At 43.5% G+C, this 45,368-nt stretch carries 44 protein-coding genes; 19 read left to right on the plus strand and 25 right to left on the minus strand.

Features of this window, described 5'->3' with window-relative positions; genetic code table 11:
• On the minus strand, positions 1-438 hold a 438-nt coding region (gene cynS / locus OSCI_RS05315; RefSeq protein WP_039961767.1), incomplete at its 3' end, for a cyanase.
• A gap of 278 nt (positions 439-716) precedes the next feature.
• Between cynS and OSCI_RS29625 the strand changes: the two genes are divergently transcribed.
• The 5 genes from OSCI_RS29625 to OSCI_RS05335 all read left to right on the plus strand — a co-directional run bounded on the left by OSCI_RS29625 (position 717) and on the right by OSCI_RS05335 (position 7,054).
• Positions 717-965 (plus strand): hypothetical protein, encoded by a 249-nt coding sequence (locus OSCI_RS29625; RefSeq protein ID WP_007353836.1) that lies wholly within the window; start codon positions 717-719, stop codon positions 963-965.
• A gap of 8 nt (positions 966-973) precedes the next feature.
• A complete protein-coding gene (locus OSCI_RS05320) occupies positions 974-1,318 on the plus strand; it encodes a slr1659 superfamily regulator (protein ID WP_007353837.1) in 345 nt (114 codons plus the stop codon).
• 110 nt (positions 1,319-1,428) lie between these two features.
• Positions 1,429-3,555, plus strand: a complete 2,127-nt coding sequence (locus tag OSCI_RS05325; RefSeq protein ID WP_007353838.1) for an ATP-binding protein — start codon at positions 1,429-1,431, stop codon at positions 3,553-3,555.
• A gap of 280 nt (positions 3,556-3,835) precedes the next feature.
• Entirely contained in the window at positions 3,836-4,036 is a 201-nt protein-coding gene (locus OSCI_RS05330) for a hypothetical protein (RefSeq protein WP_007353839.1), read from the plus strand.
• A gap of 39 nt (positions 4,037-4,075) precedes the next feature.
• Positions 4,076-7,054, plus strand: coding sequence for a PAS domain S-box protein (locus tag OSCI_RS05335; RefSeq protein WP_007353840.1), 2,979 nt, complete (start codon positions 4,076-4,078; stop codon positions 7,052-7,054).
• Between the two features lie 179 nt (positions 7,055-7,233).
• Here OSCI_RS05335 and OSCI_RS05340 read toward each other — a convergent pair whose 3' ends face one another.
• The 4 genes from OSCI_RS05340 to OSCI_RS05355 form a co-directional block, all read right to left on the minus strand.
• A complete protein-coding gene (locus OSCI_RS05340) occupies positions 7,234-7,692 on the minus strand; it encodes a VOC family protein (protein WP_019487749.1) in 459 nt (152 codons plus the stop codon).
• Positions 7,693-7,955: 263 nt separating this feature from the next.
• A complete protein-coding gene (locus OSCI_RS05345) occupies positions 7,956-8,441 on the minus strand; it encodes a glutathione peroxidase (RefSeq protein WP_007353842.1) in 486 nt (161 codons plus the stop codon).
• A 45-nt stretch (positions 8,442-8,486) separates the two neighbouring features.
• Entirely contained in the window at positions 8,487-9,008 is a 522-nt protein-coding gene (locus tag OSCI_RS05350; RefSeq protein ID WP_019487748.1) for a DUF1499 domain-containing protein, read from the minus strand.
• A gap of 206 nt (positions 9,009-9,214) precedes the next feature.
• A complete protein-coding gene (locus tag OSCI_RS05355; protein WP_007353844.1) occupies positions 9,215-10,138 on the minus strand; it encodes a DMT family transporter in 924 nt (307 codons plus the stop codon).
• Positions 10,139-10,326: 188 nt separating this feature from the next.
• On the opposite strand from OSCI_RS05355, the gene msrA reads away from it, so the two are divergent.
• A complete protein-coding gene (msrA, locus tag OSCI_RS05360) occupies positions 10,327-10,803 on the plus strand; it encodes a peptide-methionine (S)-S-oxide reductase MsrA (protein WP_007353845.1) in 477 nt (158 codons plus the stop codon).
• A 207-nt stretch (positions 10,804-11,010) separates the two neighbouring features.
• Here msrA and OSCI_RS05365 read toward each other — a convergent pair whose 3' ends face one another.
• Entirely contained in the window at positions 11,011-11,376 is a 366-nt protein-coding gene (locus OSCI_RS05365; RefSeq protein ID WP_007353846.1) for a Mo-dependent nitrogenase C-terminal domain-containing protein, read from the minus strand.
• Positions 11,377-11,748: 372 nt separating this feature from the next.
• On the opposite strand from OSCI_RS05365, the gene OSCI_RS05370 reads away from it, so the two are divergent.
• The 3 genes from OSCI_RS05370 to rpsU all read left to right on the plus strand — a co-directional run bounded on the left by OSCI_RS05370 (position 11,749) and on the right by rpsU (position 14,476).
• Positions 11,749-13,434: a tetratricopeptide repeat protein gene (locus OSCI_RS05370; RefSeq protein WP_007353848.1), complete on the plus strand. Its 1,686-nt coding sequence runs from the start codon at positions 11,749-11,751 to the stop codon at positions 13,432-13,434.
• A 402-nt stretch (positions 13,435-13,836) separates the two neighbouring features.
• On the plus strand, positions 13,837-14,142 hold the full coding sequence (locus OSCI_RS05375) for an RNA recognition motif domain-containing protein (protein ID WP_007353850.1): 306 nt from the start codon (positions 13,837-13,839) through the stop codon (positions 14,140-14,142).
• Positions 14,143-14,287: 145 nt separating this feature from the next.
• Positions 14,288-14,476, plus strand: coding sequence for a 30S ribosomal protein S21 (gene rpsU / locus OSCI_RS28210; protein ID WP_007353851.1), 189 nt, complete (start codon positions 14,288-14,290; stop codon positions 14,474-14,476).
• Between the two features lie 263 nt (positions 14,477-14,739).
• Here rpsU and OSCI_RS05380 read toward each other — a convergent pair whose 3' ends face one another.
• The 12 genes from OSCI_RS05380 to OSCI_RS05425 all read right to left on the minus strand — a co-directional run bounded on the left by OSCI_RS05380 (position 14,740) and on the right by OSCI_RS05425 (position 25,953).
• Positions 14,740-16,119, minus strand: a complete 1,380-nt coding sequence (locus OSCI_RS05380) for an Asp-tRNA(Asn)/Glu-tRNA(Gln) amidotransferase GatCAB subunit A (protein ID WP_019487747.1) — start codon at positions 16,117-16,119, stop codon at positions 14,740-14,742.
• Between the two features lie 26 nt (positions 16,120-16,145).
• Positions 16,146-16,322, minus strand: a complete 177-nt coding sequence (locus tag OSCI_RS28215; RefSeq protein WP_007353853.1) for a DUF4089 domain-containing protein — start codon at positions 16,320-16,322, stop codon at positions 16,146-16,148.
• 3 nt (positions 16,323-16,325) lie between these two features.
• Complete coding sequence (locus OSCI_RS05385) at positions 16,326-16,784, minus strand: KGK domain-containing protein (protein WP_007353854.1); 459 nt, start codon at positions 16,782-16,784, stop codon at positions 16,326-16,328.
• Positions 16,785-16,887: 103 nt separating this feature from the next.
• Entirely contained in the window at positions 16,888-17,352 is a 465-nt protein-coding gene (locus OSCI_RS05390) for a hypothetical protein (protein ID WP_007353855.1), read from the minus strand.
• Between the two features lie 11 nt (positions 17,353-17,363).
• Positions 17,364-17,672, minus strand: coding sequence for a hypothetical protein (locus OSCI_RS05395; RefSeq protein ID WP_007353856.1), 309 nt, complete (start codon positions 17,670-17,672; stop codon positions 17,364-17,366).
• A gap of 99 nt (positions 17,673-17,771) precedes the next feature.
• Complete coding sequence (locus OSCI_RS05400; protein ID WP_007353857.1) at positions 17,772-19,259, minus strand: cobyrinate a,c-diamide synthase; 1,488 nt, start codon at positions 19,257-19,259, stop codon at positions 17,772-17,774.
• 353 nt (positions 19,260-19,612) lie between these two features.
• Complete coding sequence (locus tag OSCI_RS05405) at positions 19,613-22,381, minus strand: SUMF1/EgtB/PvdO family nonheme iron enzyme (RefSeq protein WP_007353858.1); 2,769 nt, start codon at positions 22,379-22,381, stop codon at positions 19,613-19,615.
• Positions 22,382-22,490: 109 nt separating this feature from the next.
• Positions 22,491-23,303, minus strand: coding sequence for an MOSC domain-containing protein (locus OSCI_RS05410; protein WP_007353859.1), 813 nt, complete (start codon positions 23,301-23,303; stop codon positions 22,491-22,493).
• Between the two features lie 45 nt (positions 23,304-23,348).
• Positions 23,349-24,293: an FTR1 family iron permease gene (locus OSCI_RS05415; protein WP_007353860.1), complete on the minus strand. Its 945-nt coding sequence runs from the start codon at positions 24,291-24,293 to the stop codon at positions 23,349-23,351.
• Positions 24,294-24,408: 115 nt separating this feature from the next.
• Complete coding sequence (locus OSCI_RS05420) at positions 24,409-24,843, minus strand: ferritin-like domain-containing protein (RefSeq protein WP_007353861.1); 435 nt, start codon at positions 24,841-24,843, stop codon at positions 24,409-24,411.
• A 283-nt stretch (positions 24,844-25,126) separates the two neighbouring features.
• A complete protein-coding gene (locus OSCI_RS30570; protein ID WP_007353862.1) occupies positions 25,127-25,294 on the minus strand; it encodes a hypothetical protein in 168 nt (55 codons plus the stop codon).
• A gap of 77 nt (positions 25,295-25,371) precedes the next feature.
• Entirely contained in the window at positions 25,372-25,953 is a 582-nt protein-coding gene (locus tag OSCI_RS05425) for a hypothetical protein (protein ID WP_007353863.1), read from the minus strand.
• A gap of 151 nt (positions 25,954-26,104) precedes the next feature.
• Here OSCI_RS05425 and OSCI_RS05430 point away from each other — a divergent pair, with 151 nt between their 5' ends.
• Positions 26,105-27,112 (plus strand): 2-hydroxyacid dehydrogenase, encoded by a 1,008-nt coding sequence (locus OSCI_RS05430; RefSeq protein ID WP_007353864.1) that lies wholly within the window; start codon positions 26,105-26,107, stop codon positions 27,110-27,112.
• A 337-nt stretch (positions 27,113-27,449) separates the two neighbouring features.
• Entirely contained in the window at positions 27,450-27,881 is a 432-nt protein-coding gene (locus tag OSCI_RS05435) for a CAAD domain-containing protein (protein ID WP_007353865.1), read from the plus strand.
• 134 nt (positions 27,882-28,015) lie between these two features.
• Here OSCI_RS05435 and aroA read toward each other — a convergent pair whose 3' ends face one another.
• Positions 28,016-29,374: a 3-phosphoshikimate 1-carboxyvinyltransferase gene (gene aroA, locus OSCI_RS05440; protein WP_007353866.1), complete on the minus strand. Its 1,359-nt coding sequence runs from the start codon at positions 29,372-29,374 to the stop codon at positions 28,016-28,018.
• Between the two features lie 230 nt (positions 29,375-29,604).
• On the opposite strand from aroA, the gene OSCI_RS05445 reads away from it, so the two are divergent.
• Entirely contained in the window at positions 29,605-30,099 is a 495-nt protein-coding gene (locus tag OSCI_RS05445) for a hypothetical protein (RefSeq protein ID WP_007353867.1), read from the plus strand.
• Between the two features lie 404 nt (positions 30,100-30,503).
• On the opposite strand, the gene OSCI_RS05450 is transcribed toward OSCI_RS05445, so the two are convergent.
• Positions 30,504-30,977: a hypothetical protein gene (locus tag OSCI_RS05450; RefSeq protein WP_007353868.1), complete on the minus strand. Its 474-nt coding sequence runs from the start codon at positions 30,975-30,977 to the stop codon at positions 30,504-30,506.
• A gap of 67 nt (positions 30,978-31,044) precedes the next feature.
• Between OSCI_RS05450 and OSCI_RS05455 the strand changes: the two genes are divergently transcribed.
• Positions 31,045-31,800, plus strand: coding sequence for a hypothetical protein (locus tag OSCI_RS05455; protein WP_007353869.1), 756 nt, complete (start codon positions 31,045-31,047; stop codon positions 31,798-31,800).
• 79 nt (positions 31,801-31,879) lie between these two features.
• A complete protein-coding gene (sfsA, locus tag OSCI_RS05460) occupies positions 31,880-32,599 on the plus strand; it encodes a DNA/RNA nuclease SfsA (RefSeq protein ID WP_007353870.1) in 720 nt (239 codons plus the stop codon).
• On the opposite strand, the gene OSCI_RS05465 is transcribed toward sfsA, so the two are convergent.
• A complete protein-coding gene (locus OSCI_RS05465) occupies positions 32,596-33,678 on the minus strand; it encodes a serine/threonine-protein kinase (protein ID WP_007353871.1) in 1,083 nt (360 codons plus the stop codon). The genes sfsA and OSCI_RS05465 overlap by 4 nt on opposite strands.
• Positions 33,679-33,732: 54 nt before the next feature.
• Positions 33,733-34,956 (minus strand): NB-ARC domain-containing protein, encoded by a 1,224-nt coding sequence (locus OSCI_RS05470; protein WP_007353872.1) that lies wholly within the window; start codon positions 34,954-34,956, stop codon positions 33,733-33,735.
• A 449-nt stretch (positions 34,957-35,405) separates the two neighbouring features.
• On the opposite strand from OSCI_RS05470, the gene OSCI_RS05475 reads away from it, so the two are divergent.
• Positions 35,406-35,597: a hypothetical protein gene (locus OSCI_RS05475; RefSeq protein ID WP_148288919.1), complete on the plus strand. Its 192-nt coding sequence runs from the start codon at positions 35,406-35,408 to the stop codon at positions 35,595-35,597.
• Between the two features lie 111 nt (positions 35,598-35,708).
• On the opposite strand, the gene OSCI_RS05480 is transcribed toward OSCI_RS05475, so the two are convergent.
• Positions 35,709-38,909, minus strand: a complete 3,201-nt coding sequence (locus OSCI_RS05480) for a beta strand repeat-containing protein (protein WP_007353873.1) — start codon at positions 38,907-38,909, stop codon at positions 35,709-35,711.
• A gap of 639 nt (positions 38,910-39,548) precedes the next feature.
• Between OSCI_RS05480 and OSCI_RS05485 the strand changes: the two genes are divergently transcribed.
• Complete coding sequence (locus OSCI_RS05485; RefSeq protein WP_007353875.1) at positions 39,549-40,868, plus strand: 3-isopropylmalate dehydratase large subunit; 1,320 nt, start codon at positions 39,549-39,551, stop codon at positions 40,866-40,868.
• Between the two features lie 210 nt (positions 40,869-41,078).
• On the opposite strand, the gene aqpZ is transcribed toward OSCI_RS05485, so the two are convergent.
• Together aqpZ and OSCI_RS05495 are read right to left on the minus strand one after the other, a co-directional pair.
• Positions 41,079-41,834, minus strand: a complete 756-nt coding sequence (gene aqpZ, locus OSCI_RS05490) for an aquaporin Z (RefSeq protein WP_007353876.1) — start codon at positions 41,832-41,834, stop codon at positions 41,079-41,081.
• Positions 41,835-41,920: 86 nt separating this feature from the next.
• A complete protein-coding gene (locus OSCI_RS05495) occupies positions 41,921-42,901 on the minus strand; it encodes a carbohydrate kinase family protein (RefSeq protein WP_007353877.1) in 981 nt (326 codons plus the stop codon).
• A 190-nt stretch (positions 42,902-43,091) separates the two neighbouring features.
• Here OSCI_RS05495 and OSCI_RS05500 point away from each other — a divergent pair, with 190 nt between their 5' ends.
• The 3 genes from OSCI_RS05500 (at position 43,092) to hisS (ending at position 45,268) form a co-directional block, all read left to right on the plus strand.
• On the plus strand, positions 43,092-43,367 hold the full coding sequence (locus tag OSCI_RS05500) for a helix-turn-helix domain-containing protein (protein WP_007353878.1): 276 nt from the start codon (positions 43,092-43,094) through the stop codon (positions 43,365-43,367).
• A 38-nt stretch (positions 43,368-43,405) separates the two neighbouring features.
• Positions 43,406-43,708, plus strand: a complete 303-nt coding sequence (locus OSCI_RS05505) for a hypothetical protein (protein ID WP_007353879.1) — start codon at positions 43,406-43,408, stop codon at positions 43,706-43,708.
• A 276-nt stretch (positions 43,709-43,984) separates the two neighbouring features.
• Positions 43,985-45,268 (plus strand): histidine--tRNA ligase, encoded by a 1,284-nt coding sequence (gene hisS / locus OSCI_RS05510; protein WP_007353880.1) that lies wholly within the window; start codon positions 43,985-43,987, stop codon positions 45,266-45,268.
• The last annotated feature ends 100 nt before the right edge of the window (positions 45,269-45,368 follow it).

The following is a 45,368-nucleotide window of genomic DNA, read 5'->3' on the forward strand; positions in this document are numbered from 1 at the left end:
CTTCTTATAAGCCAAGAATTTACCAGACATGATGACCTTAACGCGATCGCCTTTAGGATCTTCTTCTTTTTCAACGTCAAGAGTAAAATCAATGGCGCTCATAATGCCATCGCCGAATTTTTCGTGAATTATTGCTTTCAGAGGCATCCCATACACTTGCATAATTTCATAGAAGCGATAAATCAGCGGATCTACGGGAATAACCGGCTCCAGGGAACCTTTTAAGGGTGGTTCTGTTAAGCTTTGAGCTACACTGTTATCTAACCCTAAAACTGATACAATTTTCTCCGCTTCATCTTCAGAAGCAGTAGCTTGACGGTAAAACACCGCCGCAATCCAAACCTCATCGCGCCCGACAATTTTTTCTAACTCACCAAAGGTAATACCCTTAGCTTTTTTAGCAGACAAAAGTTTCTCTGTGATTTCTGAAATTGCCATTAGACGCTCCTGGATGACGGCTAGACTGCATTTTGTACAGGCAGAGGTAAGAGTGAATTAAACTAAATAATACTTCCCTTTTAAGGGCTGCCTGAAAGCTGACATTACTATAATTAGATTTTGTTACTATTGTCAATAGCAAAAAAATATGGATTTTCACATTTTTAGATACGGTTGTGTTCTAAACTAATAGTATTTGAGCGTGGAAAACAGAAATTGGGAATTGGTTGGGATTTACGCATAATCACGCATATATTGACATGAGAGGCAATTGAGAATTGAATGCCCAGTCAGGAGATGACTGGTCAACAGTACCCAGCCCTGTTAGTAAGGTAAAGTCTCCAACCTCCTCTGGCCCCTTTCCCACATCTCGGCGCTTTGGCCCCTCTATGCCCTCCGGTACGCTCGGCGAAGCCCCCCTCCCGCAGCAAGAGTTACCAGCAGTAAGTGGAGATCCACTAACACCTCAAAAGTCCCCCTACGGACTAAATTACCCATTAAAATCGCAACTCACCTGTGACAACTAGCACGCACTATGGAGATCAAGAGTAAAGATTACTGCATTTGGTACGACAGCGCTACTGAGACAATTACCTGCCAGGGTTCATTCCGGCTGAGTAAAATGGAAGAGTACGCGCCCATCGTGCAGTTGCTCAATGATGTGGCTGACGCACAGCCAAAGAAAATTACTTTGGATTTGCGAGAGCTAGAATTTTTAAATAGTTCTGGAATCAACATTCTGTCTAAGTTTGTGATCAGGGTGCGCCAGCAAAAGAATATTCAGATTGCGGTACGAGGATCTCAGGAGATACTCTGGCAGGGAAAATCGTTGAAGAACTTGCAGCGACTAATGCCTTCCTTAGAATTGGAACTGGAATAAGGAAGGAAAATGCTGTAACGGAATATGGGGGATAGGCCATACTTAGTAATGAGCGGCAAACAAGAATTAACGCTAAAGACAAACTGCCAGTTCGCAATTACCCAAAACCCATGCAGGAAGAAGAATTGTCAAAGGAACAGCTAATTTTGGAGGTTTTACGTCTGCGCTCGGAAATTACTGAGCTTAAGAGTGAAAGAGCTGACCTGGAAATCTTGCTGGAGACTACTACTGAACACTCCGATCGCGTGGAAGCTCAACTGCAAGGGTTTGCAGAGTCGGTATTGCGGGAGAGCGAAGAGCGATTTCGAGCGATCGCCCAAGCAACTCCCGTACCAGTGCTGATCGCTCGCGTGGCCGACGGGAAGATACTCTATGCCAACGCTCAATTTTCTGCTCTCCTGGGCATATCCCTTGAAGACTTGATCGATCGCTATACTCCAGATTTTTACTGGGATCGGAGCGATCGCGAGAAGGTACTCGACGCACTTTCGCGAGACGGGTACGTTCAGAATTGGGAAATGCAAGCCAAAAAAGTAGACGGTACACCGTTCTGGGTAATGGTATCCGTCCAACCCCTGACCTTCAGCGGTCAACCAGCGGCACTATTTGCCCTCTACGACCTCACTAAGCGCAAAGCGGGCGAACAAGTCCTGCTCAACAGTGAAAGACGGCTCCGCCGTCAGAGTCTGGCACTATTGGAACTTGGCAGAGAAAGGACTCTTAACTCTGGGGATCTCAATGCTGCAATTCGCGAAATCACTGAAACGGCCGCCCACACCCTAGAAGTAGATAAAGTCAGCCTGTGGCTATATAACGATTTTAGATTTACCGTTCGTTCCGCAGAGTCTCAAATAGATTTAGGATTGGGCGTGAGTGCAGATAGCCAAACAGAGGCCAATACTGCTTTGCTGGCAAAAAATTTAGACGAACAGCCTTATTTTGTGAAGTCTAAAAAGCCTAATCTAAAATTAGTTTGCCTCGACCTCTACGAACGTAGTAGCGATCGCCACTGGAACCGTTTAGAAATCTCGACCAGCGATTTGAGAGCTGGCTTTTTAGATACCTCCTTAGAGAATGCTGAGGAGCATTTCGGATTGCCTCTGCCTGAGACACTTCTGGCTCAAAACTCTTTAAAGGAATTGTACTCAAAAGAAGCAGAAATCTTCTCTCCAAGGCCTACAGACGAGAGCGCGAACTCATCAACTTTAAATGTACCAATTCGGCTAGGCGGCCAGATCGTGGGCATAGTTTCCCACGAACATATCGGCCCTCCCCGTCAGTGGGCCTTGGAGGAGCGCACTTTTGCTGATTCTCTAGCGAATTTGGTTGCCTTAGCAATAGAAGGCTTTGAACGGCAGAGAGCGCAGCAGGCATTATCTAAGGCGAAGCAGGAACTAGAACTAACTGTCGAAAATCGCACTGTTCAGCTCAAGAGTGCTAATAAGTTACTCCGATTCGAGATTGCTGAGCGCAAAAGAGCGGAAGTAGCTTTGCAAGAAGCACTGCACAAAGCAGAAGCAGCTTCCAGAGCAAAAAGCACTTTCTTAGCTAATATGAGCCACGAGTTGCGAACTCCTCTGAATGCCATTATTGGTTACAGCGAAATGTTAGAAGAATTAGCCTCTGATGAAGGGCTTGAAGATTTGCTCCCCGATATTCAAAAAATTCGCAGTGCTGGCAAACATTTGCTAACTTTGATTAACGATATCCTTGACCTATCTAAAATTGAAGCAGGTAAAATGGAACTTTACCTGGAGAGTTTTGACCTTGCGGATTTGGTCGGTGATGTCATCGCCACTCTGCATCCCCTAGCTCACAAAAACTCCAATAAATTGGAAGTGTCTTGCTGTAGCGATCTAGGAGTAGTGTTCACTGACTTAACTAAGGTGCGGCAAATTCTTTTTAACTTACTCTCTAATGCCCTTAAGTTTACTGAAAATGGAACTGTGCGGCTAAGTGCAACTCGCGAAATGGGTAGCAATAGTGATTGGGTTTATTTATGCGTAGCTGATACGGGTATTGGTATGTCAGTGGAACAACAGCAGTGTTTGTTTGAGGTCTTCAATCAAGGAGATGCTTCGACAACGCGCAAGTATGGTGGTACCGGACTCGGATTGGCGATTAGCCGTCGCTTTTGCCAGATGATGGGGGGTGATATTACAGTGGAAAGCGAGTTGGGGGTGGGTTCTACTTTTACTGTTCACCTTAAGGCAAAAATAGAAAATAAAGTTGAGTAAAGTAGGAGTTACACCAGAATTGCTTTTCGGAAGCGATCGCTTGTGTTGTCATCCTCCCTTAAGTAGATTGCTTAGCTGCACTCTAAATAACATTTTTCTTCTACTTCTGCCTTCTGCATAGCTGCCTTCTGCTATAGATTATAGATCCAAGGCTCGATCCATATTTGGCGATCGCTACCTTCTGTGACCAAGATCCCATCTTGGCTTTGCTATCTATCACAAACCTGCATTTTAGAGGCACTTAAAATATGACTAGCAAGTAGATCGGGAGTGCAGCACTATGACTAAACCTTGCAATCAACCCCTAAAAGCCAACCCTTTTACCGCTGACCGCGATCCCGATACAGGTAAGTGGACTGTCAAAAAGATCGCTGAGCAAAATTACAAATCTGACTCTCACCTTAATCTAGTTCAACCATCAGGATCGATCGATAACATCCATGTTAAAAGCCATCTAAAGATAGGCGTAGCGCCAGAATAGGAGGCTGCCAAATTGTTAAAATCTCAAAATTAAAAATTAATGAAATTTTCAATATCTCACCTCGTAAAATTTTTGTGGGTAGACCGGCCAACTCGCCAGCGGGGGACAATAATTCTTGCCATTCCCGTAACTTGTCTGTTCGCCTCAGTGATCGCCATTGCCTGGGTGCGCGATCGCACTCTCAGCACAAGAGCCCAGATAGAAAAGAGCAACCAGGTACTACTACAAACTGACCGTTTGCTCAAAACTGCGGTAGATGCTGAGACGGGAATGCGAGGTTACGGTCTGACGCAGCGTCCAGAATTTCTAGACCCGTATTTAAAAGCAAAAGCAAATTTGCCTCAATTGCTCAAAGAACTCAGAGTGATGGTGCAAGAAAATCCAGCACAGTTACAGCGATTTGAAGAAATTAAAAAAAGTACCCAGCAAGAATTAATTTTTTTGGAAAATACGCTCAAAAGTTTTGATAGTTTAGGCAGAGAAATTGAAATGTCGCCTCAACTAACTAACATTCTGCTCAAAGGCAAATTGCAGATGGATACCCTGCGGCAGCAAATTAATAATTTTGTTGTCAGTCAGAAAGAGTTCCAGGCTATTATAGATGAAGAAAGACGGCATTGGGTCGATCTCACCAATTTTGTACAAATAGCCGCTTTATTTGTCGGTTTGCTTGGCGGCGGAGCTTCCTGGTATTTATTTGACCGTTTAGACAGGGAATTAACAAACCGAGAAGCTAGTTTGCAAGAGAGTAAAACTCGCATTCAAGCAGTGGTAGACAACGCCGCTGATGGTATTCTCACCTTGGACGAGCAGGGTAATATTGAGTCATTCAATCTCGCTGCTGAGAAGATTTTTGGCTGGGAAGGGAAAGAAGTCATTGGTCAGAATCTCAGGAAACTAATAGCTAAGCCTGCCCACGAAGATAGCACGGGGAATTATCTTCAAAACTTTTTAACAAATTCTACTGCAAAACTCAACATTTGTCAGCAAGAAATCCAGGGAATCCGCAAAAATGGGGCAACCTTCCCAATGGAGTTAGCGGTGAGCGAAATGCGGCTAGCTTCGGGGCGACTATTTATTGGGATTTGTCGCGATATTACCGAGCGCAAAGAAGCTGAAAAAACCCTCCGCAAACAATCGCAACTGTTAGATTTAGCGAATGATTCGATTACAGTGCTTGACCTAAATGATGATATTGCTGATTGGAATCAGGGAGCTAGAAGGCTCTACGGATGGCGGAAATCGGAAGTAATGGGAAAGAATATTCACACGCTTTTGCAAACAGAATTTCCTGAATCTCTACCCAAAATTAAGGCAGCATTTCTACGGGATGGAGCTTGGGAAGGCGAACTCCTACACACTAAGCAAGATGGTTCAAAAGTAACAGTAGCAAGCCGTTGGACTTTGCAACGGGACGAAGATGGTCTTCCCTTAGCTAGCTTACAAATAAATAACGATATTAGCGATCGCAAAATCGCGGAATTTGCATTGCGAGATTCTCAGCAAATGTTGCAATTAGTGATGGACAACATTCCGCAGTTTATCTACTGGAAAGACAGAGATTTTATCTATCGAGGTTGTAATCAAAACTTTGCCCGTATTCTTGGTTTAAAAAGTCCCACAGATATCATCGGACTGACAGATTACGATTTGCCTATTCCCGAAGAACAAGCTGAACACTACCGCGCAATCAGCCGCGACATTCTCGAAACTAATACTCCCCAATATCACTTACTTAAAACTTTTACTTCTGCACTGCCAAATAGCTCGACAATGTGGGTTGATGTTAGCAAAGTTCCTCTGACAAATGGGGAAGATAGTGTAATCGGAATTATGTGTAGTTTCGAGGATATCACCGACCGCAAACAGGCTGAGGTGGCTATTGCTGAAAGCGAGCAACGTTTCCGGTCTACTTTTGAGCAGGCGGCTGTGGGAATAGCCCAGACAAATATGGAAGGCAAGTTACTGTTGGTTAATCAAAAGTTTTGCGATATTTTGGGTTACAGTCGGGAAGAACTGCTAGAAAATAAGTTTCAGAATATTACTCATCCAGAGGACTTAAAAATTGAGCTGGCCTATATAAACCAACTGTTAACAGGGGAACTTAATATCTATTCGATGGAAAAGCGTTTTCTCCGCAAAAATGGGGAATTAGTATGGGGCAATTTGACTGTTTCCCTACTACGCGAGCAAGATGGTGGCGAATACTTAATGGCAGTTGTTGAAGATATCAGAGAGCGTAAAGAAGCTCAAGAAGCACTACAAAAACGCGCTCAAGAATTGGCAAAGACAACTAGAATATTAAGTCAAACAGCAACAGTTTTGAGAAAGCGAAATCAGGAATTAGATCAATTTGCTTATGTCGTTTCCCATGATTTGAAAGCGCCGCTAAGAGCAATTGCCAACCTTAGTAGTTGGATAGAAGAAGACCTCAGCGAAGCGATGACTGAGGATACTCAACATCAAATGAATCTATTGCGGGGTCGAGTTCACCGTATGGAAGCTTTGATCGATGCACTACTACAATATTCCCGCGTCGGACGCATCCAAACAGCCTCAGAAATTGTAAATGTGGCAAGTTTATTAGCAGAAATTATCGATTCTATCGCGCCGCCAGAGAGTTTGAAGGTGGAAGTCGGATCGGGAATGCCAATATTGACGACAGAAAGGGTATTATTACAGCAAGTTTTTGCTAATCTAATTAGTAATGCAGTCAAACATCACAGCAGCAAATCGGGTTCTGTGAAAATATCCCTTGAAGAGAAGGAAGATTTTTACGAGTTTGCTGTAACGGATGATGGCCCTGGAATTGCTCCTCAATATCATGATAAAGTTTTTGTCATCTTCCAAACTTTGGAAGCTCGCGATAAAGTTGAAAATACAGGCATTGGTTTATCGCTAGTGAAAAAAATTGTAGAAAATCAAGGGGGAACTATTAAACTCGAATCGAGTGAAGGTCAAGGAGCAACATTTCGCTTTACCTGGCCAAAACAACCTATTCGGAAGGATGATGAGTAATTTGTTGGTTGTTGTTGGTTGGTGATTGGTAATGGCTAATGGCTAATAGCTAATGGCTAATAGCTAATTACCATCTTCCCCATATCCCCCATCTCCCTATCTCCCCCGCTCAAGAGCTCCCCTGCTCCCCCTCTCTTTCCCTAGCCCTGAGCATTCTAGCCCCTAGCCCCTATTTCTTCCTATGGATCGCACCTAATTTCTATTATAAATCCATCAGGATCGTAGAAGTAGATTCCGCGTCCTGTAGGACGACTAACTGGGCCGCTATCTATGCAAACTTTATGTAAATATAGCACTTCCACTGCACTGTCAAATAATTGGGGATCGATGTCAAAGGCTAAATGATTGGCACGGGTAAAAGCTTGCTGCGGATTTGGATCTGGCGGTTTGAGTTCCGGTTCCCAAAATAGATCGATAACAGTACCGTCGGAGGTAATAAAATTGGCTACTTTTCCCGCAGCAACTAACTCTTGCAAAGTTGCAGGAACCTCTTCGCCTGTGAGCTCGTGCAGACCCAAAATTGTGCCGTAAAAATGGCGGGATGCTTTCATATCGTGGACATTTAAAGCGATGTGATGTACCCGCCGTAAGTTGCCGGGAACTAGCATAACTGTGGGAGAAGTTTGAGTAGATTGCATCATTATTAGTTTAAAATTTGAGATTTTAAATTGGGTTTAATTTGCGAGAGTTTGTCTGGTATTTCTATTTTTGTTTAGGGAAAGATGCAATCCCCTGGAACAACATAACGAGCGCACTTATCAGAATGACGAATGCAACCAAACCCACTATTAAGTCTAACGAAGCAGTATTTTCCATTTGATTAATCTCTAACTAGAAATACAGTTAACCGTTAATAGTTAACTAACAATTAACAATTAACAGTTAACAATTAACCCAAAAACTATTTAGCTAATTCCCGCTCAATGGCCGCGATTAATTCCGGCGAGTCGGGAGTCACGCTGCTGCGAAATCTGGCAACTACTTCTCCCTGCTTGTTGACTAAGAATTTCTCAAAATTCCATGAAACTTCCCCTTTTGGTTCGACCGCTTTGGTAAGCTGAGCGTAAAGAGGATGCTGCTCAGAACCTTTGGCGTGTACTTTGTCAAATAGGTCAAAAGTTACACCATAATTGATAGTACAAAATTGGACAATTTCTGAGTTCGTACCAGGTTCTTGTGCTCCATAGTCATTGCAAGGAAATCCTAAAATTCGCAGTCCCGCCGCCTGATATTTCTGGTTTAACTGCTCTAACCCAGCGTATTGAGGGGTGTAGCCGCATTTGGAAGCAAGGTTCACTATCAAGAGTACCTTACCAGCGTACTCGCCTAGTTGCTTGTCTTCGCCTGCGATCGTTTTTACTTTGATTTCGGAGATAGTGCTGGTCATCTTCAAAGAAGTTGCTAACTTTACTACTACAAATTTTACCTTAATTTAGGTTAAAAGTTGGTTGAGTTTGGCTCTCAGGGTTTCTATTCTTTTCCGGTTAACTCCTAAATCAGACTCTCCTAAACGGGAAGCTGAACGGACTTGGATTACCTTTGCCTCTTCATCATCTAGTAAGAATTCAACATCATCAACAAATCCCATTAAAGCGCTAGTAAATTCTGCATATAGGTAATTATTGGTTTCGGTGATAATTTTAGTTTTTGGTAAAGATAGAATTGATTTTTTGAGGTTAGCAATTGCATCTGTAGAGGTAGAAGTGTATGCCAAAGGTGCAATTTTATGTTCGTTATCTTGACTGAAACTGCTGACACAGTTAGGAGAATTGGGACAAGGTGCAAGTTGTCCTGACTTTACTCCCAGGTTAGTAGGTCTTTTTCCAGCAAACATTGTATTTTCTCCAGAAATGGCGAGTGTTGTCGGGAGCGCGATCGCAGTTACCACTAGCAAGGATATAATAATTACAAGCACTTTATTGAGTAATGACGATCCTGTTTCCGTTTTTTGCATGAATTAATTAAGTTAGCTTTGATGTAGAACTAATAAAATCATATCATTAATTTGGCATCTTGTAAATATAGTAGTCAGAACTTACGAAGTTTGAGGTCAGAAACCGGGTTTATTTGTAAATATCTAGTTAATAATCTTAAATATTTCCTAAAAATCCGGTTTCTTTGCACAGATTTAGTAGTATTTCTGTACTCATCTTGTTTGATTTACCGCGACTTTCCCATCGCGATTGTCATCGATCCCCCGACGACTAAAATTGCGCCTACAACTGCAAGAATTGTGAGCTGTTCCGGTGCGATTAGAGTAGGAAAAATAGCCGAAATATTCCAGACTGAAAACAGCGTAACTAAAGGTGTTAAAGCCAGCACTGCACTCACTCGTGAGGCTTCCCAGTGATCCATTGCTTCTGCAAAAGCTCCGTAAGCAATTAGAGTATTTAATGCACAAAAAAGTAGCATTCCCCAATGTAAAGGGCTGAGTGTAAGCAATAATTGGGGTGCAGCAAAGGGAGTGAATAATATAGCACAGCCTCCGTAGAGAATGAGCATAATACTTGCAGAGGGTAATTTTTGCAGAAGTTGCTTTTGAGCTAGGGCATAAACAGCCCACACTGCGGCTGCAATTACGACTATACCGCTGCCAATTAGATATTGACTTTGTGCTGAAATTAAATTGGTTAATTGCTCGTGAAAGAAGAGTGAAAAACCGAGGGTTAATACTCCTAAACCAATCCATTGATGTAGAGTATAACGTTCTTTAAAAATAACTAAGGCTCCCAATCCCATCATCACGGGAGCTAATTGAATTAAAACTTGAGTGTTAGCAGGTGAAGTTTGGGATAATCCGATTAGAAATAGCAGGTAGTTAGCTGATAGAAATACAATTGCGATTGCCATCAATCCCATATTTGTTGCCCGCAATTTTTGCAAGTCTGGTAATTGCTGGCGGGCGGCTAAATATAAGGCTAATAGTCCAAAGGATACTAGAAAACGAAACCAAGTAACGGTATAAACATCTAGGGCTTGTAGCGTTACCTTTAAAGCAATGGGCAAAACGCCCCAGAGCGATGCAGTTAAAAGCGATAAGGTCAGACCTAAACGCCATCTACCTGAACTAGAGTGGAGTTGCATTAGTATTTATGAGCCTCAGAGCAGTATTGCTCTAATGTTTATTTTTGGTTTAAGATTCAATTTTGCAGTATTTATAGCACGTTGGCTTCATGCAAATGGGTGATATTATGGGAGTTATGGTCAAGTTTTGGTCAGCATAGTTGGGTAAGGCCCAAGGCAGAAAGCAATCAAAGTGTAAAGAGAAAATCATGCTAGAAAAAGCAACATTTGCCGCTGGTTGTTTCTGGGGTGTTGAAGAAACTTTTCGCGATATCAAGGGTGTCGCTTCGACTTGTGTGGGATATACGGGAGGACACTGGTCAAATCCTTGCTATTTGGACGTTTGTGCTAGAGTTACGGGTCATGCTGAAGCGGTAGAGGTGGAATTTGACTGTAGTGTTGTTAGTTATGAGCAACTCCTAGAGGTATTTTGGAATTGCCACGATCCGACGCAGTTAAATCGGCAAGGGCCAGACAGAGGAGAACAGTACCGTTCTGTTATTTTCTATCGCAATCTAGAACAAGAGCAAGCTGCGATTGCTTCTAAACGGAAGCTCCAACTCTCCGGGAGATATGATAACCAAATTGTGACAAAAATTCAACCAGCAAATGAGTTTTGGTTAGCTGAAGACTACCACCAGCAATATTTATATAAAAAACGGCATGGCATACAGCCGTCAACATAAACTTAAAACTGAGTAAACAAGGAGAAACTGGGAATTAGCGATCGAGAAACAAGCCTGGGAAGATGAGAGAATAAAGCTATAACTGGGAATGAGATCGATCGACTTTTGCAAAAGGTCTAGTTACCAATTAAAGGTAAGGTGGGCGATCGCCCACCTTACAATTAACAATTAACAGTTAACAGTTAACAGTTAACAGTTAACAGGTATTTAGCAATAGCGCGTCACATCTTCGCCACACACATCCGCCAAATAGCACAAAGCTCGAAAACGCAGAGCAACCAATTCATCGTAAAGCGGGTTGAGCTTGCATAAGGGGGGGATGTGAAACAGTTGACGACCAAAAAGCTTGACAGTGCGCTCAAATGGACACTGCGCTGGAATTAGCTTGCACAGTCTGTGAGCCAATTTGGGGCTTTTAACTTCTATGCTGTCAAGCCATTGACGCAGGGGGCGCAGAGGATCGCAGGGTTGCGGCTGGGCAGTTGTGGGGAGATTAACAGCGCTTTCCTCTTTAGGAATCCATACCGGTATTGCTACAATTCGGTCAGATATGGTATATTCGGACACATTCATACTTCTCTTTTTCCTTTCTTGCAACGAGGTGCAAAGCACTCTGTGTTGAGTATCTACAGGGTGTCGCTTAGCGATACCGGATTTGTAGTGTCTCGATTAAATTGACTTGTCTGGGAATGGGTACTTGAGTTTTAAGCTCAGGTATGGTTTTTTGTCGTACTTTATTGTGTACCTCTAAGATTCTGACGCAGATTACCCTAAATGTTCCATAGTGAAACTACGGAATTTTAGAAGAAAGACATAAAGTTTCTAAATAGATGAGCTTTCTTAGGGCTGTAGTTTGCTGTAGAATTGGGCTGGGGCAAATAATTAAATTAAAAATTAAAAATTAAAAATTAAAAGCTAAAAAAGTTGTAAATTCTGGGTTGTAATATGACATCGCCAACTTCTGCCACTGATAGCTCATCTAGTTCTAAATCTCCTCCTATGTCGCTGTCTGGAGCTTTGAGCATTTTTACAGCGTTCCCAGAGTACAGCCAAGGTAATAGGCTCTATGGTTTGGGAAGGTATGAAGCGGCGGTGCATCATTACGAGAAAGCGGTTGAAGTTAAACCGGACTGGTGTCAGGCTTGGTTGCAGCTAGCTACGGTGCTGAGGAAATTGCATCGGTATGATGTTGTTGTTGTTTGCTGCGATCGCGCCATTGGTATTAAACCAGAAAGCTATAAGGCTTGGGTGTTGCGAGGGAGCGCTTTGTTGAGCTTGCACCAATATCAAGAAGCTCTAGTTTCTTTCGAGCAAGCAACTCAAATTCAACCGCAAAATTATGAAGCGTGGCACTACCGGGGACGAGCTCTAGAGGAATTGCATCAGTACCAAACAGCGGCTGCTTGCTATAGAAAAGCGATCGAAATTAAGCCAAATTTACCTACAATCTGGTATCGCCAAGGCTGTACGCTGCTGCACGGCGATCGCTATGCTGAGGCTGTGGCTGCTTTTGAGCGAGTAGTTAAACTCCAGCCTGGTAACGCTGAAGCTTGGTTTTACAGAGGTTTGGCGTTAATGAAAGCGCTGCGGTACGCTGAGTCTGTGAGTTCTTACGATCGAGCGGTGCAACTGCAACCAGAAAATTATCAAGCTTGGTTTAATCGCGGAATTGCTTTGGAGAAATTGCACCGATACGCAGAAGCGGTGAATTCTTACGATCGCGTGATTCAATTGCAGCCGGGAGACAGCGAAGCCTGGTTTTATAAAGGTATGGCGCTTAAGCATTTGCGACCGGATGCGGCGATCGCAACTTTAAATCAGGCGATTAAAATTAATCCCAATTTTCCCGAATTGTGGATCGGTTTCGGTCAAGTTCTATCGGAGGCGGGACACTGGGAAGGAGCGATCGCTTCCTTTGATAAGGCAACTCAACTCAATCCGAATTTCCCCGAAGCTTGGCTGGGAAGAGGTTTAGCTTTAGCAGGAATGGAACATTACAGAGAAGCGATTATTGCTTATAGTAATGCCCTGCAACTGAAAGGCGATTTCTTAGAAGCTTGGAACTACAGGGGTGAGGCTTTGGAAAAGTTGCATCGCTACGAAGAAGCGATCGCCTGTTTTGATAAAGTGATTGCCATGACTTCAGAGTTGGATATTTCTTCTAAGGTGGGGTTTCAGCGGGGTGCGGCCTTAGAAAAGTTGGAACGTTATGCAGAAGCGATCGCTGCTTATGACCAGGTACTTCTCCTTCAGCCAGATAATTTTGAAGCTTGGTTGAAGCGGGGAAATGCCTTAGCCTTAATGCAACGCTATGAAGATGCTTTGATTGCTTACAACCAAGGAATTGCAATCTGGCCAGATAACTATCAAGTCTGGTTGCAGCGTGGTAAGAATTTAGCAAAATTGGAAAGATGTCAAGAGGCGATCGCTGCTTTTGATAAAGTGATTCAACTCAAACCGGACAACTGCGAAGCTTGGTTAAAACGGGGTGATGTTCTGCAAAAATTGCAGCGGTTTCAAGATGCGATTAGTTCTTATGGTGTGGCTTTAGAAATTCAGCCTGATTATTATGAAGCGCTAGTAAGTAGAGAGGAATTAAGGGTTAAGGGTGTAATTAGTGGGAAGTTTTGAGTCTTCCGATATGGACAGCAATCGAGACAAAATAACTGCAAGCAAATTTTAGCAAGGGCGATCGCGGCCGGATTGGTTTCGATATTTACACTTGGGCTAAAAAAATGCGTGTCGATCTTGCCCAAAAACCCTTTGAGACTTATTTTTGGGGTACGGTAGTGGGAAGTACAATTAAAAATTAAAAATTAAAAATTAAAATTGGGGAGAAAAAAATTGACTTTTGGGAAAAAGCTTAATATTAATTAATGAAATTTTATGATTTAGAGCTAGTTCATTTCAATTTTTTTGTGTTATAGTCGTAGTCTAAGGATTGAGTTCGGTTGCGTAGTGTGTTTGTATTTATGTACAGGCGTCTCTCCGAATCTAAATCTCTACAACCTCTGATTCTGGAGAAGTTCATCAATGTCTATTTACGTAGGTAATCTTTCCTACCAAGTCACGTCAGAAGACCTGACCGAGGTATTTGCCGAGTACGGCACCGTAAGTCGCGTGCAGTTGCCCGTAGACCGGGAAACTGGACGGATGCGTGGTTTCGGATTCGTGGAAATGGCCAGCGAAGCGGAAGAAGCGGCTGCGATCGCAGCTCTTGATGGCGCTGAGTGGATGGGTCGCGACTTGAAGGTGAACAAGGCTAAGCCTCGCGAAGACCGCCGTTCCTCTGGCGGTGGTGGCTGGGGTAACAACAATCGCTCTTCTCGCCGCTTCTAAGATTGGGGACTGAAATTTTCAGTCTATCTAAGTTAGTCAAAGAGGACAGATGTGGGGTCTGTCCTCTTTCACGCGCGATCGCAACTGTTTAATGAAGCCAATTTAGCGTAAATTAATAATTGAGTCAGTGTATTGAGGATATAGAATGACACAAGTTGTAATAGGCGAAAATGAAGGGATTGAGTCAGCCCTCCGTCGATTTAAGCGGCAAGTTTCCAAAGCGGGCATTTTTCCAGACATGAGAAAGCACCGTCACTTTGAGACTCCCCTGGAAAAGCGCAAGCGTAAAGCGATCGCCAGACGGCCTAAGAGACGTTTTCAGCGTTCCAACTAATTCTAGAACTCGCTGGATGGCAAAAGAGCATAGAGGCTAAAAGCCATAGACTTGCGTTCCCAGGTAGAACCTGGGAACCAAATAGGGCTAGGGAAGATGGAAGAGGGGCTAGGGGCTAGGGGCTAGGGAAGAGGGAAGAGGGAAGAGGGAAAAGCTTGACGAAGTAAGGGATTATGAACCAGAGGTAACACGCTTGAGTTACCCTAACTGCTAAGAAGGTTGCTATATTAATTTTGTTAATTTTAAGAAGCTTAATTTAATTGTTAAATTTTACTGCTGACGATTCCTTCAGATTCTAACATCGCAGCGACTCGCAGGATAAGAGCTTCATTGTAAGGTGCGGCAATAATTTGTACCCCTAATGGCAAAGCATTAGGCCGCTGGATGGGTACTGAGGCGATCGGCAAACCAATAAATGAGAGAGGTTGAGTAAATATACCCAAATTGGGGCGAATTACCACTTCTTCACCTGCTATTGTCATCTTTTCAAGGCCGATGGGTGGAGCGCAAATGGGGGTTGCTGGCGCTAAAATGATGTCAACATTCTGGAAGATTTCACGGACGCGATCGCGATACCATTGTCTGAAACGCTGTGCTTGAATGTACCAAGTAGCAGGGATGAGTGCGCCTGCGAGGAAGCGATCGCGAGTGGCGGGATCGAAGTCTTGGGGGCGCGATCGCAAATTCGCTAAATGCAAATTTGCCCCTTCACAGGCCGTAATTACAAACGCCGCAGCCCTAGCCCGGTGAGCTTCTGGTATAGTCACTGTAGCCGTACAATTTAAAGCACGGGCAACGGTTTCAACGGCTGCTAAGGCCTCTGGTTCCGCACCTTGGGCAAAATAGCCATCAGCAACAGCAATTCTTAAGCCTTCAATTCCCCGGCTTAATTGGGGCAAGCATAATTCTGGGGGGCGGTTGGTACAAACGGGATCTGCCGGATCGCTGCCTTGTAATATATCATAAACCGCAGCAATATCTCTAACCGATCGCGCAAAAGGCCCGACATGATCTAAGCTTCCCACAAAGGGGTATGCGCCGGCCCTTGACAAACGGCCATAAGTAGGCTTTAAGCCAAAGATACCACAGAGAGCAGAGGGTACGCGGATGGAACCGTTGGTATCTGAACCCAGACTGAGGGGTACTAAACCTCCAGCGACGGCTGCGGCGGAACCACCACTGGAACCGCCAGCGACGCGGGTGGTATCGTGGGGGTTGCGGGTGGGGCCATAGTGGCTGTTTTCGGTGACGAAGCCGTAGGCGTACTCGTCCATATTTTGAGCGCCTACGAGTATCGCGCCTGCTTGTTTGAGTCTGGTAACAAGGGTTGCGTCGCTGGTGGCTGGAGGGGTTTCCTGGTTAATTTTAGCGCCGGCGAGGGTGGTGACTCCGGCGATGTCGAAGAGGTTTTTAACGGCGAAGGGTACGCCTGCTAAGGGGCCAGGGTTTTGATGGAGTGCGATTGCTTTATCGATTTTATCAGCATCAGCTAAGGCTGTATCAGCGGTGACAGTAGTAAAACAGTTGAGGGTTTTATCCTTAGCGGTAATGCGTTCTAAAGCGGCTGTTACGACTGCTTTAGCTGTGATTTTACCGGTTTTAATGGCTTCTGCTGTAGCGACGGCATCATCTGGGTTTGACATATCTGGGCTCATCTGCGGTTAAAAAATCAAGGCTCAAACACTGGTGCAGATTCTATTTCCTCTGGTAAGCTAAATTCTGTAACAATTTGTGCGATCGCGGTTATTCTTTCAAAATTAGCGATCGTACCGGGACGGTGTTCGGGGTTTAACGGTAGTTGGATTAGTTCGGCTGTGCGATCGACGTATTCTTCTATATTATTCATGGTTTAGTTATCCTCTTTTACTTCGGGGTTACTTAATTTTTTGTATTCCTCGGATTGTCTGATTTCATCCAATTCATCTAAGATAGATAGAGATTCATCTGGCTTGTCTGGAAAGAATTCTAAATCAATTTGAATAACAGCTTTGTTTTTTTCTGGCTCTTGTATAGAAGTTGATATTCTGATTTTACCTTCTTCCCACCCTTGAACTCCACCAACTTTCAAAAGCTTACACTCTATCGGTACAGATTTCAAGTGAATATCGTTAAAACGCAACGAAACAGGCGGAAATGATAAACTACATAAATCAGATTTAACTCTATATGCTGATGTATATTTATACCACTCCAAAAAACGAGAGAAAAATTCTGTTTTTATTAACTCCTTGAATTTCCCTCCTGTAAAGGTATCTGCATCAAACAACAAAACATCATCACTCATTAAGCGGTAAAATTCTTCACTCATAATTAAGTGGGGCTTGCCTCAGCATCACAACATTAGCATTTTTTTGTCTCGCTAGTCAAGTAAAGTAGCGAACCAGTCTAGCGATAACCGCTCTTTATCCCATTTACACATTAACAATTTCCCGCACATTCTGATCCATCTGCTCCTCAGTTATATCCAGAGAAGGCAAAGATAAAGCCTCAGCATCCATCAACTCTTTAACCTTCTCGAAAATCAAAACTTCTGCTTCTTCCTGATCCGTCAGTTTATCGTAAAAATCAGGATCGGCAAACCATTGTTCAAAAGCTATTCTTAACACACCATTCGGGTAAAACATCAAACGCCAATACTTAGAGACTCTGTTATCAACAACCTCAAATAATGGTGCAGGAGTTTGAATAGGATAATAGCTGTAGTTATCATCGCAGATATAGTACCAAAAAATTCCTTGCCATTCTCGCATAGCATAAACAATATATTCCTTACCCACAGTCAAAGGCAACTCAAGCTCTCTTGTGTAACCTCTTGCCGGATCGAGATAATTGCCAGGAAGAAATTCACCTGTATTCGCTATACACCTAACTTTCATAACCTTACTACCTACAAATTCTTGGGTGCTGTTTTAGGGTATTGTCGCTTAAACTTGAGTTCAACTTGTTGCTGAACTTGACTATTTTGAAACCAGTGTACTTGTACCGATGCTCCATTAATCATCACAGCTTGATTACTGGTCATTTTATACCAATCTTCAGGATTACCACCGTAAATTGCCACAAGCCTAGACGCATCCCCTAGCATATCGTCTGGCCCGCCTATAATTGCTCTGCAATTGCCAGCTTTAGCATCTTCTATGAGCAGTTGCTCTTGCAAATTTCTTGGAGTTTGATCGGGAATAGGAGCTTGGTTCATAATTCTAACACCTTTAGATGTTGTTTGTCAAATAAAAAACCTGGCTTGAGCTTTTAGCAGGTTCATTATCCACATCTTATTTTGTCAATTCATAATAAATCAACGGTAAATTTTACCCATATTGAAATTAGAACACTGCTCTAAAAAATGTGCTGGAATATCTCTGTTTCCTCCCCAATGAAGATGGAGATAAGAAGCGTGAACTTGATAAACTTGCCATCCTTCAGCAACCGCCGCACTTTCTCCGAACTTACCATAACGCCACATTTGATAAAGAGGCATATTAGGTTCTATGGTTAAAGACGATCGATGGAACTCGTGTCCGCAAACTTTCATCCCTGTAGATAACAGCGGACTTGCTTGTAAAGCAATTGCTTCCTGATATCCCAATGTTAACTTTTTCCCCATTACCGCTGATGTCGGCAAAATCCCTACCATTTGCCAAGAATTGCCGTCAAAATCTACAATAGAATTGCACAAATACATTAAGCCACCGCACTCGGCATAAGTTGGCATTCCAGCAACAGTAGCAGCTTTGACAGCATCGCGAACTTGCAAATTATTGCTCAATTCTTGGGCAAAAACTTCGGGGAAACCGCCGCCAAAATATAATCCTTGGATGTTATCGGGAAGTTGATTATCTGTTAGAGGACTCCAGAACACTAATTCAGCACCAAGTTCTTGTAGTAAGTCTAAATTGTCCTGATAATAGAAGCTAAAAGCGCGATCGCGAGCAACTCCAATTCGCACCAATTTTTTTTGCTTTCCCCCCTTGACAAATTCTGGCGAAGAAGTTACATTGACAGTAGGGAGACTGTGCATATATAAAAGTTGCTCAGACCCCTCATCCCCCAAATTTGTGGGTGCAGCTAACAGAGGTAAAAGTTGCTTCCAGTCAAAGCAAACAGCAGCTAAATCAGCCATTTTATCAACCAAGGAATTAAGATTACTCAATTCTTCAGTAGGGACTAAACCCAAGTGCCGATCTGGGATAGTGATATTGTCTTGACGGCGCAAAACGCCTAAAACGGGTAAACTTAGAGGTTCTAGAGCATCTTTGAGTAGTTCTAAATGGCGATCGCTACCAACTCGATTTAATACAACGCCAGCGAACTTCAGTTTTGGATCGAAACTACGATATCCGTGCGCGATCGCAGCCACAGAACCAGACAAACTGCTACAATCTATAACTAACAATACTGGCAAATCCAGTAATCGCGCGACATGAGCAGTTGAACCAAAAGAAATCAAATTATCTTGTTCTTCTTCCTTCTTCCTTCTTCCTTCTTCCTTCTTCCTTCGAGGAACCCCATCAAATAATCCCATCACTCCTTCAACTAAGGCAAATTCTGCGTCTTGACTGTGACGGGTAAAGCATTGTCGCACGTAAGATTCAGAAGTAATTACTGGGTCTAAATTGCGACAAGGACGGCCTGTAATCGACGAGTGAAACATGGGATCGATATAATCCGGGCCAACCTTAAAAGATTGAACTTTTAAACTACGACGGATTAAAAATGCTAAAATGGCGATCGCGATCGTTGTCTTCCCTGTACCGCTGCGTTCTCCCGCAATTACTAATGCCATTTGTTTCTATTTTTTTGATATAATCTAGCTGTGCTTCTCAGAATTGGTATAATATCATGTCCGCTCAATTAACAGCAATTTCTGTAGGGGCGGGTTCACCTTGATATTCAACACAAACAATAGATATAGAAAACCCGCCCCGGTCAGGTATTATGGTCAATCAACCGGACATGATATAATTTATGGTAAAAACAATTAAAATTTGAAAATAAAGCGACCTTTCAGTATTACTTACTAAGCTACTTTATCTGGTTTTATTTTCGGATGTTGCCATCACTGGAATAAGTCTAAACTCCTTTTTATACCCCCAATAAAACCCCTTTCATCAGTTCCGATCTTCAGGAGTTCTGCTGCTACACGCATACTACACGAAAACCGTCGTTGCCGACATTATGCGCGAAATTGTGGCCGCGACGGCCAGAAGCACAACTATGGTTGAACCAAGCGGCCCCACGCAGTGCCTTGCGGTCTTGAGAACCATTAAAATAGGGACTACCATCTTTAGGTAGCTTTGAGACAGTGCTTGTCCAGTTATCATCGCACCATTCCCAAACGTTACCGTGCATATCCACCAAACCCCAAGGGTTCGTATGGGTATCCTCTTTTTCCTTAACGGAATGGGTATGGCGACCCGAATTATCGTTATACCAAGTGTGTTTTTGTAACTCGCTGTCACTGTCACCAAACCAGTATTTTGTCGTTGTACCTGCACGACAAACATATTCCCATTGAGTTTCACTAGGCAGGCAAATTTTGAGCGTAAAACCTTGTTTTTTCAAGTGTTCGGTGAGTTTTTGACAAAATTCCAAAGCCTGATGCCAATTAACATTCTCCACAGGGTGATTTTCCTTCGCACTACCTGAGAACTTAGAAGGATTTTTACCCATGACAGCCTGATATTGGTCTTGGGTAATGGGATATTTTCCCATCCGAAACTCAGAGATATTTACGGTGTGTTCTCCCTCCATTTTTAATACCCCAGCGGGAATCGAAACCAATTCTATAGTTTGATTGTTTGGCAAAGGTAAAATCAAGGCACGACGACGCTCTTCTTCCTCAGCACATTTACGAGCAGTTTCCGCCTCGCGAAGTTTACGCTCTTCTTCCTCAGCACGTTTACGGGCAGCTTCCGCCTCACGAAGTTTACGCTCTTCTTCCTCAGCACGTTTACGGGCAGTTTCCGCCTCACGAAGTTTACGCTCTTCTTCCTCAGCACGTTTACGGGCAGTTTCCGCCTCGCGAAGTTTACGCTCTTCCTCTTCTTTACGGCGAATATCATTCCATTGCCGTTGCAAAGCATCTCGTTTATTACTGAGGTGCCCTAATGTCACCGCTTGATTATAGTTAGCCAGGGCGATTTCATAGTTGTTTAATTTCAGGTAAGCATCACCCCGTAAATCGTAATATTCAGCACGATGGGGTTGGAGGGCTGTAGCTTTATCCAAATCGGCAACAGCACTAGCATAGTCTTGTAATCCATAACAGGCTACGGCACTTTGATAGTAAGCATCTGCGTGGGGATTGATGGAAATAGTGCGGTCAAAATCAAGACGAGCTAAGTCATAATGTTGCGCCTGTAAATGTTCCATGCCGCGCTGAAAACAGGACAAAGAAATATTTAGAAAATGGGATTCTCCTAAAACTTGTAAACAAGCATTGAGAGATTCGACAAAGGTCGCATCTTCAGGCAGGAGCATTTTACCAATGTCAGTAATGGTATCGGTACTAGAGTTAATACCTCGTTGTTTTAACCAAGTTTGCATAACAGCTTGTACCTGGTTACTAAAACCATAGCGTGAGGGTACAGACTGCAAAATTTTAGCCCAAGCTAGGCGCAATTCCAGCATCGCGGCGGGTTCAAATTGCTCCAAACCATCAAATAGAGCATTACAGTAGTTAATTACGGCTGTGGTTAAAGAGAGACGCTCTCGATCGGAAAGATTAGCTTCATCAAATAAATCAGGTAATAATGAGGGTAAAAGAGGTAATTGACGTTGGGGAGCATAGATCAAGAAATATTCATCTGTCACCATCCCCACATGAATACAGTGGAGAATTTCCATATAGTGAGTGAAGGCTTCCCGATTGCGGCGACTAAATTCGGCTTTCTCAAAGTCGGTTTGTACTTCTCGCCCTTGCTCTTGCCATTGTGGGAATAATGTTTGGGAAATTTCCCCTATAGCATCTTGCCAACGCAGTTTACGGACAACGGTTTCAAAACGGGCATCATCAAAATCATTATTCCAGAAACCGATATTCATATTGAAAAAAGATTCTTCGACTTCCGTTTCCAAAACTATGACAGGAATAGAAGACAGTTCGCTAAAGATTTGATTAACCGCAGACTCAGCACGACGATTTTTTGTCACCCATTCCCCAGCCATAAATTTGACGGGACGTTGATTCAAGGTATATCGTTTGAACAGTTCCCGTAATGCTCCAGAAATGGTGGATTCCATCATGGGAAATTGACTTTGGGTAGTGGCATTGGGTAGGGGATCGTAACGCAATACTGGGGGTGAAAAGAAGACGGTAAGAGGCATTTCTGGGCGATTGTGAACGGTTTGAATGATGTCATCAGCTACGGCAAAAACGGGGCTATTGCGATCGCGTTTAGCATCATCACGGTTTTGTTTATCTCGTTGTCGGGTAATTTGAGCATCAAGAAAGCGAATTTCTAGGGCAAATTGGCGATCGCTTTCAGTTTTCCAACGTTGAAAGGCGATACTATCAGCTTGGAGAGCAATTTGTACTTCTGCTTTAAATTTTTCGATCGCTTGGGTAAATTCCCTTTGTTTTTCTGCTTCTAGGGATTGAAATGCTTGACGCATTTTTTCTTGTCTGAGGAGGGTTTCCGCTTCTATGGATTTGAGAGCTAAACTAAATTCTTTATCTTCTTGACGTTCCTTAGCTCTCACTGTTTGACGCATCATTTCCATTTTAGCATCAAATTCCATGCGTTTAATTGTTAATTCTTTAGCGTCACTGTCTCCTTTTTGAAAGTTTGCTATAAATGCCATTTGGTTGCTGATGGCAAGGCTTTGATTCACTCCCATTAATGCGGGGGCGACTCTACTGGCTATTTTGGCAATACCACCAACTATAGTTCCGAGAATATCCATAAATAAACTCCTGGTTTGCTCTAAAAATATTGACTAAAGCGTGTCAACTTAAGCTGAAACCCGCCAATCCGCTAGGGGTTTTAATCCCTGACAGACTGATGGATTACCGTTAACTGTTAACCGTTAACAAGCTACCAATCTCTACATCGCCGCTAGTTATAATTTTTGCTAAAACTCCAGTTTGTGCGTGACCAAACTGCTGTTGTAGCAAAGATAAAAGAGGTAAATCGCGATTTCCCGTATCAGGATCGACTTCAATATTAGGACAACGACCAATTTTTGCACTTACTAAAATTCGCGCCGATCCTAATTGAAATTCCTTACCCATCCAGTTAAATTCTTCCCAAGCTGGAACCCCATCGATAACAATATTAGGGCGAAAGCGACGAACATCAACAAAATTTCCCGCAACTTCGCTTAAATTATCTAGAGTTGCTTGACTTAATATGGAAATATGCACGGGTTCGCGATCTGGGTAGCGGGTTTCACCGCTGCTATCGCCTACTAAAAGTAAAGGCGATCGTGTTGGATGACGCGCTTCTTTAGTTGGTTCAAGCTTACTAATATATTCAGTGAAAAAGCTGCCAATACGATCGCGCCCATTTGTTGTTTTTGTTTCTGCTTCCAACACTGTAACGCCTTCCCGTTTTACTGTCAAAATCCCTGTTTCTGGTTGATAGTGACATTTTAATGCTGCTAAAAGAGGCCAGTCATTTTGAACAGCAAAATGTTTCTTACTCATCCAAGGAATATTTTCTAGCACAGGCATTTCACCTGCCTTAATACTATCTGTAAACATCAAAGCAAAAGCTCGATCGCCCTTAATACCATGTCCCTCTGTCAACAATATGCGATCGCACTCATAGGGTGTTAGCCCCTTAATAGGATGAGAAAATAATTGTTTGACGGTTATGGATTTCATTTGTCTACTTACAGCTAGAGTGATTAGATTTGTCTTACAAATGAGCTAACTTTGGGCTTTAGGTAACTGCGTCTTATTTTCTGATGCTACAGCTAAGTTTTGCAGATAGAAACCACCGACACCGAGCAAAAATAAGACATAACTCACTGCTTGTACGAGATAGAGTCGCTCTCTATATCCAAACAGAGTTTTCAACAGGATACCAGGAAATTGACCATCCGGCAAGATATGAGTTGCATTCCAAACCATCGGCCCTAAAATACAGGAGTGAACTTCAGCCATCCGATTTGAATAGAAACACAGGACTTCAGCATTATTTTGAATCTGGGCATAAGCATTAACAGCCTTGTCTAAATGTCCTACCATTGATACTACCAAACCTGCTACAATAAAGAGTAAGAAAATTCCCATAACTTGGAAAAACTGGCGGAGATTAATTTTAACTCCCAATTTGAACAAGAGCACGCCTATAACTACAGCCATCACTAAACCTGCTAAAGCGCCAAAAGCTGGAACTAAGCCTTGTTGAAATTTGGCAGTGATAAATAAAACAGTTTCAAAACCTTCGCGGAGGACAGCAATAAAAATTAAAGTAAATATTCCCCAACCAGCATTACTATCTTGTTTTAAAACTGTTGTCACTGCACCTTCCACTTCAGATTTCAGAAATCGTGCTTGTTGAGTCATCCAAATTAGCATCCAACTCAGCATCGCGATCGCAATTGCACCAAAGCTAGCTTCTAGCAATTGCTTCATGACGGGAGTATAAGGTCGATCGGAGTTAGAAACTACTTGTAATAAAAAACTGAATAATACTCCCACTAAACCACTAGCAGCAATTCCTACTCCCACACCGCTATACACCCAAGAATTGAGATAACTTTGCTGAGCTTTTTGCAAGCAAGCAAGTACAATTCCGACTACTAAGGCTGCTTCGACTCCTTCGCGCAGAGTAATTAAAAATGTTGGTATAGCTTCACTAAAATTCATTATTTTTGTTATTTGTTATTTGTTGGTTGTTAGCGGTCAGTATCTTTTTAAGGGCAACTAACCACTAACACAGTTAACGGTTAACAGTTAACAATTAACAGTTAACCATTAACAATCAACTAAAATCCCGCAACATCTTTTTTAGTTCAACCTGATGCAGTTCTTCTTGACCAATTAGAGTTCGGGTAAATTCTTCTAAATAAACGCTGGCATCTTCTACAACTTCGAGCAAATCCTTGTAGATACTCAGCGCTTTTTTCTCATGGTTTAGACTCTCCTCTAAAAGGTCTCTAATCGAGTGCTTATAGGTTTCTTCAATGGGAGCAATTTTCTGGCTAGGATGCCCCTCTAAACCTGTAAGAATTTCTCCTACCTGTTGAGCGTGGAGCAAAGATTCAGTTGCTTGTCCCTGAAAAAACTGTACAATGGGAATGCGGTTGGGCCCTGTTACCATCAGTGCATAGTGAGTATAGCGAACGACACCAGCTAGTTCACACTCCATAATGGAAATTAGCAGTTCAATGGTTTTCTTTTGGTCAAGTTCTCTCATTTGTTGTACTTGGTATTAGAACGTAACGAAAGTAAAAAATTGGAGGTCAGGAGTTTCGATTGAAGAGCAATCGTTATTTTGTCCCTGTTTTCCCTCATACTATATCAAGCATTAAACCATTAATAATTTTTAATGTAATATTTTTACGGATTGTTTTAATAATAGCCCTGCGTCGTCAATAATTGGTAATAATTTTGAACATATTTCTCAATTATCTTAATCGGGAAGGTGACTAGATCGGTAGCGATCGCACTGTTAGCCGAACTCTACGTTAAGATTTTAGTCAGTATGACCCATCACACACTAATCCTACTACCAGAGGTTGCGCGATCGCCCTAGCATTATTATGAATATGGAGGTTGTGCTGCTGATAAAGTACGATCGCGAGTTCTCTCCGCACATCAGCTTCAGTCAGGGGCAAGTTATCGGGAAGGTCGATCGTAATTTGCATGATTTATGGTACTTTTTAATTTCAATTGTCTCTTAAGTGCGCTCGCAAAACATAACTGATAAATATATAAACTCTGCTTAAAAGCCAGCAACAAGAGCAGTTAAATTCTGCTCGGAAACTGACTCGAATGGACAAGCAAGTATCCGAACTGCGGTAGTAGCTAAGTGTCTAAAAATGCGATTGGAAGAACCTAGAGCACCGTGAGCGCCACCTTCAAAGCAAAGAATACCAGAGCCGAGAACATCTGCGGCACTCAATGCACCTTCGATAACGCTCTCAGAGTATTCTAACGGAATTCCGGCGCACACTTCATCAACGCTTGCAGCCAGCGACCAATCAACAGGATTTCCTGTATCTGTAGAAGTTGCAACTTTGATAGAAAATTCTCCTGAATTTGTGGGCGTAAACTCAGACTCTAGGAGTCCGTAGATAAAGCGACCTCCTGTTGGAATAAACATCTCAATAGCTGTGCGCCGCACTTCAGAAATATCAATTTTTTTCGCATCTTTTTTAGTCCGTGACAAAACCTTGACTACTGGATAGTTTAGTTCTGGCAATGTACCCAGCCAAATCCGTGCTTTGCGGTATCTACTCAGATTAAGAACAATTAATTTACCTGTTGACTCCCCAAGCGTTACGCCAGTTGTGATTAAACTCATCGGGAAAAGCCTCTATTACTTCTGGACGATCGATTCGGTTTTTATCGCTCGATTTAATGCTACAATCAAACAGCCTTACCCTTAAAAAAAAAGATAAGGGAAAAAACCCTTTTTAAGGGGATTGGAGACTCTTTATCCACAGCCAACCGCAATGAAGGTCGCCGTATTCAGCACGAAATCCTACGATCGCCAGTTTCTCTCCGTCGCCAACGAGAAACATGGACACGAGTTAGTATTTCTAGAACCGCGCATAAACTTGGAAACTAGCGTCTTAGCTGCTGGATTTCCCGTCATCTGCATTTTTGTCAACGATCTCCTAGATGCGACAATCTTAGCAGCGATCGCCAGCCAAGGAACTCGTTTAATCGCCCTCCGTTCTGCCGGATTCAATCATGTAGACTTGAGCGCAGCGCAGGAACTAGGACTTACCGTCGTGCGAGTACCCGCTTATTCTCCTTACGCCGTTGCTGAACACGCAGTTGGCATGATGTTGGCACTCAACCGCAAAATTCACCGCGCCTACAACCGGGTTCGCGAAGGTAACTTCGCCCTCGATGGCCTTTTGGGTTTTGACCTACACGGACGAACGGCGGGAATCGTCGGTACGGGTAAAATTGGAGCACTGACAGCCAAAATTCTCAGCGGATTTGGCATGAAACTGCTAGGATATGACGTTTTCCAAAGCCCTGAATGCCTAAATTTAGGTATGGAATACGTTTCCTTATCCGAACTCTTTGCTCGCTCTGACATTATCAGCCTTCACTGTCCCCTGACCCACGAAACTTACCACCTGATCGACGATGAAGCTCTTGCTCAGATGAAAGATGGGGTAATGGTAATCAATACCAGTCGCGGCGCTTTAATTGACGCTGAAGCCGCGACAAAAGCACTAAAATCCGGTAAAATCGGCTATCTCGGCTTAGATGTTTACGAGCAAGAGAGCGATCTGTTCTTTGAAAATTTGTCTGAATACGTGATTCAGGACGATGTGTTTCAACGCCTGCTCACGTTCCCCAACGTGCTAATCACGGGTCATCAAGCTTTCTTCACCGAGGAAGCTTTGCGGAATATTGCCGAGACAACTCTGGCCAATATCACGGACTTTGAACAAGATCGCCCTTGTGCTAATGAAGTCAGCGTTGAGCGGTTGCGGAAATAAATTAAAGCTGCAACTACCTTCGCTACAATATCATCGCTCGACTTGGCTGCAATCGAGCAGCCAAGATCGTCACAAAGGTAGATACACAGCTAGGGATTAATCCCAGCCTTGGCTTGTAGGAGAGCGCTCTCTCTCCCCAGACAGATTAATATTTTAATTGGGTTAAAACCCGATTAAAAACCTCTGTTTATAATCTCCCTTTCCTTAAACCGAGTATGTTAAGTTAGATAATTAACAACAGTTTGGCAATGTTGTTGCTCTCATGCTAATTTTCTGAAAATTAGATTGCTAGCAATTCTTATTTTTTCAATCCACGTCGCAAGTGAGGAAGTATAAAATGACTCAAGCCAACCCTTCTGATGAAACTGAACTGAAAACTGCAACGGCTCAAGTAGAGATTAACCTCGAAAAACCCGGTGCTATAGCTGCACTACCTCCCGCAAAGGACTCAGCAGCTCAGTTGCAGCAGATCAAAGACCAAGTTTTCTCTGTTTTGTCTGAACTGCCGGCTTATGTATCCAATTTTTTTCAAGAATACCAAAAAGCGCTTATTACTATTGGTTTGATTGCGGCAGGCGGCATCACGATTAAAGTAACTCTAGCAGTGTTGGATTCGCTTAACGATATTCCTCTACTATCGACCACCTTTGAGTTAGTTGGTATGGGATATACTGGTTGGTTTGTTTACCGCTACTTGCTCCGCGCTTCTAACCGTCAAGAATTGTCTGCGGAAATTGAATCTTTCAAAGAACAAGTTCTCGGCAAGTAATTAATTTTGAGTTTTGAGTTGGGAGTTTTAAATTTTGAATTAAAGACAATTGCCAACTCACTCGCCGTAATTGCGGTTTTTAGCCATGAGTTTTGCATAATTTATAACTCAAAACTCAAAACTCCCAAGGCGGCTCAAAACTCAAAACTGTCTGTAAGTTGTTTGAGAGTAGCAGTGAAGTCTGGGTAAGAGATAGAGGCGGCTTCGGCGCGGTGAATGGCGGTAATACCAGAAGCATTGAGGGCCGCGATCGCGAGACTCATAGCAATCCGATGATCGGTGTGACTGTCAAGGTCTGTACCCGTCAAAGCTGTCCCCCCAGCGATTTCTAAACCATCGGGTAATTCTGTAATCTGAGCTCCCATGCGGTTGAGCTGGCTTGCCATCACAGCTAAGCGATCGCTCTCTTTGACCCGCAACTCCGCCGCATCCCGAATTGTTGTAGTCCCTTCGGCAAAGATCGCCGCTACTGCTAAAATCGGGATTTCGTCAATCAAGCGAGGGATTAAGTCACCCGAAATGGTACAACCCTTAAGTTTTCCACTATTGCGGACAACAATATCGGCGACGGGTTCTCCAGCTACTAACCGCTGATTTTGTAGCTCAATGTTAGCTCCCATCATCGCCAAAGCTTCTAAAATGCCAGTACGAGTAGGATTAACCCCAACATTCTCAATAGTTAGCTCCGAATCGGGGACAATAGCTCCCGCTACCAGCCAAAAGGCTGCGGAACTGATGTCACCAGGGACAATTACGGCTTGACCTTGCAGTTTCGCCGGGCCCGTAACTGTCACGCTGCAAGTATCGGGATCGACACTAACTTTAGCTCCAAAAGCTTGTAGCATCCTTTCGCTATGATCCCGCGAAAGAGCCGGTTCTGTCACCGTTGTTTCTCCCTCTGCCATTAAACCAGCCAACAAAATGCAGGATTTGACTTGAGCTGAAGCAATGGGAGAATGGTAGTGAATGGGTTTTAGCCGTTGTCCGAGTACGGCTAGGGGGGCCAGAGAGTGGCTTTCTCTACCCCAAATTTGAGCCCCCATTTGTTGCAGGGGTTTGACAACGCGGGACATAGGACGCGATCGCATGGAACTATCCCCCGTTACCGTAAAAAAACGTCCGGGGTGAGAAGCTAAAATTCCCATCATTAGCCGCATGGTAGTACCGGAGTTACCAGTGTCTAAGATATCCTTCGGTTCCCGTAACTCGCCGAGTCCAAAGCCTTTAACCCGCACTAATTCGGCATTCAGTTTAGAAATTTCCGCTCCCATCGAGGCGAAACATTTAGCAGTGCTGCGGGGGTCTTCCCCTAAAAGCAGTCCCTCGATAGTAGTTTCTCCAGAAGCGATCGCTCCTAACATTAAAGCTCGATGAGAAATAGATTTATCCCCCGGAATTCGGATGCGGCCTTGTAGCGACAGACCCAATGGGGGTTTTTGAATTATTAAAGTTTCATTTTCAGTGGTTTTCGCAGTGACGATGACTGGTGGCATTGAGATAAACTGGTGTGGGACTGCGTTAGCTATCGTACCGCTTTCCCAGTCATTAAAGTGCGATCGCTACTCAGTTGTGAGTCCTGATTGAAAAATCAAGGCTTAGAACTCAAGACTCAGGGCTCAGGGCTCAGAGTTCAGGACTTACAACTCACATCACAACTCAGGACTTAGGACTCAGGACTCAGGACTACTGAATGACTAATTACCCCCAAGAACGCTCAAATTTTATGCTGACCCATCACCGCAAGCCTGTAAGTCTTTCGCTAGTATCTACAGACTTACCACTATGGTCAGTCGTTGAAACCGCTGCCACACTCTATCAAAAAGACCGCGATCGATTCCACTTGCTGTTACACGAACCAGCAATTATTGACAAGGAACCTCAAGGTTTTACCTCTGAGGACATTGCTACTTTACCACCCGTCACAAAACCCCGACTTCTGTGGTTAGAAGTTTCCCCTTTCCGAGTGATTATGACGATGCAAGGAAATGGAAATTACAGTTACCGCCACCTCTGGGAGCGGGAAATGTACGGTCTTAGTCGCTATTGGCTCCAGAGCGACTCATTCATAACTCCCGGACAATTGCGGCTCCGTAATTTCACCCGCAAGTTGATTTTAACAGGACGACCTTTACCAGAACATCTGCGGTTAGAATATGAGCTATGGTCGGAAAAAATTCAATTGGGACACTATGTTTTAAATTTAGAAATTCATCATTGAATTGTTAGTGGTTAGTTGTTAGTGGTTAGTTGTTAGTTGTTAGTTGTTAGTTGTTAGTGGTGGATTGTTGTTTGTTCGTTGTTAAACTTAGGTATTCGTTGTCATTGCGAGCGTAGCGAAGCAATCGCAATAGGTCGATATCGCTTCGACGTGCTAATGGCTAAGAATGATATACTCTTTCTCTGATAGATGAGGTATGTAGTTGGGCTTTAGTCCTCCGATCGTGGTTATATAGAATATATATAGCTAGCGACTCCTATACCTTGCGATTGCTTCGCTACGCTCGCAATGACCACGAACAACTAGCAACGAACAACCAACAACCAACAACTAACAACCAACAACCAACAACCAACAGCTAACCACTAACAACCAACAACTAACCACTAACAACCAACAATTACCTATTTACTACAGTAAACCGCAAGTTCACCAGTCAAGTTATCTTGATTTTTAGCAGCTTTATTGGCAGCTTGACCTGCTTTAGTTACATCCCGCTTAGCCTTTTCGATCTGCTCTCGACCCTCTGAGGTAGTCGGGGCATTTTTCCCCCTATCGAGAGCTTTAGCCATGTCGCTAAGTGATTTGCCGAGTTCTCTGAATTCTGCGCTCAATCGACTCTGAAACCCTTTGAGATTTGTTTCCGTCAATTCTAAAGTGTCTAAGTCTTTTGCCGTTTGATTGAGAGCATTAGCAAGATTTTTGATACTTCCTACATCGCTGTTATCTTTTTTAGAATCAATGAGAGCATTTCCTTTATTGACTACTTGAATAAGTTTTTTACATTGGGCAACTTTACTCTCACCGCACGCAGTCAAGAGCAAATAGCAAGCAGCTATTGCTATAATCATGCTAGCCTGTTTGCGAACAACCTTCATAAAGTCTCTCCTGGAAAAAGGTTATAGAAGAAAGAACAAGGATTTAATATAAGTTGAATTAGAAATTATGGTCAAAAACAGCAACAATATAGAGAATAGCAGAATTTTGGGATATCTCACTGTGATTATCCCTATTTCCTTCGGCGTGATTGCTACTCTAGAATCCTGGCGTTTCTTGCTGGCGATCGCACTTATAGGCGGAGTTGGCTGGGCCTGGAGACGCTATCAGCGACAGCAGCAACACAAACTAGCTCATTTGGATGCGGTTTTTTATCGGTTAATTCAAGAAAATCAAGGGCGAGTTACTGCTTTAGATTTGGCGATGAATGCTAAGTTTTCAGGTACACAGGTTCAGCGGTATTTAGATGAACGAGCTAAAGAATTTGCGGCTGAATTTGAAGTTACTGAGCAAGGGGGAATAATATATTATTTTCAAACTGCCCAATCTGTGAACAAAACTGAAGATGATGATTTGGTAAATGATTTACCCCTTACAGTGAATCCGCCATTAGAGCATACTCTGAATCGTTCAGATGAGGCTATTATCAAAAATTTGTCTATAACTCCTGTGGAAGTTAGAAGTCAGCAGGAAGAGAAGCGTAAAAGTCCTCAATTATTCCCACTTTCCCCAGGTAAGGAAGTTGAAAAATCACAAATTTTATTAACTCAGGTAGAACTTGCTAATCGGTTAAATGTCCATCCTACTACTGTTAGTAAGTGGAAGGTCAAGGCTGAGTTTTCTGAATGGAGTTGTCAGAGAGATCCAGAGGCGATTGCTTGGCAATATTGTATGGAAAATAAGCGTTTTTTTCCCAGGAGTTAGATGGGTTGACTAATTTCTGGTATTTGTTGTAAAATGGATTAAATATTAATAGACTAATATTACCAATTACCAATTACCAATGACAAAGTTTATTTATAAATATCCCGTTTTATCTCCCGGCATTTTAATCAAGCGTTACAAGCGATTTTTCGCCGATATTGAACTAGCTTCGGGAGAAATAATCACTGCTCACTGTCCCAATACTGGCCCAATGACAGGAGTTTGTATTCCGGGTAATCCCGTGCTAGTATCCCACAGCGACAATATTAAACGCAAATTAGCATATACTTGGGAATTAATTCAAGTTTGCGATACTGTACCAACTTGGGTGGGAATTAATACTGCTCTGCCAAATCGAATTATCAAGCTAGCTTTAGAGTCACAATTATTGCCATTAGATAATTATAGTGTAATTTTGCCAGAAGTAGGTTATGGCAAAGAGAAAAAAAGTCGGGTAGATTTTTTACTCAATGGTGGTAACTTACCGATTTACTTGGAAGTAAAAAATACTACTTTGGCACAAGGAGAATTGGCTTTATTTCCTGATACAGTAACAGAGAGAGGACAAAAGCATTTAAAAGAATTGATGGAGGTAGTGCGACAGGGTACGAGAGCGGTAATGCTGTATTTTATTAATCGCGGAGACTGTACGAATTTTGCTCCTGGGGATAGTTGCGATCGCGTTTATGGAGAGTTATTAAGACAGGCAATTTTGGAGGGTGTGGAAGTCTTGCCTTGTCGGTTTGAAGTCACGCCAGAAGGTATTAAATATTTAGGATTAGCGAACTTTATTATTTAACTTGCATTTTTTTTATGAACGAAAACTTTAGATTCTAGTTGTCTCAAGCTTTCGTCAATCTTCAAGCTTAAATACCAATACATTCCCGCTGCACCTATTAAAATCCCGATTAAAACACCTATGCCAAAACCTGCACCGATTAAAACAGATTTTGGTATAGGTCGATATTGAATTTCATTAATGCGCTGTAAAATTTCTTGAGTATTTTTAGGTCGCCTATTAACTAAAGGCTCCATCAAGTCATCAATTAATTTTACCAATTCTTTTGAGACAACTTGAGGAGCTTTGTCTCGCCAGATCAGTTTATCTTCATTCCTTGAAGAGGTGGGAAGTTCATCAGGATGTATGCCAGTCAGTAAATGAGCAAATGTACGCCCCAAGGAAAAGAAATCTGACTGCGGAACAGCCCGCCTTTTCATTTGTTCTGGGGCAGTATAACCATGTGAATAAACTGATGTTACATCTTTATTAGGATCGACAACCGTCCCTGTCACCATTCTAGCATCACCAAAGTCAATTAAAACAACTTGATTGCTAATTTTTTTGACCATAATATTGCTGGGCTTAATATCTCTGTGGAAAAAACTCCTTTGATGTAATTTATCAAGAATTTCAGCCATTTGTTTCAGCCAAGAAATTGCTTCTCTTTCGGTAATTTGAAATTTATTATTCTTTTTCTTTTTTTTCTGTAACCATTCCTCCAAGTTATCACCATTAACTTTCTCCATAGCTAAGCAGCGTAAAACATGACCGTTTTTGAGCGTCACATTAAATTGTTTTTCAAGTTTGGGAAGTCCTAAATTCTTAAAGTCGCGAAGGATACTTTTTTCTTGTTCAAATCGTTTGATCCACTCAGGTTCTTCACTCTTTAAAACTTTTATTATTATCAATGTATTGCGGTGTAAGTGCTTAGCTTCAAATACTTCATAAGCGTGTGTTCTATCTACATTTCCTAGAGGTTTAGTCAAACGATATCTACCTTCATTATATAGTATCATTGGATTTCCACAAGCAGCACACTCTAGCGCTGATTCATCGTTTTGACGTTTACAACAGTTAGGATTGATGCAGTAGCTCATAATTTATACACCCTGATTGTAGCTGTAACTTGTGTCAGATATACCAGATCGGAGCTATTTAACAAACTTTCTTTTAACGTACTTCCTAACTTCAGGCTGGAGTGTAAATGTAACGTCGTCAACCTCTGTGCAACTTTTTTCAATCAGCGCTCTGTCAATTAGAGATTTCACAGCCTGCATTAATTCTGCTGCTGATGGCGGCGATATCTCCTCTACCAAGAGTGATAGCGAACTAGGCTCACTATTAACTGCTAACTTAACCATAATCTGTGTTTCCAAGTCTGACAGGCGCGAAAAGTGCTGTTCTAAAATTTCTTTAAGAACAACAACAATAGTACCGGATTTTAGATAGTTCAGAACTATTCCATTAAATAATTCTTGAATTAGTGAAGAAATTAGCTTTAACGAGCCAGGGTTTCCGCCGTAAAGTGTATTAAGTGTTTCCAAATCTTTCTCACTACCTGATAAACCTTGTTCTTTCAATAATTCTTGTGCTTCTTTCTTCAAACCACACAGTGCTAAGAAGCCAACTTTTTCTCCTCTCAGCCAGATTGCATCTTGTGGTCGCTCGCGACTGATAAGTAGCAAACAACTTTTATGTTGCTCAGATTTCACTCGTTTAACTAGCTCGGAATAATCCTGAAACTCTGGGCGAAAGGTGCCAGCATTTGTGCCTATACTCATAATTGCTTCTACATTATCGAGTATCAGCAGACAGCGTTGCTTTCGTAAATATTCCATTAGTTGAGAAATTCCGCCTTCCTGCTGTTCGCCGTCTGAGAGAAATTCGACAATATCTTTGAGGAGTTCCGGGAGGGGGGGAGAGGTACGGAGCGATCGCTGTATCACGTAATCAAACTCACCTTTACCTTTTATCTGTTTTTCCCAAACCTTGCCAACTAAAGCCGTTTTTCCGATTCCTCCCATTCCTGTCAGTACCGCCAGCCGATTTTTCAAAATTAAGTTTTCTAGATCGGTGAGTTCTTTAGTCCGGCCGTAGAAAACTGATACATCAATTGGCTCTTCCCAGTCTAAGCGGAGGGTTCCGGGGAAGAGAGTTTTATCAAGTACGTCTTCCCAGTTTACGCCTACTGCTTCGCAAATTTTAATAAAACTATCTTGCTGAATGGGAACTTGCCGCCAAAACCGCTTCAATGTCGCTTCGGTAGTGAAAGCTGCTTGACACCAAGCAGCAGCAGTTTTTGTCCAGCCTTTCTTTTTTCTGGCTTGCTCAACGATTTCTAGGCCTTCTTTGGATACCCTAAGTGAACTTACCATTGTTTTTCTTTGCCAGAGTTCTTTTTACTCAGGATTTTAACCGATTTTGAGTGTCAGCGATCTATGCGATCGCTTATATCTTTACATCTCAGCATTTTCTTATAAAAATGCTACTCATAATTTTATCAATCCGTACTTAGTAATTCGCTAAGTGCTTGAAAACAAGCACTTAGCGATTTTGTATAGCCGAATAAATTTTTAATGTGTAGCAGATATTTGCAAAAGATGATGACCTGAGCGGTGAGTCAAATAGTGAACCGCTCGGATCGTTGCTAGGGACGCAACTGAACCAAATCCTGAATAAATACTGAACCATAGATTGAGCTTTTAACCCTTGGTAATTCCCGCATGATTGAAATGTGGAGATTGAAATTCTTGATTCCCACAGCGTAGTTGGCCAACTCGCTTTTTCCTTTATTAACCAACCAAAATTTAAGGAGAAACGAGCAATGAAATGCACCATTATTTCCCAAGCTATTTTGATGTTGATCGTCGTGGTCGCGCCTAATATGCTGTTGTCTTTAGCTGCTAAACATACTTCAAATTGTGGTGGAAATGAAGTAAAAGAAATGCTATTAAGTTCTACTACTTGCCCGCAGACTTGCTATGACTCAAATGGTAAATATTGCTGCGGTCAGTAGTTATGAGGCGAATAGAATTCGCATCTATACAAACAAAGTCCACCCTTTATTTGTGTAGATGCGGTTTCAACTTGATATTTTTGGGTAAATTCTATTCGCCGATTTTCAGCATCAGACGAATCGTAAAGAACCCTCAAGGCTGACAGGAGAAACTGGTTGCACGATCGCGATCAATTCATCTGCGCCTGAAGTTTTCTTGAAGATACCGATACCAACAGGCAATCCTGCGGGAGTAGCACCTAACTGGTAAGTGCTAGGAGCACCTTGCAGTTGAATGACATCTCGATCGGGGTCGAAGCCGACAATCAAAGCGTAGTCGCCAGTGCCAGTGGCGGTATCGTTGCCATCGTTGTAGTAGAATTTCGTCGCATCTCCCAGTAAGAAAGTATCGTTGCCTTCTGCGCCAATGAGCGTATCGACTTCGCCGCGCCCTGGGTTAGTAGCAGTATTATCAACACCAATGAGGATGTCGTTACCCGATTGGCTATAGAGGAAATCGTTACCAGTACCGCCAAACAGGGTATCGTTATTTTCACCTCCGTAGAGGGTATCGTTACCATCGCCGCCGTCTAGGGTATTGTTACCGCGATCGCCCCCAAGCACATCATTACCGCCGCCGCCAAAGATCGCGTCGTCACCTTTTCCTCCTAACGCGGTATCTTCGCCGTCACCTCCCGCAAGGCAATCGTTACCTTCGTTGCCAAATAGGAGATCGTTGCCAGTGTTGCCAAATACTGCGTCTTCGCCTTTGCCTCCGAAGAGTATGTCTTCACCGTCATTACCTCCCAAGGTGTCATTGCCTTGGTTGCCATAGAGGATATCGCTAGAGTCGTTGCCTGCGATCGCATCGTCACCATTGCTGCCCAAACTTAGCGGTTGCTGGTTACTTGGTGTGGGTGGATTGGTGAATGTGGGTGCGATCGGGGTTATGACTGTGACAGCGGGTGTGGGAGTGAAAACGGGTACGGGTGCGGGTGTCGGTGTCGGAGTTGGTGCGGGCGCAGCCGTTGGCTCCGGTGTGGGTGTGGGTATGAAAATGGGAACCGGTGCGGGTGCGGCTGTGGGTGTTGGCGTGCCCGTTGGTGTGGGTGTGGGTGTACCTGTTGGTGTGGGTGTGGGTGTACCTGTTGGTGTTGGTGTAGGAGTAGGCGCGGGTATTGGTGTGTCTGCTAAATTAGCTGCGAGGATCTCGCTACTAGAAAGGTTATTGATGGTTTCGATGACACCTGTACCTGCAACAGTTGCCGATGCACCGAAGAAGTCTAAAATTACCAAGTCATCGGTAGTCCTGAGAAGTCCATCTTTGTTGATGTCAACCATCAGACTTGTACTCGATCGGCCTAAACCTAGAGTTCCTGCGGCCAATGACAGGGAAATGTTTGCATTGGTACCGAAACCTATCTGCACATTATCAATTCCATCTGTATCCTGAATTTGATTCGACTTGCTGCTGCTGTCTGAGAGAAGATAGCGATCGCTACCTGCACCGCCTCGCAATAAACTATTGCTGCCAAATCCGGCACTGAGGGTATCATCGCCAGCACCCCCTTCTAAGGTGCTATTAACACCATTACCAATAAGGCTGTCATTGCCCGCACCCCCATCCAAGTTGCTAGACACAAAAGCTTGCAGCGTGTCATCTCCATCACCACCGGCCAGACTACCACTTGCACTCAGAAAGTCATTGCCAGCACCTCCATCCAGAGTGTCATTGAGACTGTTGTTGCCAAGAAGGGAGTCATTCCCCCCACCTCCACTGAGGCTGTTGTTTCCTGCACCGCCATCCAAGGTGTCGTTGCCATCTAAGCCAGCGAGGGTGTCATTGCCCCCCAGGCCTGAGATGTTGTCATTACCAGGAGTGCCTGTGAGGTTATCATCACCGGTAGTACCGGTGGTTGCATTGACTCCAGGTGCTGCGGTAGCCTCAGTGAGATTAGCCGCAAGGATCTCGGTACCGGAAAGGTTGCTCACAGTTTCGATGAAACCAGCACCTGCAACAGTCGCTGATGCACCAAAGAAGTCTGAAATTACAATGTCCTCTGTAGGCCGTGCAATGCCGTCTTTGTTGATGTCAATCAGTAAACTCGTGCCTTGTCGGGCTAAACCTGTATTTCCCGATGACAACGACAGGGAAACCGGAACAGTGGTCGTGCTACCACTGAAATCAGTCAAGTCTAAGCGATCGATGCCATCAGTATCCTGAATTGAAATTTTAGTCGATCCATTGGATCGGATTAGATAGCGATCGTTACCTGCACCGCCTCGCAGCAGATTGCCACTGGTAAAGCTGGCATCGAGCGTATCATCGCCAGCACCCCCTTCTAAGGTGCTATTACCACCACCACTAAGGCTGTCATTGCCCGCACCGCCATCGAAGGTGCTAAGGCCAAAGCCTAGCAACGTGTCATCTCCATCGCCACCAGCGAGACTGCCAGTTGCACTCAGAATGTCATTGCCGACACCTCCATCCAGGGTGTCAGTGCCACCGCCGCCAATCAGGGAGTCATTGCCTCCACCCCCACTGAGGTTGTCATTGCCGTTGCCGCCAAGCAAAGAATCGTTGCCATCTAAGCCACTGATAGTGTCATTAGCGTCAAGGCCACTGATGTTGTCATTGCCAGGAGTGCCTGTGAGGTTATCGTCATCTGGGGTACCAGTGGCTACATTAATTCCGCCTGCTACCGTAGCCTCAGTGAGATTAGCAGCGAGGATTGCTGTACCGGAGAGGTTATTAATAGTTTCGATTAAGCCAGCACCCCCGACTGTGGGCAATGCACCGAAGAAGTCTAAAACTACAACGTCTTCAGCAGCCCTGGCTATCCCGTCTACGTTAATGTCAATCAGCAGGCTTGTACCTTGTCGGGCTAATCCTATATTTCCAGGCGACAAGGATAGAGAAACATTTGTGCTCAGGGGATAACTTTGAACTAAGAGCCGATCTATGCCACTGGTATCCTGAATCTGGCTTGGTTGTCTGTCAGGGCCTATATAGACATCGTTGCCAGATCCTCCTCGCAGCACATTACCGGAAAACGAACGCAGAGCATCGATCGTATCATCGCCAGCACCCCCATCTAACGTGGTATTGGTATCGAAAAAGTCAGTAGAAAGAATATCATTGCCGTCACCCCCAAAAAGGCTATCGTTGCCCACTCCAGCCCGAAGGGTGTCATTGCCTGAGCCGCCATCTAGAGTGTCAAAAGTAGGACTAAAATCACTCAGGGAGTCATTGCCCTCGAGCCCTACAAGACTGTCATTGCCTGACCCACCGATGAGAGTGTCATCTGAGGCTGTACCAAGAATTGTTGCCAATGTTTTTTCCTATCTATAGTCAATGTCCAAATGTCAACAGCCTAGCGTTTTGTCCTGAGAATGACAATAGCCTCCGAATATTGTAAATTTTAGCAACTTAAATTTATAAGACTTTACATTTAGCTATTTACTTTCTAAGTTTTGGGGTATAGACTGTCATTTATCGATAAAATTGCCGTTAAACAGTCCGTAGTTGTCACGCAAGCGAATAGTGTTGGCTGCGAATTGTCCTTTTATCAAAGCGCTGCGGGCTTGTAATACTCAATCCGATTTAAATACCCTCTTTAGTCCGCGTAGGCGGACTTTGTTTATGTAGTAGCGGTGACAACGATGTAACGGTCTTATATTAAATTAAGTGTCGAACTTGGGATTAATAAGGAATTGCGAAGCCAAAAGTGTGAAGAAATTAAGCAAAAAATGCAGCAGAAACCTTGGTTTATGAACAGTCATGCTTACTCAAATACCTTGGGAATCGCTTTTTTCATCTCCCGCCCCGACTCAATCAACTATTTGAACCAACTGGGTTTTGAGAGGAATTATGCTGGCAGCAAACACCAGCGTACAAACTCTTTAGATTCTATAATCTGAATATCTTTCGTACAATACAGATAGCCAGTATCAAAAAAGAGCGATCGCGATATGGGAATGACCCTGACGGAAAAAATCTTAGCCAAAGCATCTCAGCGGCCTAGTGTAGAACCAGGAGAAAACATCTGGGTTGACGTAGACCTGCTAATGACCCACGATGTCTGCGGCCCCGGTACCATCGGCGTATTCAAACGGGAATTTGGCGCAGATGCCAAAGTCTGGGACACTGAAAAAATCGTCCTAATTCCCGACCACTACATCTTCACCAACGACGAACGCGCTAACCGCAACGTCGATATTCTCCGTGAATTTGCCAGCGAACAAGGCATTAAATACTTCTACGACATCACCGATCGCTCCAATTTTAAAGCAAATCCCGACTACAAAGGCGTTTGTCACGTCGCCCTCGCCCAAGAAGGCCACACTCGACCCGGCGAAGTCCTCTTTGGTACGGACTCCCATACCTGCAATGCCGGTGCTTTTGGGCAATTTGCCACCGGTATCGGCAACACTGACGCTGCTTTTATCCTGGGAACGGGCAAACTATTAATTAAAGTACCCGCGACTATGCGTTTTGTCCTCAATGGCGAAATGCCCGATTATTTATTAGCAAAAGACTTAATTTTGCAAATAATTGGGGATATTGGCGTTGCTGGTGCGAATTACCGGACGATGGAATTTGCGGGTGAAGCAGTGGAACGCCTGACAATGGAAGAACGGATGACGCTGTGCAATATGGCGATCGAAGCTGGCGGTAAAAATGGTACAGTTGCCCCAGATGAGACAACATTTGAATACGTTCGCGCCCGGACATCGAAACCTTTTGAGGCAGTTTACACCGATAGCGATGCTAAATTTTATAGCGATCGCACCTACGATGTCAGCCAATTAGAACCAGTAGTTGCTAAACCCCATTCTCCCGATAACCGCGACTTAGCCAGAAATTGCCGCGATGTAAAAATTGACCGAGTATATATCGGTTCTTGTACTGGCGGCAAAACTTCCGATTTCCTCCATGCTGCTAAACTTATTAAAGGCAATCAAGTCAAAGTTCCGACTTATTTAGTGCCTGCAACTCAGAAGGTTTACGAAGATTTGTTTAGCCTTAAACATGAAGGTCAAACATTGTCTGAGATTTTCTTAGCTGCGGGTTGCATTGAACCTGCTGCACCTTCTTGTGCAGCTTGTTTGGGCGGGCCAAAGGATACTTTTGGGCGGTTGAATGAACCGGAAATTTGTGTTTCTACAACTAACCGGAATTTCCCGGGCCGGATGGGGAATAAAGAAGCGCAAGTTTATCTCGCTTCGCCTTATACAGCGGCCGCATCTGCGTTGACAGGATATGTCACAGATCCCCGTGAGTTCATGTAAGTTTATGTAGGGTGGGCGCTGCTGCGATGAGCCTTGAGTATTAGCCATAATATTGATAACAGCAGCGCCCACCTTACGAGAAATATGGTCACGGGGATAAATATAGCAACCGCTTTCGTCGGTTAGAACGTTCTGAGTTCCACCAAACTCGCTGATTCTATTCCCTTCTTCCCCTAGCCCCTAGTCCCTAGACCCTAGCCCCTGCTATACCTACGATTCAACGGTTGATTCAGCTAAAAAGGATGAGTAGAAAAACCCTGCGGCGATCGCACCAGCAATGGGGGCCAGCCAAAACAGCCATAACTGCGCGATCGCCCAAGTCTGACTGCCAAAAACTGCTAAAATCAACGCAGGGCCAGTGCTCCGCGCCGGGTTAACAGACACATTGGTAACGGGAATACCAATTAAGTGAATCAAAGTTAAACCTAAACCGATCGCTACGGGTGCAAAACCTTGGGGAGCACGAGGATCGGTAGCCCCCAAGATAATAATTAAAAACATGAAGGTAAGTACAAATTCGGCGAGGAAAGCAGCTACTAAACCATACTTACCAGGAGAGTTTTCACCGTAGCCATTGGCTGCAAAACCGCCAATTTCAAAACCTGGTTTACCGCTAGCAATTAGGTAGAGAACAAACCCTGCTACAATTGCTCCCGCAACTTGGGCGATAATATAGGGTAAGAGTTCGCTGCCTGAGAAACGTTTGCCTACAAATAAGCCAAAGGAAACCGCCGGGTTGAGGTGACAGCCAGAAATGTGACCAATAGCAAAGGCCATCGTCAACACTGTCAGGCCAAAAGCCATAGACACACCAACTAATCCGACTCCCACGGGAAAGACAACATTGGGTGCAATTTTGGCTGCATCTGCGGTAAATACTGCTGCGAGTACGGCACTACCACAACCGCCAAATACTAGCCAAAAAGTACCTATGAACTCTGCTACATAGCGTTTTATTGGTAACATTTTTTTATCCTGTAGATAAACAGGACACGAGCCTAACACAGTGGTTTAAAAAGTTAGATATTTTTCATTAAATGTAATATGAGGAGTTAAAGGCTTTTATGTAAATACAAAAATGCTTCTACTTCAGCAGCAGTAGGTTGAGATGCGATCGCGCCTGGTTTCATTGCTACCATTGCACCCACTGCACTCGAATATGTAACAATTTTCTTCACAGTTTCCGCATCTTCTAAGCTGTGAATTCCATGTTGGCACAACTGGTGAACAAACCCCGCAACGAAGCCATCGCCTGCACCAGTAGTATCTTCAACGTCTACATTAAAAGCCGGAAGTTTGCCTTCATTCTGGGAAATACAATAGCCACAACCTGCTGCGCCAGCAGTTACAATTACGCCTTCCACTGAGTCGAGACGGTAAGTAATTGCACCCGCATCGGTGGTATTAAATAACCATTGAGCTTCCTCTTCGGAGAGTTTAAGAAAATCAACTTTTTTTAATAGTTCTTTAATTAGCGGTTTAGCTTCTTCTGGGTTTTGCCAAAATACAGAACGCCAATTAATGTCAAGAACAATTTTAACGTCGTATTGTTCTGCCAATTTAATCGCACGCGCGATCGCACCCCGACTGTCGGGATAAGCTAGTTCTAAAGTTCCTAAGACTAAAAATTCAGCATTTTCAAACAACACCTCTGGTATTTGTGCTGCTTGCAGGCGAGTATCGGCAAATTCTGCGGCGTTCAATTTACCAAAACCAGCGAATTCGCGATCGCCCGACTCCGAGCGTAACACATAAACTTCCCGCGTCGGTGCTGTCGGGTGTCGCTGTACTCCCGTTGTGTCAACACCAACCTCTGCCAACAATTCTACCAGCGAGTTTCCCAGTTCATCTGCGCCCACAGCGCCGATAAATCCTGCCTTAGTCCCCAATTTAACTAAAGCACAAGCCACATTAGCAATAGCCCCGCCTGGATAGGGTGTCCAAGATTCTACTTGTTCTAGCGATCGCCCGGGCCGATCCGCTAGACAATCAAACAAAATTTCACCGAGGCACAGAACGCGAGGATAAGTCACTTTTTTTGCCAGCTTTTTTAAGCACCAATTACTATCCTATCAGAGTTACTGATATCTGCGATCGCCAAAAAAGCTTCATGCCCCTACCCAAATTGTCTAATCGCTAAGTATTGTTGCTAGGGCAGGGAGTATTGTACCGATATGCCTTTAAAATTGTACATAGGTAAATATGCAGAGATAGAAAAAAATTATGGCTATTGGCGTGTCTCACACCTCTGTCACCCTCTCGGACAGAGAACTGCAAGTGGTAGAATTAGTGGCTGCTGGATTGACTAATCAAGAAATAGCCGACAAGTTGGATATTAGCAAGCGTACAGTCGATAACCACATGAGCAATATCCTCACCAAAACGGCTACAGGCAACAGAGTAGCACTCGTCCGCTGGGCTATGCAGTGGGGAAAGGTATGTTTGGATAATATTAACTGCTGCGTTCTACCAGGGCACATCGATAAAGGGGTATCCTAGACAGGGCTAAGGTTGAACACAGGCAAAGATAAGGGATAATGCAGACGGCACAGGAAAAAAAGTTGCGGTATAAAATTTGTTGCCAAAAATTACCGCTTGCAGTATATCGAGAGGTGGCCTCCCATCTGCGTCAAGTAGAAGGGGTAGAAACTGGTTTAATTCCGCAGCAGTCGCAGCAGTTTGATTACAGTCAAAGCCAAGTGGCGGGTTTGTGGGTACAGTATTCTAAAGATGCCGATCCAGAAGTTCGCCAGCAGGTAGATCGAATATTGGCTTACTATAGCGATCGCTTTGGTGTGTGGGAGCGAGATGATACTCTCCCAGATGGTAGGGAAGTTTAATGAAGTTTTGATTTGTAGGGAGTTTTTTTAGGGGCGAGTTTAGCCAGTAAATCTTGCCGCCAACGAACAATATTTGTACGAAACTCACCCTGTTAATTTAAGTATTGAGTTATGAGTTTTGAGTTTAATTATAATTAACACTAAAAACGCATAACTCAATAACTTCTACAATAACTTCTAAAGTAATTTTGTAACGCCGTCTTCTAGGCGGTTATTTTACCCCCAAAGGGCGGCGTTACTTTTAGTTGTGTAAACTCAAAATCTAAAAATCTCAAAATGAGTACGATTAAAACTTTACCAGGAACTCGGGATATCTTATCTCCTGAAATTGGATATTGGCAGCGCTTAGAAGCAATTGCTAGAGAGATTCTAGCAAAAGCAGCTTATCGAGAAATTCGGACTCCAATTTTTGAGCAGACATCTTTATTTGAGCGCGGTATTGGCGAAGCTACGGATGTTGTCGGCAAAGAAATGTACACTTTTAAAGATAAGGGCGATCGCTCAATTACACTACGTCCAGAAGGTACAGCCGGAGTAGTACGATCTTTTATTGAAAATAGTTTAGATGCTCAAGGTGGATTACAGCGCCTTTGGTACACTGGCCCCATGTTTCGCTACGAACGTCCACAAGCAGGACGAATGCGCCAATTTCACCAGCTTGGGGTAGAAGTATTAGGAACGGCAGATCCCAGGGCCGATGTAGAGGTAATTGCCATCGCTACTGACATCCTGAAAACTCTCGGATTGACAAATTTAGGCCTGGATCTTAACTCGGTAGGAAATAAGGAAGATCGGCAGAATTATCGTCAAGCTTTGATAGATTATTTAACACCTTATAAAGAAGAATTAGACCAGGATTCTCAAAATCGTTTAATTCGCAATCCGCTACGAATTTTAGACAGTAAAAATCCTCGTACCCAGGAAATTGCAGCAGATGCACCAAGCATTCTTGACTATCTAGGGGAAAACTCGCGCCGCCACTTTGAAAAAGTGCAGCAAATGTTAACTGATTTGGGGATTAAATATCAATTAAATCCGCGATTAGTTAGAGGTTTAGATTACTATACCTACACAGCTTTTGAAATTATATCCGATGATTTGGGAGCGCAAGCAACGGTCTGCGGTGGTGGTCGCTACGACGGTTTAGTAAAAGAATTGGGGGGGCCAGATACGCCTGCGGTGGGTTGGGCAATGGGTTTAGAAAGGTTAATTTTACTGTTGCAACAGTTGCAACCTGCACCTACTAATACGTTAGATTTCTATATAGTTTCAAGGGGCGATCGCGCTGAAGTACAAGCGGTATTATTGGCTCAAAAACTGCGTAGTTTTGGATTTAGCCTAGAGATAGATTTGAGCGGTAGTGCTTTTAAGAAACAATTTGGGCGAGCCGATCGCAGTGGTGCTGTTGCTTGCTTAATTATAGGTGATGAAGAAGCAGAAAGTCACTCGGTAAAATTAAAGTGGATGGCAAGTAAAGAACAGAGTGCGATCGCACAATCGGACTTATTAGAAAAAGCAGAAGAGTTACGTTGTCAGATTGATAATATCAAAAATACTTGAAAGAAGATTCGTTAGATAGAGATTGTGGGTTTAAGAACAGAGACTATTCGCATTCTTGATATTCTTCTCAACGATCGCGATCGCGGGGATAATCCTATAT

It is taken from the genome of Kamptonema sp. PCC 6506, assembly GCF_000180455.1.
Classification (GTDB): Bacteria; Cyanobacteriota; Cyanobacteriia; order Cyanobacteriales; family Microcoleaceae; genus Kamptonema; species Kamptonema formosum.

Bases quoted from the DNA above. Each gene is read 5' to 3' on its own strand.
- OSCI_RS05320 (WP_007353837.1), top strand. From the start codon at position 974: ATGGAGATCAAGAGTAAAGATTACTGCATTTGGTACGACAGCGCTACT.
- OSCI_RS05325 (WP_007353838.1), top strand. From the start codon at position 1,429: ATGCAGGAAGAAGAATTGTCAAAGGAACAGCTAATTTTGGAGGTTTTA.
- OSCI_RS05330 (WP_007353839.1), top strand. From the start codon at position 3,836: ATGACTAAACCTTGCAATCAACCCCTAAAAGCCAACCCTTTTACCGCT.
- OSCI_RS05335 (WP_007353840.1), top strand. From the start codon at position 4,076: ATGAAATTTTCAATATCTCACCTCGTAAAATTTTTGTGGGTAGACCGG.
- OSCI_RS05340 (WP_019487749.1), bottom strand. From the start codon at position 7,692: ATGCAATCTACTCAAACTTCTCCCACAGTTATGCTAGTTCCCGGCAAC.
- OSCI_RS05345 (WP_007353842.1), bottom strand. From the start codon at position 8,441: ATGACCAGCACTATCTCCGAAATCAAAGTAAAAACGATCGCAGGCGAA.
- OSCI_RS05350 (WP_019487748.1), bottom strand. From the start codon at position 9,008: ATGCAAAAAACGGAAACAGGATCGTCATTACTCAATAAAGTGCTTGTA.
- OSCI_RS05355 (WP_007353844.1), bottom strand. From the start codon at position 10,138: ATGCAACTCCACTCTAGTTCAGGTAGATGGCGTTTAGGTCTGACCTTA.
- msrA (WP_007353845.1), top strand. From the start codon at position 10,327: ATGCTAGAAAAAGCAACATTTGCCGCTGGTTGTTTCTGGGGTGTTGAA.
- OSCI_RS05365 (WP_007353846.1), bottom strand. From the start codon at position 11,376: ATGAATGTGTCCGAATATACCATATCTGACCGAATTGTAGCAATACCG.
- OSCI_RS05370 (WP_007353848.1), top strand. From the start codon at position 11,749: ATGACATCGCCAACTTCTGCCACTGATAGCTCATCTAGTTCTAAATCT.
- OSCI_RS05375 (WP_007353850.1), top strand. From the start codon at position 13,837: ATGTCTATTTACGTAGGTAATCTTTCCTACCAAGTCACGTCAGAAGAC.
- rpsU (WP_007353851.1), top strand. From the start codon at position 14,288: ATGACACAAGTTGTAATAGGCGAAAATGAAGGGATTGAGTCAGCCCTC.
- OSCI_RS05380 (WP_019487747.1), bottom strand. From the start codon at position 16,119: ATGTCAAACCCAGATGATGCCGTCGCTACAGCAGAAGCCATTAAAACC.
- OSCI_RS28215 (WP_007353853.1), bottom strand. From the start codon at position 16,322: ATGAATAATATAGAAGAATACGTCGATCGCACAGCCGAACTAATCCAA.
- OSCI_RS05385 (WP_007353854.1), bottom strand. From the start codon at position 16,784: ATGAGTGAAGAATTTTACCGCTTAATGAGTGATGATGTTTTGTTGTTT.
- OSCI_RS05390 (WP_007353855.1), bottom strand. From the start codon at position 17,352: ATGAAAGTTAGGTGTATAGCGAATACAGGTGAATTTCTTCCTGGCAAT.
- OSCI_RS05395 (WP_007353856.1), bottom strand. From the start codon at position 17,672: ATGAACCAAGCTCCTATTCCCGATCAAACTCCAAGAAATTTGCAAGAG.
- OSCI_RS05400 (WP_007353857.1), bottom strand. From the start codon at position 19,259: ATGGCATTAGTAATTGCGGGAGAACGCAGCGGTACAGGGAAGACAACG.
- OSCI_RS05405 (WP_007353858.1), bottom strand. From the start codon at position 22,381: ATGGATATTCTCGGAACTATAGTTGGTGGTATTGCCAAAATAGCCAGT.
- OSCI_RS05410 (WP_007353859.1), bottom strand. From the start codon at position 23,303: ATGAAATCCATAACCGTCAAACAATTATTTTCTCATCCTATTAAGGGG.
- OSCI_RS05415 (WP_007353860.1), bottom strand. From the start codon at position 24,293: ATGAATTTTAGTGAAGCTATACCAACATTTTTAATTACTCTGCGCGAA.
- OSCI_RS05420 (WP_007353861.1), bottom strand. From the start codon at position 24,843: ATGAGAGAACTTGACCAAAAGAAAACCATTGAACTGCTAATTTCCATT.
- OSCI_RS30570 (WP_007353862.1), bottom strand. From the start codon at position 25,294: ATGCAAATTACGATCGACCTTCCCGATAACTTGCCCCTGACTGAAGCT.
- OSCI_RS05425 (WP_007353863.1), bottom strand. From the start codon at position 25,953: ATGAGTTTAATCACAACTGGCGTAACGCTTGGGGAGTCAACAGGTAAA.
- OSCI_RS05430 (WP_007353864.1), top strand. From the start codon at position 26,105: ATGAAGGTCGCCGTATTCAGCACGAAATCCTACGATCGCCAGTTTCTC.
- OSCI_RS05435 (WP_007353865.1), top strand. From the start codon at position 27,450: ATGACTCAAGCCAACCCTTCTGATGAAACTGAACTGAAAACTGCAACG.
- aroA (WP_007353866.1), bottom strand. From the start codon at position 29,374: ATGCCACCAGTCATCGTCACTGCGAAAACCACTGAAAATGAAACTTTA.
- OSCI_RS05445 (WP_007353867.1), top strand. From the start codon at position 29,605: ATGCTGACCCATCACCGCAAGCCTGTAAGTCTTTCGCTAGTATCTACA.
- OSCI_RS05450 (WP_007353868.1), bottom strand. From the start codon at position 30,977: ATGAAGGTTGTTCGCAAACAGGCTAGCATGATTATAGCAATAGCTGCT.
- OSCI_RS05455 (WP_007353869.1), top strand. From the start codon at position 31,045: ATGGTCAAAAACAGCAACAATATAGAGAATAGCAGAATTTTGGGATAT.
- sfsA (WP_007353870.1), top strand. From the start codon at position 31,880: ATGACAAAGTTTATTTATAAATATCCCGTTTTATCTCCCGGCATTTTA.
- OSCI_RS05465 (WP_007353871.1), bottom strand. From the start codon at position 33,678: ATGAGCTACTGCATCAATCCTAACTGTTGTAAACGTCAAAACGATGAA.
- OSCI_RS05470 (WP_007353872.1), bottom strand. From the start codon at position 34,956: ATGGTAAGTTCACTTAGGGTATCCAAAGAAGGCCTAGAAATCGTTGAG.
- OSCI_RS05475 (WP_148288919.1), top strand. From the start codon at position 35,406: ATGAAATGCACCATTATTTCCCAAGCTATTTTGATGTTGATCGTCGTG.
- OSCI_RS05485 (WP_007353875.1), top strand. From the start codon at position 39,549: ATGGGAATGACCCTGACGGAAAAAATCTTAGCCAAAGCATCTCAGCGG.
- aqpZ (WP_007353876.1), bottom strand. From the start codon at position 41,834: ATGTTACCAATAAAACGCTATGTAGCAGAGTTCATAGGTACTTTTTGG.
- OSCI_RS05500 (WP_007353878.1), top strand. From the start codon at position 43,092: ATGGCTATTGGCGTGTCTCACACCTCTGTCACCCTCTCGGACAGAGAA.
- OSCI_RS05505 (WP_007353879.1), top strand. From the start codon at position 43,406: ATGCAGACGGCACAGGAAAAAAAGTTGCGGTATAAAATTTGTTGCCAA.
- hisS (WP_007353880.1), top strand. From the start codon at position 43,985: ATGAGTACGATTAAAACTTTACCAGGAACTCGGGATATCTTATCTCCT.